Here is a 57,671-nt window from a genome sequence, read left to right as displayed (position 1 = left end):
TGCAGACCATTGCCTCCATGGTGGTGCTCAAGAAGTTGGTTAAGGGGGATTATCTGTTCCATGAAGGGGAGATTTCTCATGGCTTCTATATTGTTCAGACCGGGGCGGTCAATGTTCACCGGGTGAACGCAGCCGGGAAGGAGCAAGTGATTCATGTGTTTCGAGCCGGAGAGTCCTTTGCGGAGGCCACCCTTGCTACGGATAAGGGATACCCGGCGGATGCGCGGGCCGTCGAAAACTCCGAAGTTCTGTTGGTTCAGAAGCCTGCCTTCCTTGGGCTGTTGCGTCGGCAACCGGAACTGGCGTTGCGCATGCTGGGGGCGATGAGCGCGCACCTCAGGGTTCTGGTGTCGCAGTTGGAGGATCTGACCTTGAAGGACGTTGAGACCCGGTTGGCAAACTGGTTGCTCAAGCGATGTCCGCGACCCCTCTCAACCCATCCGCTCACCATCGAACTGAAAACCACCAAGCGTGTTCTCGCTGCTGAGTTGGGGACGGTCAGTGAAACCTTTTCTCGAACATTGGCCAAGTTTCGGGATCAGAACCTGATTCAGGTCAAGGGGCGATCCATCACGTTGTTGGATCCAGCCGCTCTTCAAAGCTTGCTGCGCCAGCATTTAGGTGAGCTGGAAGTCCAAACTCACTTGCCAGCCGCCGTCCAAAGGGGATAATCGGCACACTTACTACTCATGAACTCATCACTCACACGTCGACATTTTCTCCGTCAAAGCGCGCTTGCCGCGGCCGGGCTCAGTTACGTCAGCCTCGCGGGCGCGGCCTCGGTGCGCCGTCCTTCGCCGAATGAACGTTTGAACATCGCGATGATCGGCACCGCGAATCAGGCGGGGTGGAATCTGAATCAGATCGCCAAAGAGAACATCGTCGCGCTGGTGGATGTGGATGACAAGTTGCTCGCGGCCGCCTCCCAGAAATTTCCCAGCGCGAAGACGTTCACCGATTTCCGCCGGGCGTTGGATCTCAAGGAAGTGGACGCCGTGCTGGTGGCCACACCTGACCACACCCACGCGGTGGCGACGGCGATGACGATTCGCAGCGGACGCCATGTCTATTGCGAGAAGCCGCTGACTCGCACGATCTCCGAGTGTCGCGCGGTGCGCGACCTGGCCCGTCGTCAGGGTGTGGTAACCCAGATGGGGACCCAGATTCACGCCGGATCCAACTACCGTCGGGTGGTGGAACTCGTGCAGAGCGGTGCGATCGGGGCCGTTCGGGAGGTTCATGTGTGGGTGGGGGGAGGATTCGGAAATAAGGAACGTCCGAAGGTCAACCCGCCGGTGCCGGCGCATATTCACTATGAGGAGTGGCTGGGGCCGGTCGCCTATCGGCCGCCTTACAATCCGGAGTATATCCCGTTCCATTGGCGTCACTGGTGGTCGTTTGGAGGTGGCACGCTGGCGGATTTGGGCTGCCACCACATTGATTTGGCGCACTGGTCGTTGGAGTTGCGTACGCCCGAAACCGTTGAGGTGATCGACGGGCCGAAGCCGCATCCGGAGAGCGCCCCGCATTATCTCATCGTTCGGTATCAGTATCCCGCCCGTGGCACCCAGCCTCCGGTAACGCTCACCTGGTATCACGGCGACAAGCGTCCCCCGCAGTTTGCGGAAGGCAAGCTGCCCAAGTGGGGCAATGGCTGCCTGTTTGTAGGCGAGAATGGGCGCATGTTGTTGGCGGATTATGACAAGAACCTCCTGCTGCCACAGGCTGATTTTAAGGATTTCCAACGTCCGCAACCGTCGATTCCGAATTCGGTGGGACACCATCAGGAGTGGATCAACGCGTGCAAGAACGGCGGCACTACCACTTGTAGTTTCGACTACAGCGGGGCGTTGACCGAAGCGGTGCTGCTGGGAAATGTTGCGTTCCGAACGGGCAAGAAGCTGGTATGGGATTCCAAACGGCTGAAGGCGAAGGGATGTCCCGAGGCGGAGGAGTTCATCCAACACCAGTATAGGAAAGGCTGGAAACTCTAAAGTGGAGCGACGTTGCCAACCCATCAGCTGGGGCGGGAGTCTGAGCCCGTTGCTCATTCTCCTGCTGTGCGGCTACTGTTCGATGGGCTTGCAGGGCCGGACCGTCTTGGAGTCGTTCGAGACCGATCCGATAACCCGGGGGTGGGTTCGAGTGGGCGATCTCAGTCTTTTCGAATGGGAGTCTGAGACTGGATCGCTGCTCGCAACGTGGGACTCATCGCGGTCCAACAGTTACTTTGCCCTGCCACTGGGCGGGACTTTGACGCGGCAGGACGATTTTCGCGTCAGCCTGGATTTGACGCCCTTAAGCATCGTGGCGGGGAGTGATCCCGAGATGCCAGGGCCTTTTGAGATGGCGTTCGGTTTTTTGAACCTGGCCGAAGCTTCTTCGGAAGGCTTTATTCGCGGGAATGGGACGGATTCACCCAATCTCGTGGAGTGGGATTATTTTCCCGACACCGGCTTCGGGGCTACTATTGCTTCGGCCTTGGTGGCTACCAATGGCCACTTCGAGTCGGCCTTTACGATCGATCTCGAATTGCAACCCCAAGCGCTCTACCGCATCGATCTGATCTACACGGCGGCCTTGCAGTCGGTGCGGATCCTGATGACGCGCGATGGGGTTTCGGTTGGGCCGATTAAGGAGTTGCTGATGAGCCCTCAGTTTGGAGATTTTCGTGTCGACGCCTTTGCGTTGAGCAGCTACAGCGGGGTTGGACAGGACCCCAACTACCCGGGATCCATTTATGCGCAGGCGCGCGTGGACAACATCGTCATCGAGCTCCCCGATCCGTTTCTGTTTGCTATCCAGGGCGAGGTGAAAGATGGACTTTGGACGGTCAGCTTTCCAGGTCGCGCGCACTGGGCCTTTCAGCTGGAGCGCAGCGCTGATTTAATCCGGTGGCAACCGATCGGCTCGCTGGTGGATGGTAGCGATGAACTTCAAAGCCTGTCCGACCCTCGCCCTGATGCCGTCGGCGGATTCTATCGCGTGCTCGGGGTCCCTCTCCCGGCCTCAGTTTCTCCACCTTGAGGCATCAACCCCAGTTCTGCAGCTCATCCTGAGATTTGATGAACGTGGTAGCCGCCTCGGTGCGGGTATGGACGCCGAGTTTACTGAAAATGCGGTCCAGGTAGTTTCGGACCGTTTTAGGCGAAAGCCCGAGCGCGGCGGCCGCCTCTTTGTCCGTTTTGCCTCGCGCTACTTCAGCTAGCAGACGGCGCTCCTGAGCTGACAATTGATCGAGAGCAGAACCCCGACCATCCCTAGCTTTCGCATCTCTTTCTGCGAGTCTGCGCGTCACCTCCGGATCAAACACTGCCTCTCCCCGGTGTGCCTCCTGGATGGCGCTCACCAGCCGCTTAGAGTCGTTTTCTTTGAGTAAATACCCATCGGCTCCCGCTTCGAGGGCGGAGAGGATGAGATGCTCATTGAGGTAGGAGGTCAGCATGATCACGCGGGTGGTGGGAGAGACCGTCTTGATCTGTCGACACAGCGTGGTGCCGCTGTCCTTGCCCAGCCGAATATCCAGCAGGACCACATCGGGCCGGCATTGCGCGATCGCTGCGATCGCGTCGCTCGCCGTCCCAGCTTCCCCAATAATGCGGATGTCAGCCGAGAGTTCCTCTACGGTGTGGAGGCCCGTTCGAAGGAGCGGGTGATCGTCTACCACGAAAACGCGGATGAACGGCGATCTAGTCATGAGGTCGTGTCTGCGGCTGAATGGCATTGGCAGTGTTGATTAACCGGCTTGGGTAGGAAGAAGCGGCAGAGTCACGGCGATGCGCGTTCCTTGGCCGAGTTGAGAGGTGATCACCAGGGTGCCGTGCATTTCGAGAACCCGTTTGCGCATCGTGCGCAATCCGATGCCGACTGTTTGGAAGTCCTCCGGGTTGAACCCAACCCCGTCGTCCTCGATCCACAGCTGGATGGCCTGCGGGGTCCCATCCAAGCGAACCTGGATGTTCTCGGCTTGGGAATGGCGTAGCGCGTTGGCCAGGGCGGTTCGGCAGATTTGCGTGAGCGTCACTGCCTGTGCGGTAGTGACCCGCTTCGAAATCTCTGATCGGCTGTTAAAACTCAGGGTGGCGCCGGTGGTTGGTTTAAGCCACTGAACCATAGAGCTGAGGACGTGGTCGACTTGCAGCGGCGCGGCGGGAGACTCGGCTGGTGCGGGCTCGTGGATAAAGCGTCGAAGATCAGCGATGACCTCATCCAATCGCTCCCGAGTCGCGGCGAGGGTTGTTGCGGCCGGAGGCATCGTGGTGCCGACGTCTTCGGCAGTGCGACTCAATCCCAGCTGGATGGCGTAGAGGGACTGTATCGCGCCATCGTGCAGGTCGTGCCCTAGCCGCTCTCGATCCCTTTCCACCGCGGCGATGGTGTCGCGCGCCTCAGTGATTTCCTGCGTCATGCGCTGTTGGCGAAGGTTGCCACGGATCGACAAGCCGATCAGTGCCGAGGTGATGAAGCTAATGCTACATCCTGCCAGCAAAGCCATGGCAGCCAGGCTTCGGGGGGATTCCGCCTCGAACAGCGGGGTGCTCGCCGTTTCCAGACACCATCGACGCGTATACCACGGGATGACCTTAAGTTGTCGGTGCCGGGGATTGTGCGGAGGATTTGAGGCGGGGTTCAAAAGACTTTCCGGTTCGGGGGTCTTGCTCGCATAGAGACGGACGTGAATCCGATTCGAAACGCTGTGTAGATTGTAAGACTTATCGATCATCCGATCAGTGGAGATAAAAACCGCCAGCAAGCCGGTGGCCGCCGATCTGTACAGACTCCTGGTTCGGTTCAGTTCGGCGGCTGGGTCGGTGTACCTCAACCGGCTCGGTCGAGCGAGGTCTTGATGAGATTTATAAGTCGGTATGACAAACCAGAAGCCGTTTTCGAAAGTTCCATTGGTGCGAGCCAGCTGAACCGGTTTCGAACTGACCCACCCCGCGGGCTGGCCGAGAGCAGACTCTAGGGAAGGGTGCCAGTTTGTGGTGTATGCCATGTCGGTACCCAGTGGGACTTTTACGACTCCGGCTCGAGTGTACTGGAATTCCACTGGCAACGCTAGTTTTCGATTCGGACGCCGTTCTGGATCGAATTCGTAGGCACCCTTTTTCAACGTCCGTGCACGCTCGGCATGCGTCTTAAAGTTCGCCGGCTTGATCCTGGGGCAAAACACGGCTTGCAGAATCGAGGGCAGGTTGTAGTTAAAGTCGGTGATCCTATCGCTGCGAAACGACCAGACTTCCAGGGGAAGCTCCTCGAAGAGCGCGCAATGGTCGGCCAATCGAGCAAGCCGTTCCTCATAGCGTTCCATGGTGGTCTCCAGGAGCTGCAGCGTGACATGGGATTCCAGTTTGAATCTCTCCTCGTCCAGTTTCTCTGCCTTCTGCCGTAGCTGCCATGCTAAGAGCGTGGAAACCACCAAACCTCCCAAGAGAACAAGGGCTGCCTTGGCATAAAGGCGCAGCGAGTTGGTTATTCGGGAGCCCATGACGCGAGATCTATGCCCCATTCTCGCGAGAGCGTCGATCGCAAATGCTTAGGGGTATATGCCTCTATTGTTCAGCGAGTATGATCCTGATATCAACTCATGGTGTCGGTGAGGCAGATTCGTGAATTTATCTCAGACTAAGTCTGCTCTGACCACGTTCCGTCGCGCCGTGCCAGATTGCATTCGGGAGCGTGGCGGACAATGAGGTTTCAGGATTTCGGTATGCAGGATTCGTCTGTCGTCGACTCCTCATGCCGGTTGGTGGGGTGGAGACTTTGCAGCCGCGTGGGAACACGGGCACGGCTGGTTGATAGTATGGTGTGGCGTCTTGTCATGAAGTGTAAATTCAAACCAGGAAGCTGGGCTCATGCGCGCGTGCGAGGAACTGGCTTCTTCCTCAATCCGCCTGGCCGCGCGAGTTTCATCTGTGGTCAAGATGCTGCATCCCTCCTGCGGATCCCGGTTTGGTTCTGCTTCACATGGCTATGCCTAGGGCAGCTTGGCTTACATTCCGCCGTTCCCGACAAGAGCGGAGTTAAGCCCAATGTCATCTCACTCCCCAGCGGTGCTGGGTCGATCGAAGGCTTGGGTGAGTCCTTTGAACCGCAGCTCAACACTGGCAGTGCGACGTATGGGGTGAGTATTGCTCTTCCGCCCGGGCGTGCTGGGCTGCAGCCCTCCATCCGTTTAAACTACGATTCCAATGCGGGCAATGGGTTGGCCGGCTTGGGATGGGGACTCGAGTTTGGTTGCATCAAGCGGCAGACGGACAAAGGTTTTCCCGACTACTCCGACGCGGACACGTTCCTATATCAGGGAGAAGAATTGGTTCCGTTGAACAATGCCGGAAGGGACTGGCGCTGCGAGAACGAGAGAGGCTTTCAGAGATTCCGGCAGATCGATTCCGATCAGGACGGGAATGCGGATGCCTGGGAAATGACGGAGCGAAATGGCATTCGACATACCTTTGGACGCTATCGCGGCCAGGCGTCGCGCTGGAGCTTGGTTGAAAATCCGGAAAAGGCTGCCTTGTCCGCTTTCGATCGCACTTATTGCTGGATGCTCGATACCACGGCTGATCTGCATGGCAATATGATCGAGTATGAGTATCTCCCCGGCGTGGGTGTGCTGTATCCCTCACGAGTGGTGTACAACCGTTTAACGGAGGTAGGGCATGAAGTCTTGTTTTTCTACGAAGATCGAGTTGATGGTTTTGACGATTACCGTCCGGCGTTTTCCGCTCGACTCGAGAAGCGATTGCGTCGGATAGAGGTGCGTACCCTAGGGCAACTCGTCCGTGCCTATACCTTTGCGTATGCGTATGCTGAAGGCGATCTCACCCAGGAGCAGTCTAACGCGCAGGCCGATATGCTGGATCTGGGCGTCAGTCTGTTGAAGCGCGTGACTCAGTTGGACCGGTCAGGAGGTGACTCCAACATGCTGCCACCGCTGCTGTTTTCGTATTCGGGACTGAGTCTGCAGCAGGCCGACCAACGATCGCTGGTGTCGGTGCCTCAGCTGGATCTCGCGGACCCGCGTGGCAGTGTGCAGCTGGCGGACCTTAACGGGGATGGGTTGCCGGATCTCTTCGCCACCCTGCAAACGGGTGCGGGGGTATCGCAATCTGTCGCGCTGAATCTTGGTGAGATGCAAGCGGCGGCCGGGCCGCAACTGCAGTTCGCTCCAGCCCGACAAGTGCTCGGGATCTCACCGGTCGACCTGGCGCAGCCGGAATCCGTAGTCCATGATCCCAAAGGAAAGGGGTTGGTGGATCTTTCTAACCTAGTGCCGGACGGTGCCAACAAACGGCTGGAGACCTTCTTGAATCGAGCTCACCTCGATGGAGTGGATCCGGAGCGGCTGGGCTTCAGTCTGCAGGAGTTAGATTCTACTCCATTCATCGCACCGCCGTCGTACGTCAATTTTAGCGAGGCACGAACTCGGCAGATGGACGCCAACTTCGACAAACGTGGAGACTTCGTGAACCTCGAGCCTGGCTTGGGCGGTATGAGGGTGAACACATTCTATCGCTCTCGAACGGGTGCCTGGCTCGAGGGGCTGTCTACGCTGCCGCCTTCTTATCCTTTGGCCAATACCTTTGATGGGCCGGACGGCAAACCTAATCCCTGTGTTCAGTTGGTTGACATGAACGGAGATCGGCTTCTCGATCTAGTGTGCCTGGCACCCGAGCAGGACGGGGGTAGCGTGAGGATTCGAGTGAGTTACTGGCCGCTCTGCGGATTGGGGCGGTACGCCGATGAGCGATCGATGGCACCGGCTTTAGGTGACAGCTTTCTTGTTCCCAGTGCTGACCTGCGCGATGTTCTTATCGAAGACTTTACCGGGGACGGGCTTGCGGACGTGCTGATACTGGATGGCAGCGGCGCTCAGACCCTACTTCAGCTCCGCGTGAACATCGCCGGACAACAATGGTCGCCCATCTACGAGAGGGCGGGGCTTCCGCCTTATCAACCCAGGGATGTTGATGGGCCGACGGTGCTCCGGACGGCTGATCTCAATGGAAACGGATCCGTCGACCTGCTGTTCGTCAATCCCGGCGCGCCCAACTGGTATTACTTGGACCTCCTTCCGGAAGGGAAGCCCAGCCTCCTGAGGGGGATCGACAACTCCCTGGGGAAGCGGACGACGATCGTTTATGGCTCAGCGGCAGAAGACGCTTTACGCGCTCGTGTCTCTGGACACCCTTGGAGAACAGTGGCGCCGATCGCCCTCCAGGTGGTTCGTCAAATCCGAGTACAATGCGGCCAGGACTTGAATGGGGACGGAGGCGAAGACACCGCTGTGGCAGAGTTCAGCTACCGAGATCCTTACTACGACGGTTACGAGCGTGAGTTCCGGGGATTTTCCTTCGCCCAGCGGGTCGACTATGGGGATGACTTTCTTTTTGAACCAGCCACCGGACTGATGCAGGTCAGCGAGGGATGGAATCGAGGCAAGACTCCGACGGGGCAGGTGAGCGGGCCCTCGCTCGTGACGCGATTTCGATTTCACACGGGAGCGGCTGATCAACGAGACAATGATGACTATGGCGACGAGGTTCCCATCGCGACCTTCACCGACGAGTTCACTGAGGTGGGGGGGCGCGAAGAGGAGGCGCTCAAAGGGATACTGCTGGTCGAGGAGAAGGTGGATCCGGTGGTGTTGCACGGGGGGCCCGACGGAGGATTCGATGCTGGCGGGGAGGCTGCCGTGGTGGCGAGCGATACGGCAGCTCAACGGCAGTTGACTCCTTCTCGGTATGTCTACACCCGCTCCATTTCTGATTGGGTGATACGCCGATTGTATCGTCCAGAGGAGCCCTTGTCCTACTTCGCGGATCAAAACGGGGATGGCCTGCTGGAGGACTATCGCGTCCAACCGGCAACAGCGCGGCCTGCCGGACGATTTGCGGCCGAGGGAATATCGACGATGCCGCAGAACGGAAGGAGCGTCTCATTTGCATACGCGCGGGACCAGTGGGTGGAACGGTATGAAGCCAACGGGCTGCTGTCAGTCGATTTCGGATATCCCGTCCGCGCCGCTCGCATCACGCGAAGGACTTTCGACTATGACAATTACGGAAACGAGCGTCTGATCAAGGATTGGGGACGCCTCGATGAGGAGGTGGATGATGAGCGGGTGACCACGACGACTTATGCGCTGGGTGGAAACGCCCTGACGTTGTGGGTGATCGATCGTCCGGACGCAGTGGAGGTCACGGATGAGGCCGGCGTGTTTGTGAGTCGCCAAATTCACTATTACGATGGCGACCCTGCGGTGGGGTTGCGGGGAATCATCCAGTCCCGAGCGCTGCCGCATCGAACGGTGCAATTCACGACCACTCAGGATTCGATTCAGGCCACGCGCGCACGTTTTGACGCCTGGGGAAACATTGTCGAGTCGTTGGATCCCAACGGCAATGTGCGTCGGGTGGAGTGGGATGCGGTGATGAAGACGTATCCCGTTCGCGAGGAGATTGTGGTGGATCCGGCTCGTCCTCCGCTGGTGGCCAGCGTCACCTACGATCTTGGTTTTGGAGTGGTCACGCTGGCGACCAATTTCAACGGGCACCTGACCCGGTATCATTACGACAGCTTTGGGCGGTTGGTGAAGATTGTGCAGCCGGGGGATACCGATGCCCTGCCGACTTCGGCTTTCGAATATCAACCCGCCGATCCGGTGCGGGGCCGGGCGTATGAGTATGACGCCGTCGGCAACCTCTCGCTGCGTTTGGTACCGCTTGGCTCGATGAGCCGCGTGACGACGCGGCAACGGGAGCGGTCTGGGGAAGTGGGGGAGTTTGTCACCGCCCGGTTCTCCGATGGATGTGGTAAAAAGCTGGCGAGCATCGAGGAGTCGGAGACGGAGGGGCGCTGGATTGTCAAGGAAGCGAGCAGTTACAATCTGCGCTTTGGGGTCAAGGGGCTTTGGCAACCGTTTGAGATCGGGAGTCCCGAGGTTCCGCAATTCACTCAGATCTGGCCATCCGGTCGGCCGCCTCTATCGGATTCGCATCAGCCGGAGATCTTGGCATCGGAGATCCGGAGTGATCCGCTCGGCCGGGAGATCCAGACCGTGCTGGTTCCCGAATCGTGGGGCGGTCCGCGGATGTTTTCGTTGACCCAGCATCTACCGTTCGAGACCTGGTTGTTCGACTCGGAAGATACGCGGATCGGCTCCGTCCATCAGGGCACGCCTTATGCGCAACACCGGGACGGGTTAGGTCGGCTGACTGGCGTCGACGAGCAGGTCCGGTTGACGGATTTGGGTGATCCCGGAACCCTGACCAGCTGGAGGACGCGCTATGACCACGATCTCAACGATCAACTGACCCGTATTGAGGACAGCCAAGGCAACGTCAAGACCATGCAGTATGATGGGTTGAAGCGGTTGATCACTCTCAACGATCCCGATCGTGGTGTGATGTCATTCCGCTACGACGACGCCTCCAATTTGAAGGAGTCGGCCGATGCCAAAGGTCAGATCATCCGGTATACCTATGACGGAGCCAATCGGATTCGCACGGAGGATTATCAGGACGGCAATCCGCGCGGGGTTGATGTGGAGTATATCTATGACGACGTGGTACCCAATCTGGATCTGGGGGATGGCACCCGAGGCCAGGCGGAAAACCCGAAAGGGCAGCTGGCCTCAGTCAAGGATCTATCCGGCGAGACGCATTTTTCCTACGACGCCCGGGGCCGGATGGTCTGGGAGGTGAAGCGGATTCCGGACCTGGTGACCGGAGGGTTGTTCAGCTATCGGACCCACTTCGCTTTTGACAGTATGGATCGGCTGCAGCGCCTGACGTATCCCGACGGAGATGAGATCCAGCACGGCTACAATCCACGCAGTCAGCTCACTCGCGTGCATGCAGCGTTGCTCGGGGATGTGGTGCGCTCCATTCGCTATCGTCCTTCGGGACAGCTGGACGCCGTCATCTATGGAAATCAGGCGCAGACTCACTATGCCTATGATCCTCGGTTGCGCCTCACACGGCTGCAGACGACCAACGCGCAGGGCGCGGCACTGATCGATCTGGAGTATCAGTTTGATGGAGTCTCCAACATCGAGCAGATTGCTGATCGGCGTTCCCTGCAGAACCAGGCGCAAGCCGTGCAGCGGTTCAACACTCAGATCTTCGGCTATGACAATCTCTATCGGCTGACCTCCGCTCGATATCCGGGGTTGACCAGCGGTGCCTCAACCAATCAAGCCGTGTATCGCTACGACCGGATTGGGAACATGGTGTCGCAGACTAGCACCATCCTGGACGTCAGCGACGGACGGCCTTTGGTGGACCTGGGGCGGATGGAATCGGGTGGATCAGCAGGACGGTTCCATCGCCTTGGACGCAAGGCCGACGATCCGCCGGGACCGCATGCGCTCACATTGATTGAGAGCTTGCGTCCCGGAATTGCTCCGCGGGCTTTCCGCTACGATGCCAACGGGAACGTGGTCGAAATGGAGGGGTTAACCAATCGCTGGGATTTTAAAGATCGGCTGATTGAAGTGCGGAGCGCCACCCTGCGAGCGGTGTACACCTACGATTACACGGATCGCCGGATCTCCAAGACGGTGTATCCGAGTGACCCGGCGGGAGTGGTGACTTCGGTGGCCTATGTGAACCGCTATTTTGAGGTTCGGGAAGGGGAATCCCTCGTTAAGTACGTTTGGCAGGGGGACACTCGCGTAGCGCGGGTGACGGCTCAGTTCTCGGGGCAGCAGCGCATTCAACGGGTGCGTCTTACGCCGGGATGGAATCATGTTTTTTTGACGGTGGGCGGTCAGTTCCCCCAGTTGTCGCGAGAACAGAATGCGGATGTGGGGGGGTCGGGCTACGGATCTCAGGTGGTGGGTGACACCGGTTGGGTGGAGATCAAACCGACGACCACGGTTCCCGCTGGAGTCACCGCCTGGATTTATGCGCGCCAGGAAACAGTGGTGCTGCTTCGGGGAGCTTCTGCTATGCTCGATCTGGCTCCGCTGACAGGAGGGAGCCAGTTCCTGGGGAATCCCCTCAACGAGCCGATTCGCCTGAGCGCTGATTCGCAGCCTGGATTGTGGATCGCGAGGTATGAGCCGGGGCATCAACGATGGCGGCATCGGTTTGGGAATCTGGAGTTGCAGGCGCTGGTTGGAAAGTCGGATCCGGAGGTGATCTTGCCCGGTCAGGCTTTCTGGACCCGGGGAGGATCCGGCCGCTTGCTCGCGAGCGACACAGCGGCACTCCAGGTGCGCTACTACCATCAGGACCATCTGGGTAGCTCCGCAGTGATCTCGGATGCTGACGGACAACTCGTCAGTGAGACTTCCTACTATGCGTTCGGTCTGCCGCGCCATGAGTTTAACCCGCGGTCGCTGAAGGATCCTTATCAGTTCACTCAGAAGGAGAGGGATGAGGAGAGTGGGCTGAACTACTTTGAAACCCGCTACCTCAGCGGGGCCGTTGGCAGGTTTTGTCGCGTCGACGTGATTGCGTTTTCGAATCCCGGTCAACGTTTGATGGTGCCGGATCGCCTCAACCCTTATGCCTACTGCGGGAATAACCCACTGATGTTCTGCGACCCGTCGGGAATGAATGAAGCGAAAGCCCCACAGCAGAGAGAGTCCACGCCACCGGTTTCGGACCAGGGATTCGCAGGTTCTGGGACTGTTTCACTTACCTTGCAATGCGGCTATCCCTCGCTCGCTGAGACTCACGCCACGGTGAGTCATAGTTACAGCTCTTTGGACGGACATGAAACCTGCGCCAACGTAGGGGCTTCGGCGCTTGGTGGTAAGTTCAATAAGGAATTTCTTAAAGCCTGTTACAACGAAACCAAAGCAGAAGGGGCTGTCGACCTCCTAAACAGTAGCTTCACTTCACCCAAGGCAGGAAAAGCTGCAGGAGCAGGCGATTTCAAGGTTTCCGGGGATGGAACTACCACAGCTACCGGGAACCTCTCCTACGGCAAGGATTTCAAACTTTTGAACGTTGGTAAATTCCGAGTTCGCGCGGGAGGCGACATCAACTGCCAAATAAAATCGGTAATTGGCCAGTCTACTGAGGTTTCCTGCGTTGGTAGAGTCTCAGGAGTTGCCAAAGCCACCTTCCCAATCGGACCTCCATTGGGAGTCTGTCGCATCATCTTGCAAGGACAGGGTGAGCTTTTGTTTAAAGTCAAAACAACCCTTTCCCAGCCCCCTCCTCCTTCACCTGTGCACTAGTGACGACATGCTTACCTTTTCGACATTCAGTGGCTTTGAACGCTCCATGTTATGATCAATGAGACCCAAACACTTCGGGCGACTTCCCTGGTTATTTTCGTGCTCAGCTGGCTCTCTGCTGTGACGGCAGTATCCCAACCCGCCCCCCCCGGCGTCCCCGAACCCGGTCTGGTGATCTGGGGCACGGTGGTGAATGTTCAAAATCCATCGCAGGGGCTTGCCATTACCAGTGCGAGTTGGTCGGTGTCGGACGGCACGCGTACGGCTGTGTTCGATACTGCTTCACGGCCGGCAGTACGGATCGTGAACCAAGGTGGGCAGTCGTTCTATGTGCTCGAAGTGCCGTTCGACACGCGTACGATCGGACCAGTGAGCCTCAGTGATCCGGCGTCGACAGGCGGGCCCAGTTCGTTCGAGCTGAAGTCAGGCAATCCTCCGGTTTATTCACTGACCCCTACGATCAACGGCGTTTTAGCGAGCGTCCGTGCCGTCGATGGTCTCAACACCACCGGCAACGCGGTGCCTATCTCGGGATTCAACGCCGGCGTGCGCGGCCGGGTGATTCGGGTGGATCTGTCGATCCTTCCCCCAGCCGATCCTTACGATGCTTGGGCAGCTGGTTTCTTTGGCAGCCTCAATGATCCTCGGGCGGGCAAGGGCCTCGATCCAGACGGTGACGGTTTTAACAATGAATCGGAATATCTCGCTGGCACCGATCCCAAGGACAAAGACTCGGTGCTAAAGATCCTCACCATCTCACCGGTAGCCGGACAGTTGCAGGTGAATGTTCAGTGGCAGAGCGCTACGGGTAAGAAATACAAGCTGGAGGGAGCCACTCAGGCCGAAGGGCCGTTTAGGGAGGTGGGCGCGGTGGTCCCCGGCACCGGAGGGACTGCGCAAGCGAATGTAGCCCGTGATGCTGCGGAACCGGGCCGATTCTATCGCGTCCGCCTGGTTCCATGAGCTTGTCCCCGGCACCGTAACCCGATTTTTCCATGTCAACCTGCATCCTCCATCGTTGGGTCTCCCGTCCGGTCCGTCTGGGCCTCGCGCTGAGTGCCCTGGCTGTCGCGATCGATAGCGCCCAAGCGGAAACCCAGACTTTCAGCATCGCGTCGCAGTGGAACCTGATCACGTTTCAGGTCACGCCGACCGATCCCTCGCCCGAGGCGGTGTTCGGCACATTGGCTGGATTTCAGGCAGCCTGGACCTACGATGCAGCGTCCGGGTTGTGGCTGCGCTATATCAAGCCCGCTGGCACCACGGCCCAACAGGCCAACGATAGCACCGCCAATACCCTGGTCGCCCTGCCGCCCATCGAACCTGGGCGCGCCTACTGGGTCTTCGCCAATCAGAGTGTTCCCGCGTGGCGGGTCAATGGAACCTTGCCGCAGGGACCGGTGTTTCCATCGCTTAACTTCCAGCCTGGGTGGAACCTCTTCGGCGTGCCACTCGGGAGCACGGGCGTCAGCAATGCCGAGCCGGTGAGTCTGCTCGCTGTGCTGACCGCCGCGGGACTGGATTACGACGCCTTGCTCACCTGGGAAAACCAGAGCTTCCGAAAGATGTTCCGCCCCCAGGGCACTCCCGAACAGCTCAAGACCAATGTGCTGGCCGGACTGCCGCCCGATCTTCCCTTTCCCAAGTTTGATCTACTCAAGGATGCCGGCCGCGGTTACTGGATCCACGTGACGGATCCTGCGGTCTTGCGTCCCCGGCTGGTCACCACCGTGCGACCGGATATCGACGCCGAGCCCCTGGACAACTTTCCGTCAAAGGAGGATTTGAATGTGTCTGGCCGGGTTCGCCCCGCCTCCATTGACGAGCAGGATACCCTCCGTTTCTTTCCGGGTGAGGATGTTCAAACGGTAGGCATTTCCAATGTGGGGGATGCTCAGGGCGGGGGAGGCGGTATTTTGATCTGGTCAGCGGAGTGGATTCCGACGACGGATCCTGCGACAGCGGAGCCCTGGATCCGATTATTCACTTCTCCCTCCGAGCCTGAGCCGCGCGGGGATCAGGGCCAGTTGTTGGACTCGCACACGTTGGTGCGTGGGGTGACCACTCTGGAAAATGACACCGTTTATCTGCGGTTGGATCGCCGTAACCTCGGGCGAGGGGTTCACCGTGGTCGATTGGTGTTAAGGACCAGCGTTGGGGATCGAGAGTATCAGGTGGTGGCCGAGGTTCCCGGGTTGGAGGGTGACTTCAAGGGGTATGCCGTCATCGACACCGTCAGCGGCAAGCGCAACAAGGTTCCCGATGTCGATCTGCTGGTTAGCTTTTACGAAGACAACAAGGTGGAAGGGTTACTCCGGGGAGTGATCGACAGTTCGGTGGCCCTGCTGTGGCCGGTCGATGTGCCTTTGATAGGATATCGGGTAGCAAATGCAGGCAACCGCTTTGTGCTCAGCGGCAGCTATGTGCTGCCGCCGGGGGATCAGAACGGAGAGCCGTATGACGCTTTCAGCGAAGTCGACTCGGCCGCCGGAGTGGACATTGATTGGAACAACAACGGTCGTCTGGATGTGGTCAACCCGTTTCCGTTTCCCATCCAGCGCTCCGTCACCTTCGAGGGATCCCTCGTGAAGGGGAATCCAACGGATGGCTATGTGCTCGAGGGCCGCTACTCGGAAATCATCCACGGCATGTCGAAAGAACCGCTGGTGTTGCTCGGCAACTTTCATTTGGAGCGTCAGTCCGCCCGACCCTTCACGGCCCGTCGATCAGTGGCCTCCGACACCGGCGTCGAGCCGGTGGTTTCCAAGAGGAGCAGCGCCGCCTTGGCGGTGCCTGCGGGAGCCACCCGCATCTCGAATCTGCGATTCGACACGGATCTCGAACTGCAGAATCTGCTCGTTACCCTGCAATTTTCGGCGCCCCTGCCGCATGCCTCGCTGCGCCTGGTTTTGCGTTCGCCGGCCAATCCGACGGCCCGTGAGTTGGTGCTGTATGATGAATCGCTGTCCGCGACGGGGATCAACCCGAAACTGCTCGAGGCGGTCACCTTCCCGCTGGATCGTCCTACCACCGGCGATTTGTTGACATTCGTCAAGTCGGTGGGCAGCACACGCACCGACGGGCCGAATGGCAAGTTTTGGGAGTTGGCCCTCAGCAACCGCGGAAACCAGACTGTTACCCTTCAGAGCTGGACCCTGCGGTTGGAGGGACAGCCGGTGGCTGACGTCTATGGCGTGGTGCGGAATGGGGAAGTTCCAGTGTCAGGTGCAACGGTGGCTTTGAATGGGCTGCCGTTCAGCGCCTATTCTTCACCGTCTGGAGCCGACGGTGCCTTCAAAATTGCGCGGCTTCCCTTGCTTCCCTTGAACTTCACGGCCTATCGGCCGGGGTTCATCGCTTCGGATCCTTCGCAGCCGGGGCTGTCCATCGATTACACTCGGCCGTTCTTTGTGCAGCCGGGCCTGGCCTTCACTGCCCGGGAGCAGCGTTTGTTGGCGCGATTTAATCCCTTGGCTGGAGCCCCGGCCGCACCGGCAGGCGTGGCGGGCTTCCCGGCAGGCACGACCACGGTGCCGTTCGAACTGCAGTTGCGTCCGGATGCGACCGCTCCGCCCTCCATGGCGGCGGGCCCTTCTCAGGCGACCGCGGGATCGACGGTGGACTTCTTTGGCCTCAACTTGACGGGAGAAGCGCGCTGGGAGTTTGGCGATGGCAGCGGCGCGACGGGAGCTTCCGCATCGCATGTCTACCCCAAACCGGGTGCCTATCTGGCTCGTCTCTTTTCGCCTCCTGATGCTCCATCCCCGCTCGATCAGCGGTGGATCGTGGCATTGCCCAGTCCCGGGAATGCCCCTGCGAAACCTTCGGACCTCGGTGGAGCGAGCTCCGGATTGCCTGCTCAGACTGCGGCGTCGGGTTATTCCGCCTATGTGTTTCAATCCTTCGCTTCTTGGGCGGGCGTGATACCGGCCAGCAAGGTGGGCCTCGATCCGATCACGGGAGCGGATCGGTATGTGAGCGATTTGGCACCACAGAGCAGTTTCGTGGTTGGAGAAACGAACGAGTTCGGGGCCGCTTACGTCTCAGCGATGCCGCTGCAACATGCCTACGCTGCTTCGATGGACATCGATCTGGCGCCGCAGGTCGGCCCGGCCAACACCACGGGGCTGTTCGCTTCGGATGGATTTGTGCCGTTGGCCTCGCCGGGGTTTCCTGGCTCGGTGAATCGCAACGAACAGGGGTTCAAAGATGAGGACTTCAACTACAATCACCTGGCCTCCCTCTGGAGCAATACCCGGACCGTTGACGGCTCGCCCGAGTATCTTCAGGACTCAGAGAATGGGCTAATTGTCTGGGGAAACAGTGCGGTGGCTCCGAATCTGAACTACTCCACTCAGCTGTACCAGGCCCGCGACGGCGTGGACTTCACTTTTGCCCGGGACGATGATTCGTATCATCCGCACACAGGGGTGACCCTGCTCGGGGATCTTGCCAAGAACAACGAGGTCACGCACTACCGCATCGCCTGCTCACTCGGTGCGCTGTTCGTGCCGGCCACGGTTACTGCCTCCTCGGTGAAAGTGGCCAAGGCGCGTCGCAGTCAACCTGACAATCCCTTTGATGCGCCTCTGCTGAGTTCCCCTTCTGCGGATACAGGCAACCTTTACTTCCAACTCCGATTGGGCGTGCTGACTTCGGAATAAGGACTTCCTATGAAACCTGTTTGTGTGATGAGAACACTCCGAATCCTCCGTCAGAGCCTGGTATCTCGGCCTCTGGTTGCTGGGGCTTGCGTGGCGGGTTGGACGGTTTTAGGCCTCCAGGCTGACGAGCTGGACACCGCCTTTAGCCGGTTGGTGGAGGGGCGGTCGTACCTGAATGGATTCCCGGAGTCCAAGACCCGTAAAGTGCTGGTGGAGGACTTCTTGGGTTTGAACGGGCGTACCTCCAACCGGCCCAGTCTAGCCGAGACCGTGGAGCTGGCGCTCTCCATCCGTCGTGCGGAGCCTACTGAACCCAGTAGCTTCGTGAGCGGCCAGGCCCCGCGTTCCATCCAGGCCAAGGTGATTGCCTGGGAGGCGTTGGAAAGCTTGGCGACGGGGTATTTATACGCTGGCAATAAAGATCTTCTCGACGGGGTGCGGGTGTCATACCCGGGGAGCAGTTCTGCGAACGACAGTCGTCTGATGCCTAAGGAGGAAGCGACTGTGTTTCCTGGAACCTCTCAAAAACAGCTGACCTATGCTCGCCTCTATTTCCAGCAGGCGATTAAGGATGTGCTGAGTTATGTCGCGGAGGATACCACCGGAGCCTTGCGGGCGGGCAGCTCTCTGTATCCGACCGTCCCCCATTATGTGACGTTCGATGAGGAAAAGGAGGATGGCATTCTGGACCACGATCGGTTTGATGATCCCAACTTCGGAGGGCCAGCGGTGCAGGATCGGGAAGCCAGTCAATCGGTGGCCTATTTGTATGGCAGCTCGCTCGAACGATATGGTCTGGCCACGGTGGGCTATGCCGATCAACTCTGGCGCAGCGCCTATGCGGGTCCGGGTGCTGGAGCTAAGCGTACGGAGGTCGAAAAGAACGCCATGTTGAATCGGGCGGCCGAACTTTTGAGGAATGATGTGCACGCTCAGTTCCTGGCCACTTTGCCACTGGCGGCCCGGCTCAGCGATGGGACCGATGGCACCGTCAACGAATTTCAGCAGGCGAAGATCGACCAAGCCCGCGTGAGTGTGACGGATGCGGTCCGCTTGCGGGATCAGATCCTCGCGGGAGAGAAGCCGACACAAACCGCGTTGGTCAGTGCGTGGGATCCCACTAGCATTCAGATGCAGATTGGCCTCTGTCGGGATGCCTATGAAGCTGCCCGGTTGAAGTGGGGTGGGGACGCTCAGGTGCCGGCAGATGGATCCGTGGCCTACGAACTGGCGCGCACTGAGCAGGCCCAGACCCTCAATGGGGAACGTGACATATCGCTACGGAACTCCTTGGAGACCCAGCTCCTCGAGATCACCGGTGAAGATCCCGACAATTACGGTAACCTCCGGAGTGATGCCGCCCGGGAGGCGTACGTTCAGGCGGTGAAGATGAAATTCGATCGCCTGGTGGACGAACGGAATCCGAATGGGGATGGGCTGCGGGACGGGAGCTTGATGTCCATTCAAGCTCTGCGCCTGATCCAAGCAATTCGTGAGATCGAGGCTAAGAAGGGGCACGTTCGTTCGTTTGTGGAGAGAATCAACATCGAGCGAAAGAAGAGCCTGAATGAGAACCTAACCATCACAGCCAACGCCTTGGTAATCTCGGTCATGGATGCGGTGATTGCCACCGCTGATTCAGTGGAGGGTTGGACCACCACCTGTGCCTGCGGCATGGCATCTGGTGTCAGCCAGACGCTGAAAACCAATCTCGGGAAGCTACTTTCGACTAGAGACATAGCGATTAGGACACTGCGACTCGCCAGCGAGAGAGTCGCGATCAACGAAATCCAGAGTGCAGCGGTCATTAAGAACCTGATCATCGATCAACGGAACGCTGCTGATCAAATCCCCTCCATTTTCGTACAATCCTCAATCGCCAGCGCCGAGCTTCTGCAGTTGTTCAGCCGAGCCAACCGTCTCGTTCAAGACCACGCCTTCTATCAGGATGTAACCGACCGCCTCTGGTACCGGGATCCTTCCCTGGCCTTTAAACTAGAGAAGGCCGAAGAGGAATATCGTGATCTTCTCCAAGAGTATAGGATCGAGCTCTATAAGCTGGCGAGGATGCTCGAGGCTGCCTGGACCGAGCGGTTCCTTAATCCGATCAAGCAAGCCAATGGGAGCACGATCGTTCCGCTGAACAACGGCTCCTTCGATGGCTTCACGGAGGCCGAGAGCGTGTTCAGCATTCCCAACCACACACAGGGCCTGGCCTTCTTCAATGCTCTCAAGGCCTGGGACACCAAGTTGCGGGAGCCGGAATTTCGCGGCGCACCAAGTGCGGTTCTGTGGGACGCAAACTCGTTTGCCGGGCAACCTTTGAGCCTGCGCCGGGATCTCTTCAAGCTCATCGATTACCGCTACGACCTTGCTGGGAACTACTATGTTCAGGACAGCGCACTGGAGCGGCAGAGCATTCAGCAGTTTCGCGCGATTTTACTCGATCTGGCGAATCGCGACGCCGCGAACGCCAGCGGTTTCACCCGATTGCGCATTGATTTCCCGCTCACTTACAATCAGGCCCGGGTTATCCTGGGGCAATCCGCGCCCGTCCCGATTGTGGCTCAGAACCGGCCCGGTGGTGGATTCGATCAGTTCTGGAATCATCGGATCAAAAAAATTGGGGTGAAGATCGTTGGTAAGAACGTGTTTGCCGCCGGCAGCACCGTTCCTATCTCCGTTGAACTCTTTGGTAACGTGGATCGGATCGGATTCTTTCCGGACAGCGTGTTTACGTTTACCCGCTCTCTCTCCACCTTTCAGATCCCCTTGTATCAGCGGGATCCGGACAAACGTTTAGTCGGTGAGCCGTTCTTCGGTACGGGCATCGGCATCCCGGCCGCCATCAGCTCGACACAGGTACCCATGAACGAGGTCGGCGGGTGGCCACTCTTCTGCGACAACTTTGTGCTGCGTATCGGCAGTCAGGGGACGTTGCGCATCGAGAATATCGAGGACATCGAGCTGTACCTTCAGATGGAGGTTGGGTCACCGCCGGCTGTCGCTTGGGGCAATTGATCGGCGATCTGTCCTATCGCTTTCGAATCTGTGTTTAGAACAAATCAAATGGTTAAGCCTATGAAATTAAGCCTGCTTGCTGTTTTCCTTCTGGTGTCGTCGCCTGGTCTGCTTTGGTCGGATCAGTCCGGCCGACTGCTGCCATTCCAAGGCCGCCTCACGGGTGCTTCGGGTGAGGGTGGGGTCGATGGGGTCCGGACCGTCCAATTTAAGATGTATGATGCTCCCGTTGGCGGGCGCTCGGTCTGGAACGGGGAGGTGCAGCGACTTACCGTGAATCAAGGCTTGATCAGCACCGTCCTTGGGTCCAAGGCGAGTCTCGAAGGGGTTGATTTCGGTGCGCCGGTTTATCTCGAAATGACCTTGGATGCCAATGGGGACGATCAGATCAGCCTGGCCGATCCCCCGCTGCTCCCTCGTCAGACTATTTCTCCTTCCGTTTTTGCTGTCGAGGCCGCCAACGCTCGGAAGCTTGCTGGATTTGACTGGAAGGACGTCTTTGCTCAAGGCAGTGACCATCCGCCGACGGCGTTGATCGCCGGTAATCGACTCGTCCCGGCCAGCATCAAGGCTGAACAGATCGCCCCTCAGAGCATTACCGCTGCTTTGATCTCCCCGGCGACCATTACCGGTTCCTTGCTGGCGGAGGGTACCTTGAATGGGCTGAATCTAGCGGCTGGAAGCATCGATATCTCTCGTCTGGCTCAAGCCATTGCGGAGGCTCTCGTTCCACCTGGCACCATCACCGCCTTCGGGGGAACCAATGTGCCCGCTGGCTGGCTTCTCTGTGATGGATCGGCCCTGGATGCGCAACATCCTAAATTCTCCAATCTTTTCCTCTCGATTGGCCAAGCCTGGGGGAATGGCTCCTCCTCTCCGGTTGGAGCACTCTATGTCGCTCTTCCAGCCGGTGACAACCAGACCGATTTTAACCTGCCGGACCTACGTGGGCGTTTCCTTCGGGGAGTGAGTGGAGCAACCACTCGGGACCCTGATCGTGAAGCGCGGACCGTGGATCAACCTGGTGGAAACACCGGGAACAACGTGGGATCTGCTCAAGTAGACGGGTTGGCTAGCCATACGCACACTTACAACGACTTCCGGCCACATGCAACGGAAGGAACAGAGGTTGACGCATACTTGAGCGGATCTAATGATGTACTTTTTCGTCTGGATTCTACGAGAACCACTCGAGCTACCGGAGGAAACGAGACGAGGCCGAAGAATTCGTATGTCCATTATCTCATCAAGTATTGAAGAGGAAAACTCAGCCCGTGTTGGCCACAATGGGTCGGCCCATAGCCTCTAAGTCAACCCAGGTTCGAGAGGTGCGGTGAGGCGTGACGCGGGCTTGAATAACTGGTGGCATCGCTGCGCGATCCTCCGTACTTCTAAGGTTTTCCGGGGGTGCCAGCAACCCCGGCTCATTTCTGTGAACCCTGCGGGTTCGGGCCATCTAAGACCACGCTGAGGAACTACCGGAACGCCCAGCTGGTTTGGTCCACCTTTTTGGGTGACCTTTGCCGAGCGTCCGTTACGCTGGATCCGTGCGAATTTTGGCATTGGATCATGGGACGAAACGTATCGGCGTGGCGATCAGCGATGAACTGAAGATGATCGCTCAGCCGATCGAGTTCATTCCAGCAGAACCGATCGACGGCGTCTGGCTTCGCCTTCAGGCCTTGCTCCAAGAAAAGGAGGTGGAACTGATCATCATTGGCATGCCGCGCAACATGGACGGCACCTACGGGCCGGCGGCCGAGAAGGTGCGTGAGTTTATCGCCGCCCTGCGAGAGAAGATCCCAACCCCGGTCCGAACCTGGGATGAGCGGCTGACTTCGGCACAGGCGAACCGGGTCATGATTGATGCCAACGTCCGACGCGACAAGCGCAAGGAGAAAGTGGATGCGATGGCGGCAGCGGTCTTGTTGCAGAGCTTCCTCGATGTGCAGAGCTGATGAGCGAGGAATTGATCAAGCTGCGGTTGACCATCGCCTACGACGGTACGGACTACGCCGGCTGGCAACTCCAGACCTCGGGCACCGGGGTGCAGGAGCTGATCGAGCGCGCTTGGTCCGAGATGATTCCGGGACAGCATCGACTCCATAGTTCCAGTCGGACCGACGCCGGCGTGCACGCGGAGGGGATGGTCGCTCATATCGAGTTTCCCAAGGAGCGGTTTCGTCTCTCCATGCGCAATGTGGTGCTGGGGCTCAACGCGAAACTCCCTCCCGATATTCGAATCGTGGCAGCAGCCCGGGCACCGAAGCATTTCCATGCTCGGTTTGATGCCTCGGGAAAGCAGTATCGGTATCGGGTGTGGAATCACTGCGCGATGAATCCGCTGCTGCGCCGCTACGCGTGGCAGGTTCCGCGGCCATTGGCTTTGCCGACGATGCGCGAAGCCGCTGGCAAATTGGTGGGCACTCACGATTTTCGATCCTTCGCGGCGACCCATTCCTACGAGATCCCCGACACGGTTCGCACGCTGCGTCGGGTGGAGATTCGCCGCAGCGGTTCACTGCTGACGTTTGTGATCGAGGGGGATGGGTTCCTCTACAAGATGTGCCGCGGGATCGTGGGGACTTTGGTGCAGGTGGGGTTGGGACGGTTTAGTCCCCTACAGATGGCCGAGATGCTCGCGGCGAAGGACCGTCGCATGGCCGGCATGTCCGCCCCGGCGTGCGGACTGGTGCTCCAGAAAGTGTTTTACGGTCGTAAGCCGGCTCGAGCCAGCCGCTCCCGTGAGGTTGAACCAACATCGATGCACCCCGAGGAGGCTGACGAATGAACATTGTTTTAGTGGAACCAGAGATTCCGCCCAACACGGGAAACATCGCGCGCCTCTGCGCTGCGACGCGCTCGACCCTTCATCTCATCGAACCCCTGGGGTTCCAGTTGGACGACAAGCAACTCAAGCGTGCCGGGATGGATTATTGGAAGCAGGTGAAGTGGAAGTGCTGGCCCAACTGGGTTGCGTTCAGGGTGTCGTTGCCGGCTGACGCCAGACTCTGGTTCGTGGAGTCGGGAGGGCCTCGGCATTACGGAGAGGTGCGGTACGGTCCGGATGATTATCTGGTATTTGGGCGTGAGACCGCTGGGTTACCCCGGATGATGCTGGATGAGAATGTGGCCCAATGGGTGCGCATCCCGATGATCAATCCCGAGTCGCGCTCCTTGAATCTCTCCAACTGTGTGGCGATTGTGCTTTACGAGGCCTTGAGGCAACAGGGTTTTCCAACTGTGACGAGGGGTGGCTGAGCCATCCAAAAGCCAGGGAATCAAGTGATATCCCCGGGGGGCACCCTGCGGAACGATTTACTAAGTCCGACGACCTTCCTATGAACTTTAAAGTGGTTTCGTTGATTTTCAACAGGTTGGGCCCGTCAGGAAGGAACACGCCCCTCTCCATGAACTCGCTCCTCTCCGCGCTCTCCGCGCCTCCGCGAGAAAAGATCCCTCCCTGACTCCGAAGGACTGCCGGAATCTCTCGCGGAGGTGCGGAGAGCGCGGAGCGGGGGAGCAACTGGTGAACCACGGATTGCGCGGATGACACGGATCCGCGAAGACGTGGAAGGAAGACCCTCACCCGTGCTCAAGGACATCACAAACCCTTCTTAATCCGTGCCATCCGCGTGGTTAATTCATTCCCGGGTTTAGGTTTATAGGTTGAATTGTACGTTTGCCATTCGCCGGGACACTCCGGTAATGTTTCGGCCGGTCGGGCGGTTGGCGCAGCGGTAGCGCAGCAGCTTTACACGCTGTGGGTCGGGGGTTCGAATCCCTCACCGCCCACCATTTCATTTCTTTTCCTGCTGCCTCCAGACCACTCCCACATGACCACGTTCGCGCGGTCGCCTATTTTGGGCGTTGGGCTGAGGAAATTGGTTTGTGATGCAGGTGTTGGTGCACCGCAGCGATGAACCCCTTGAACAGCGGATGCGGGCGGTTGGGCTTGCTCTGGAATTCGGGATGGAACTGGCTGGCGACGTAGAAGGGGTGATCCTTGATTTCGATCACTTCGACCAGCTTTCCATCAGGCGACGTCCCGCTGAAGACGAATCCCGCTTTCTCGAACTGTTCGCGGTAGAGGTTATTGAATTCGTAGCGATGGCGGTGGCGTTCGTGGATGAGGAAAGCGCCGTAGAGATGGGCCGCCTTGCTGCCAACGGCCAACTGGCAGGGCTGTGAGCCCAGTCTCATGGTGCCGCCCTTGCGATCGACGCCCTTTTGTTCATCCAGGAGAGCGATGACGGGATGCGGACTGTTGACATCGAACTCGGTGGAGTGAGCACCTGCGAGGTGGAGCACATTGCGGGCGAATTCGATGGTGGCGATCTGCATGCCGAGGCAGAGCCCCAGGAAGGGCAACTTGTGCTCGCGAGCGTAGCGGGCCGCGATGACCTTGCCCTCGATTCCCCGTTCGCCGAACCCGCCTGGGATAAGAATGCCGCCCAGTCCCCCGAGAATGCGGTCGGGTCCTTCCTTTTCGATCTGCTCGGATTCGATCTTCTCGATCTCGATACCGCAGTCGTTGGCCACGCCGCCGTGGATGATGGCCTCGTAGACGGATTTGTAGGCGTCGTTCAGGTCGATGTATTTACCGACCACGCCGATGCGGACCCGATGGGCGGGGGCGATGAGTTTTCGAATGATATCTTGCCAATGCGACATGTTGGCCGGGGGCACATCCAGGTGAAGGAGTTTGCAGACCAGGTCATCCAAGCGCTCGCGCTGGAGCATCAGCGGCACCTCATAGATCGAATGGTCTACATCTTTTTCTTCGATCACCCCTTCATACGGCACATTGCAGAACAGGGAGATCTTCTGTCGCAGTTCCTTGTTCAGCGGTTGCTCGCACCGGCAGACCAGGATATGGGGGGTGATACCGATTTCGCGGAGTTTCGCCACCGATTGTTGGGTGGGCTTGGTCTTCAACTCGCCCGCGGCTTTGATGAAGGGGACGAAAGTGACATGGAGGAAGAGCACGTTGCCGATGCCGGCTTCCAACGCAAATTCCCGGATCGCTTCGAGGAACGGCAGGCCTTCAATATCTCCCGTCGTTCCGCCGATCTCGGTGATGAGGACGTCGGCTTTGGATTGTTCGGTGATGTCGTGGATGCGCTTTTGAATTTCGTCGGTGACATGGGGGATGACCTGGACGGTTTTGCCCAAGTAATCTCCGCGACGTTCCTTATCCAGGACGGTTTGATAGACCTGTCCGCTGGTCAGGTTGTTGGTCCGGCTCAGTTTGGTGCTGGTGAAGCGCTCGTAATGTCCCAGATCCAGGTCGGTCTCCGCACCGTCATCGAGAACGTAAACCTCCCCGTGCTGGTACGGGCTCATGGTTCCCGGATCCAGATTGAGATAGGGGTCGAATTTTTGGAGCGCGACCTTGAGACCCCGATTTTCGAGCAGGGTGCCTAAGGCGGCAGCCGTCAATCCCTTGCCTAGCGAACTGACCACACCGCCGGTGACAAAAATGTATTTCATTAGAGTGTTTGCGCTGTCTTATTCCGAACCGTCCGTCCCCGTCTCATCCTCTAGATCCCACCAACCTTAAGGAGCCCTTCCACCCGTCTCACATCTTCCGGAGTATCCACCCCAACGCATTCATAACTGACTTTGGCGACCGCGATGGGGATGTCGTTCTCCAGAGCGCGCAGCTGTTCTAGTTTTTCAGCCTTTTCCAGGTTCGATACCTGGAACTGGACCAGCTTCAACAGAGCGCTGGTGCGATAACCATAGATGCCCAAGTGCTTTAAAAAAACAAACGCCGCCAACTGTTCCTGAGCGGAACCCCCGGCGGCATCTCGCAGATAGGGAATCGTGCGACGTGAAAAATATAGGGCGCGTCCGGTCGCGCTGACAACGACTTTCACTACGTTTGGATTGTCGTATTCCGAAACGTCCTTGATCGGGGTGGCCGCAGTGGACATTTCTGCCGTCGGCAGCAGCCCGGCAACCTCCTCAATGACTGCCGGATCGATGAGTGGTTCATCCCCCTGAATGTTGATAACGGCATCGCAAGGCACTCGGCGGACCACTTCAGCGATACGATCCGTGCCACTGGGGTGGTCGGGGGAGGTCATCTCCACCCGGCAGAAGGGTGCCACCGCCGCACGGATGCGTTCGTCATCGGTGGCGACGATAACCTCTTGCAGCAGGGAAGCTTGCTTACATCGCTCGACCACTCTTTGGATCAGCATTTTGCCGGCGATTTGAACCAGAGGCTTGCCAGGAAAGCGAGTGGATCCGAAGCGGGCGGGGATAACACCAATGATCTTCATTGGTGGGCTGATTTAGCCCCTGCAGGGCTGGACGTCGAGCGTGATTACCAAAAGAAGGGCGGAATCATCCCTTTCGCAGTGTTTTCAGGAGCAGCACGGCTAAGTCCAAGGATTGGGAAATATCCTCTTGAGTCAGGAAGGTGGCTGTAACCAGGTAGCCCGGGTAGGTGAGGATGAACGTCGCCGAATAGCGATATTCCCCGGCTGTGGGCGGTTTATCGACAAATCGGGCATCGGTGAACGTGGCGTAGATCCCGATGCAGTGATCGGAGCGAAAGGATTGGGAGTTCACCTGCTTCTCGACGGCGTTCTTGAGCATCGGTTTGGTGCCGTTGATGAGAATTTTTTCGAGATCATCCACACGATCCAAGACCGTGTTTGGCTTGGTGGGGATGAGGGAGATCATGAGCACGGTGGACTCTTCAGGGTTGACCAGACGCAGAGTCGCAACGGGCATGTCCGCTGTTGTTTGCCGCTGGCTCTTCCATCCTTTGGGATATTCGATGGAAAAGTTCTCCCCTTTGGCGGTCTGGAAAGTCTCCTTGGTGAGATCCGAGGGCGAGAGCGGCCCGGCGAGAAGGAATGGTAGCATCAACAGCGGGAGCAACGAATAACTGAGAAAGAGTTTCCTGCGCATGAATCCTGGCTGGTGCCGCCCATGTGGGATCAGCTTCAGCCAAGAATGTAATCGGCCGCTTGAGAAAGTCCTTCAGCGACGAAAGCGCCGCGGAGTTTCTCCCCGGCAGAGCGCTCCACCTCGCGGCCGTATCCGGTACGAACCAAAATCGACTTGTGCACACCAGCATTCCACCCGCATTCGAGGTCGATGAGCTTATCGCCAATCATAAAGCTGGAGGCGAGATCGACTTGAAACTGGTCGCGGGCATCCAGCAGGAACTGGGGGGAGGGTTTGCGGACTCGGCTGGGCTGGTCGGGGGCCTCGGGAGCGATGTAAAAGTGGGTCAGGGTCACGCCCTCGCGGGAGCAGTCGGCGATCATCCGCTGATGCACCAACTCCACATCCTGCAGGGTGAAGTAGCCCCGTCCGACCCCGGACTGGTTGGTGACAACGATGAGCAGAAACCCCGCCTGTTGAAGTCGTCGGAGCGCGGCGAAGGCCCCCGGGTAGAATTCGACGTCCTCGGGGCGGTGGAGGTAATTCTTTTCCTCGATCAGCGTGCCATCACGATCTAGAAAGACGCCGCGGATCATTTTCGAGGCTCGGCTGCCTCGACGGCGTCGCGAATCAGCTTCCGGAACGCCTCGATCCCTTCATCGAATCCGGCGGAGATGGGCAGGACGGGGGTTTTACGGACTTTGCGTTTGAACTGTTTGAGATTCGCTTCGGAGGCTGGCTCGTCCATCTTGTTGGCGACGACGAAGCGGGGTTTGTTCAGCAGCTCTGGATCGTAGAGTTCCAATTCGATGAGCAGCTTTTTGTAGTCGTCCCAGGGTTCTCGGCCATCGGTGCCGGCCATGTCGATGAGCAGGATGATGACCTTGCAACGTTCGATGTGACGGAGGAAGGCGTGACCCAGGCCGACGTTGTTGTGTGCGCCTTCGATCAACCCGGGCACGTCGCAGACGGTGAGCCGGCGATAATCTCCGGTGTATTCGACGATCCCGATCTGGGGAGTTAGGGTCGTGAAAGGGTAGGGGGCTACCTTCGGGCGGGCGTGTGAAATAGCCGATAGCAGCGTGGATTTACCGGCATTGGGATAGCCCACCAGGCCAACATCAGCCATGATCTGGAGTTCGAGCAGGAACTCGCCTTCGTCACCGGGTTCGCCGGGTTGGGCGAATCGGGGTGCCTGAAGCCGGGAGGTGGCGAAATTTCGATTGCCCAATCCGCCGCGGCCACCTTGGCAGAGCACGAACTGCTGGCCGTGCTCGGTAAGGTCGGCGATTCGTTCGCCCTTACGCTCATCCTGCTTGCTGGCGGGCTTCTCCTCCTCCTCGAGATTCATCTCGTAGGCCATCTCACTGCCACTGCGGCGGAGCACGGGACGCGCGCCGGTAGAAATGGGCAGTCGGGGCGGTGTCTTGGCCTGGGAGGAATCCTCGTCTGCTTCCGCGTCGTCGTCCTCTTCAGCCTCGGTGGAAGAATCCTCGTCATCCACCGTGAGTCCGGGGATCACTTTAGGAGTGAGCCGCCACACGATGGTTCCGCAGGGAACCTTGACGATCAGGTCCTTGCCGGCATGGCCATCCATGCCTTTACCCATCCCGGCCTCGCCGGTTTGAGCGATGAGGCGGGGGATGTAATACTGCTGGATGAGGTTGTTGAGATCGTGATCGGCCTGGAGGATGACATTTCCCCCGCGTCCTCCGTTTCCGCCGCTGGGTCCTCCCTTGGGACGGTAGGCCTCCCGAGTGAACGCGACACAGCCTTTGCCGCCGTGTCCGGCGCGGGCGTAGACCTTGATCTCATCAATAAACATTTGGGGGGAAAACAAAAAAGGCGAGGTTGCTCACCTCGCCGTGTGAAGTGGAAAAAAACGGACTAGTTGGCGGCGGGGGCTGCGACGGGCAAGATATTGACCCGGCGACTACCCTTATCGAACGTGACACGACCTTCGGTGAGCGCGAACAGCGTCCAGTCCCGACCCGTGCCGACGTTGAGGCCGGCGACGAACCGGCTGCCGCGTTGTCGGACGATAATGCTGCCGGCGGTGACTACCTCACCACCGAAACGTTTGACGCCGAGCCGCTTGCTTGTGCTGTCGCGTCCATTACGAACGCTGCCTTGACCTTTCTTATGTGCCATAAAATCAGCTGAAAAGTGTTGCTAAGAAGTTAATCGAGACGAATCGGTATCGATTAAGCTTTGATTTCTTTGATCTGGACGACGGTCAGTTCCTGACGGTGGCCCACCGTACGATGGTAGCCCTTGCGGCGTCTCATCTTGAAGGCGATTTTCTTCTCGCCCCGCACATGAGCAACCACATCAGCCACCACGCGAGCATTGGTCACCGTGGGCGCGCCCACAATCACCTTGCCATCCAAATTCACGAGCAGAACCCGGTCAAACTCCACCGGTTTACCGGCGTCCACGGCCAAGCGTTCGATTTCGAGCTTGTCACCCGCGGCGACCCGGTACTGCTTTCCTCCGGTTTCTAAGACTGCATACATAGTTTTTGCCCCTCAAAAGGGACGCGCAATCTTTCATCTCGGAGGCTTTCTGTCAACGAGTCTCTTTATAAATTTCGCAAACCTTTCCAAATTACCTCTTGCCTGTCTTGGATCCGCTTCTTATATTGCGCGCTCTTTTTCAGTAAAAGACTAAAGATTTTTATGAGACGCCCCCGTGGAAATAAGACGAGAAAAGCCGTAGCAAAACGGTTCAAGATCACCGGCACTGGCAAAGTGATGCGTTCGCGCGCTGGACGCCGGCATCTTCTGGCTCACAAGAGCTCGAAGCGGCGGCGATCCCTTGGCACTGCCAAGCAGGTGGATCCTACTGATACGTATCGCATCACTCAAAACCTGCCGTTCAGTCACTGATCGAGTGCCTGTGGCTGGCTGAGACCTTTAACATCACTGACTTTGTTTCAATTCGACTAACGATTCCGACCTATGCGCGTCACTAACGCTCCCGCTTCACGTCGCCGACGTAAACGCATGCTCACGGCAGCCAAAGGCTTCCGCATGCGCCGCTCAAAACTGTACCGCTACGCTTCGGACGCCATCGACCATGGCCGTCAGTATGCCTATCGCGATCGCAAGACCAAGAAGCGCAATTTCCGCGGATTGTGGCAGGTCCGCATCAACGCCGCGGCTCGTGCTGCCGGCATCACTTACAGCCGTTTCATTGAAGGTTTGAAAGCGGCCAAGGTCGCTTTGGACCGCAAGGTTCTGGCTGAGATCGCCGCCACCGACACCGCGGCGTTTGGTGAGTTGGTCAAGGTTGCTCAAAACGCCTTGGTCACCAAAGCCAAAGCGGCCTAAGGCCCTGGGGTTGGAGCAGCTTCCGAGCTGTGCAGCCTGGGAAATCTTTACTGGCGGGCGACTTCGCTAAATGAGGTCGCCCGCTTTTTTTGTCCCGCCGAGGCGGGCTGTGCCTTCGTGAGCATCCGGACCTAGTCTTGACTCGACGCTACTTTTCCAAACACTTACCGCTGCCAATTATGTCGTTGATCGCTGATATCGAACCGCTGAAAGCCGCGGGCTTGGCGGAACTCCAAGCTGCGGGTGACCTGGCCGCCTTGGAACAGTCCCGAATCCAGTACTTGGGCGCGAATGGACGCTTCACCGCCTTGATGAAGCAGTTGGGTTCTTTGCCGAAGGAAGAGCGTCCCGCGGCGGGAAAATTGATCAACCAGGCCAAAGTCGAGCTGGAATCCGCTCTGGAGAGTCGCCGATCGGAGCTGGAGTTGAAGGCTGCGCTGCCGTCGGAGCCGACCGATTTTACCCTCCCGGGCCGCCGTCGTTCACTCGGTCGCTTGCACCCCCTGACTCAAGTGACGGAGGACATCGTCCGAAGTTTTCGCAAGCTGGGCTTTGCGGTGGCCGATGGTCCGGAGGTGGAGGATGAGTATCACTGTTTCGATGCGCTGAACACGCCCGCGGATCATCCGGCGCGCGACTTGCAAGACACCTTCTATCTGAACACGCCAGCGCGCCCCCTGCTGCGCACCCATACGTCTTCCGTTCAGATTCGGGTGATGGAAAAGCAAAAGCCACCGATCCGCGTCATTGTGCCGGGGCGTGTCTACCGACGTGACAATGCGGATGCCACCCACAACCCGACATTCCACCAAATCGAGGGGCTCTACGTGGATCAGGGGGTTACGGTGGGGGATTTGAAAGGCACCGTGGAATTTGTTTTTCGCGAGTTGTTGGGCAGCGATGTGAAACTTCGCTTCCGTCCTCACTACTTCTCCTACACCGAGCCCAGCTATGAAATCGATTTCACCAACGCCTTGGTGAAGAAGTTGGGCAAGGACTGGATGGAAATCGCGGGTTGCGGCATGGTCCATCCTCAAGTTTTCGAGAACGTGGGCTACGATCCGGAGCAGTGGTCGGGGTGGGCCTTTGGCTTTGGCATCGAGCGGTTGGCGATGCTCCGTTACGGGGTGAACGACATCCGCCTGTTCTACGAGAACGACGCGCGTTTTCTGGGGCAGTTCTAGCAGCCTGTCGGACTTGTCTCCACCGGACGTGAGTCCGGCTTTCACCTCATTTGTGCTGAGGAATGACGCAGGAAACACCGCGACAGGCTGCTAGATATTTTTCCTGCGGAAAAAAGAGTCGGTTTTGAAGAGTGAGATCGGGTTTCCTCACCCCGACTCCGAGTCGGGGTGATTGCTAGCAGGCCGGCATCCAAAAAACCCAGAGCTCGCACAGTAGCCCGGGCGGGGACCCTGCAGAACGATATTCTAAGCCCGACGGCCTGCTAGGCTTGCAGCCCCGGCAGGCTTACTGGATCACCGACGCGGATTCGTTTCCCCATTTGCCCCGATGCGATCTGTGTGTTGAGGGCAAACCGGTAGAAATGGTCGAATCGGCTCCCTTCTGCCCACGAGGGAAGCGTCTCTTTCCGACGTTGTGTAAATTGCTTTTGAAACCCCGGCAGCGCGAGTCCGCTGACGGTATCCCGAGCAGGGACGGCGCAGCGTTGACAGGGGTTTACCCCGAGCAATTTCAGCTTTCCCACGTGGAAGGGCACCAGACTGCCCTGTTTGGTAGCTAACCGATCTTCCCAGAACACGGGCGCTTCACTGATTTCGAGATTCGTACGAAACCGGCGTCGTATTTCATCGATGCCCAGACCAAACCAACTTCCCACCTCTGCCATGCTGGCTTCGCCCACCACGGTTGGTCCATTGGCCTCGAGATCATCCGGAAAGCCCTGTTCGGTGTCCCGAATGAAGCGCACGGGCTGGCCCAGCGCACGATCGAACCAAGCTTGGATTGGCTCTGGAGTTGTGAGAGCGAAACGTTCCGGGGGGGTGTCGAGGGTGGAAAGACATACCGTCGCGCATTGCGGGTCGAATGACGCACGGATTCGGTGGAGGTTTTCGTTGCGTTTGGCGTTGATGAAGTTGCCGTCGGCATCCACCAGGGCCCATTCGCGATCATGGCGAAGGCTCCCGAGGGCCGTCACCTCGGCTTCAGGCACTTCCAGACCGTCGAGCGATTTGATCGGATAGAGCAGGATGCGACTCAGCTTCACGAGGTTGAGTGTCCCTAGAAGCGGGTCGAGAGGCAAGGCGGGAACCCCCCCCACCTCCTGTCTTGTCAGTTGGGATCGGAAGGTAGATGCTGGGTCTGCGGGATAGGACTGACTGATGAAGATATCCGATGACAAGTCATCCGAGCTCCCTCAACCACGGTGCTTGGTTGAGGGTGTGGTGCAGATTTTGGCCGTAGAGCCTCGTATTGAGGCGGTTACCGTTCGGCCTGCGGATCATTCTGTGTCGATTGCCACGTTGGGACAGCGCGAAGATCCCGCTTTGAACGAGCGTGTCAAAGGCTTGGTGGATCGCCTGCAGCTGAGTGAGGAAGGTCAAAACTGTGGGCTTCTGACGGGCAAGGGGGATTGTTCGAAGTGCGAGCGGCCTCCGCATGCGGGTATCTTTTCGCAGATCCAAGTCACTCAAAACCCCCAGGCCACCACTTTGGCTCGAGTGAGTTGTCCGACTGCCCCGCGGTTCTGGCATTGGAAATCCCTCCCCCTTCCCAAACTCGTTCCGCGCGAGCTTGAGATTCACGACGATGATGAGCATTTGGATGAATGGAAGGGACAACTGGTGGCAGCCAGTTTGGCGGGCATCTTCACGGTGGGGGCGATTTTCGGACCCGCGCCTTGGGCTCCGTGGCTGTTCGTAGGCGCCTACTTGGCTGGCTCGTGGTTTACGGTGGTTGAGGTTTGGGAGCTGCTCCAGCAACGACGACTCGATGTTCACTTCTTGATGCTCGCGGTGGCGGCTGGCAGCGCTGCGATTGGAGAGTGGAAGGAAGGCGCGATCCTGCTGTTCCTCTTCTCGATGGCCGGTGCTTTGGAGCATTATGCGATGGGGCGCACCCAGCGTGAAATCAAGGCGCTGCACCGGGGGGCGCCTCAGGTCGCGACATTGCTGGACGAACGTGGTCAGGAACGGGAAGTGCCGGTCGACCGGCTGGTGGTAGGCCAGAAGTTGCTCTTGAAGCCCGGAGCACTGTTTCCGGTGGATGCGGAGGTCACCAAGGGCGCTACCGCTGCCGATGAATCCAATCTCACCGGAGAATCCGCCCCGGTGGAAAAGCAGGTGGGCGATACCGTGCTGGCTGGCACGATGAATCTGTGGGGAGCGGTGGAAGCGACCGTCTTGCGGCCGGCTGCTCAGAGCGCTCTCGAGAAGATCATCCGGCTGATCCGAGAAGCCCAGCATCAGAAGGCGCCCTCGCAGCGATTCACGGATCGATTTGGGACCGGCTACACTTATGCGGTCCTCGGGCTCTCCTTCGCGGTGTTTCTCGTTTGGTGGCTGGTGCTGAAGACTCCGGCTTTCGTTTCGACGGAAGCGGTCAAGAGCGCCTTCTATCGCGCCATGACGCTGCTGGTGGTGGCGTCTCCTTGTGCGCTGGTTCTTTCGATCCCCTCGGCGATTTTGGCGGCGATCGCGTCGGCCGCCCGGCGTGGCGTGCTGTTCCGCGGCGGAGTGGCGGTGGAGAAGCTGGCTGAGGTTCAGCGAGTGGCTCTGGACAAAACGGGAACGTTGACCACCGGCGAGCTGCAGGTGGAGACGGTGGAGAGCTATCCGCCCGGCCGGGAGGCGGAGGTCTTGCGCTGGGCGGTTTCTTTGGAGCGGTTGTCGACGCATCCACTGGCGCGTGCGATCACTCGGCATGGCAAGAAGCAGGGCATCGTTCCGTATGAGTTGGAACATTTCCAATCCGTGACCGGAATGGGGCTGCAGGCCGACTATCAGGGGAAGCAGGTGAGGCTGGGGCGTCGCAGTTGGTTGGAGTCCACCCTGGGAAAAGCTGGTGCGCAGGGGGACGCGAAAGTGGCGGCTGAGCCCGGGCTCTCGGAGGTTTGGCTGGTGACCGACGATCTTAAGGGGCGGGTGGTGATGCTCGACCAACTGCGGGAAGAGTCCCGCCGGGTCATTGAAGCGCTCAACGAAGCGGGGTTGACTCCCGTGGTTTTGACCGGTGATCGCGAGTCAGCGGCGCAAGTCTTGCGCGATCGGCTGGGGATCCGCGATGTTCGAGCTCATCTGAGTCCGGAAGATAAAGTAGCAGCGATTCGAGAGTTCACCGCCCGGGGCGAAAAGGTGGCGATGGTGGGGGATGGGGTGAACGATGCCCCGAGCCTGGCGGCGGCTCACGTTGGAGTGGCGATGGGAGCGCGAGGATCGGATGCCGCGCTCGAGCAGGCCGATGTGGTCTTGATGCACGATCGGCTCGAGAATTTTCTATTCGCTTACCGCATCAGCCAGCGGGCCAGGAAAGTGATTCGTCAGAACCTGGTGATCTCGCTTGGCACCGTCGTGGTGCTGGCGACTGGAGCTTTGTTCGGGCTGATCCCCTTGACCGTGGGAGTGATCGGCCACGAAGGCAGCACGCTGGTGGTCGTGTTTAACAGCCTGCGTCTGCTTATTTCCCCTCCGGAGCACCCGCTGGAGAAGCTGAAGTCGGGGGCGTCGTAGGCGGCTTCGGATTCGGAGTCGGAGGCTTGGCGGTGTTGAGCGGCGAGTTGGTCCTGGTGGATTCTCGGGCGAAGACGGGGTTGGCTCCTTGTCCGAGCTTCAGCCAGCCAGCCGGGCTTTCCGAGATGCGGGGGGAGGTCCTTGCGATCGTTGGCAAGGGGGCTGCGCCACTGACTCGGCCGCTATAGACCGCTCGCACAAAGCCGGCTTCACCCGGCTTTTGCAGATCGACCTGGCAGATGAATTGGTCGCCGGAGATGGATTGCAGTCCGCTCCGAACCCCGACGATCACGCCACCATCGAGCGGGTCACCCCGTCGCACGAGTCGCCTGACCGCCCCCTTTTCCCACAAGAACAAGTTGAACTCGGTTCCCTCCATGGCGCCCTCGAACAACACGCGTTCTCCTTCCACTGAGGCATAGTTGATCGCTCCCAGCGCACGTCCTTGTTCATCCGAAAAACTGGCCTCGTTGACCAGCGTTTCCACGCTGGACCCGTCGAGGCGGACGCGTCCGATCGATAGCGTAGTGCCGAAGCTGGTGAAGTAGACCCAGGGATCTTCGACGGCGGCCAACAGTGCACCGGCGTAAGGTTGGGAGCTTTTTGGCTCGCGGAGAGTGCGGTCGATCAGCGGTTTGATCTCGTTGTCGACGGAGCGGTAGATCCCGGATCCGGACTGGGAGTAGCCTGTGAACACCACGCTGCCATCTTGGGCGACGCAGGCGTAGCTAAAGTCGTGGAAAGGGACGCTGGTTCCAGGCATGGCAGTGGCGCGGTCGGCCACGCGCTGGATGACATTCTTATCAGCTCGGTAGACCCCCTTTTGGTTGTCACTTCCGTAGCCAATGAAGACCACGACATCGCCGCGAGAAACGGGGTATTGCAGGCGGTCGAAGTTTCCGATCCCGTGGGGGATCGCCTGACCCGCCTTTACCCAGGCTTTGGAAAGTCTGCCCAAGGAGGTTCGGTAGAGGCTGAACTCCGCTTTGCGGTTCTTGCCGACGAAAACCATGCCGGCATCGTCCGATCGCAGATCGTAGTTAAGCCGGTCGCTATCTCGCTGGAAATAGACGAAGGTTTCATTGGCCTCGGGGATCCAGTCCCCGCTTCGGATGGTAGGCTTCACCTCGTGGGGAGTGCCTTCATAGATGGCTCCATCGGTTGCAAAGCGCGCCACTCCGTTCCGAAGCGAGGGCAGTCCCAAACTGGCTGTGGCGGGGTTGCGCGTGGGGGGCGAGACTCGCGCGAGTGGTACGGTTTTAGAGGTCGGTTCCGTTCCCTCAGCGGAGCGCAGGGTGGGTGCCAGCAGGGGCGACACCAGCGTCAGAGTTAAGGCTGCGGCTGTCAGGCTGTGGCCGGCAATTCGAATCAGAGGCATCTTCATGGTTCCGCGGTGGTTGTTCCGGCGGCTTGCTGGAACTGGGCACCTGGAGGAACTATCGGCCGATGCGGCCGGGCCTTGAGAACCGGGGTTTTAGGAACTGGCGCTGGTGTAGCGCTTGAGAGAGGCACGCCAGACGATTTCCGAGATTACGGCGCAGATGCCGCCGATCCCGAGCAGCCACAGCACCTCCAGGGGGTTGGAGAGCCGGTTGGCGAGAACCTTCACCGGGACGTTGGAGACGAGCGTCATGGGGATGACGAATGTGAAGACCACTTTGAACACGCCCCGGAAGGTCGAGTCGGGGTAGCGGGCGATGTTGAACAAGTTGTAGTATCCCCAGACGATGCCCTGGGCTCGCACCGTCCAGAAACTGATGGCGGAGAGCAGAAACATCAGTGAGTAGTGGATGAGAATTCCAGCAACGCACAGAATCAAGAACCCGGCCACCTGGCTCACGGAGGGGATGCGATTGAGTTCGCGCAGCGCGTAGATCATGACGCCTACGGCGCTCGCTGCATTGACGAAGCCCCCCAAGTCGACCTTTCGCAGCGACACGATGAACCGCGTGTTCACCGGAAGGAGAACCATAAAATCGAGTTTTCCAGTTCGGATCAGCTCTGACAGTTCGGAGCAATTCGTGAAGAAGAATGCTTGAAAGAGTTGCTGGATGAAGTGGCTGGCTCCGATTAGCAGCACCGCCTCCCACTTGCTCCAATCGCCGATGCGGTCGGTGTGCTGGTAGATGACGGTGAAAAAGCCGATCTGGAGGGCGAACCAGAGCAGTTCGACCACGATCCAGAGGATGAAATTGGCTTTGAATCCCATCTCCCGGATGACGGAGTTCTGCCACATGGCCCAGTAGATCCGAGCGTAGCGTCGAACCAAGCCCTGGGTCTCTGGAACCGGCGATGTGGGTTGGGACGGCATGGTGTGGGACAGCAGGTGAGGAGTGTCAACCTCCGACGGCCTCGTAGTGGCGGATCCCCCGGCTCCATACGAAGCGGGATAGCAGGTAAGCAGCCGCGACCCAGGCAGCTTGGATCATCAGGCCGGCGACGAGTTCGGTTCCCGTGGTGCGCTCGAGATACACGTTGACTGGAAAATAGAGCTGATAGGGGAAAGGGGTGCACATCAGCAGCTGATGCAGCCAGGGCGGCAGAATATCCAAGGGAAAGAGATGCCCGCCGGCAATGTACTCAAACGCGAAGGCGATGAAGATGAGGGTGCTGACCTCTTGCAGCCAAAAGGCCAGCAACGCCATGGAGTACGAAATCAGGAACTGCAGCGCAGCGGTCATGGTGACGGACAGGCCAAATGCCAGCCAGGTGATCGGATCGGCGGGGAGATAAAAATACTCCCGCTGGAACAAGATGAAGGCGAGGACCGGGAGGAGCGCCATGGAGGTGTAGATCAAGCGTCCGGCGATGAACAACGCGAATCGATACGCCTGATAGTTGATGGGCTTCAGCAGGAACTGGCTAATTCCGCCGTCTTTGATATCGGCGGCGATCTGCCAGTCGTCCTCTGCGACGGCGGTGAGCATATCCACCAGGGTGATGACCAGGTAGTAGCTGATCATCTGGCCGAGAGTATACCCATTGATGTTGGCTCCCTTGTCCTCGTAGATCGTGCGCCACAGAGAGATGGTGGCGATCAGGGGTATGAGACCGAAAAGACTTCGGAATAGAAAATTCACCCGATAGACCAGGGTGTTCTGAATTCCGACATTGAGAATGTGCCAGTATTTTGCCATCGGCCGCGAGTCACCGCTCGTTGCGGAGGAATTATGATCGCCAATGTTCGGAGAACTCCAGCGTGAATACGTCGAGGGACACTCTATGCTGAGAGGCCCTCACCGGGGTTAATCCTCCGTGTGCAGCGGAGCCTCGCGCCGAGGTGGGCGCCACGGAGTTTCGCCACCCCATATCGCAGTGTGCTCCGCGCTCTACCTTCCCAGCCTCGCGCCTAACTCCGCCAGGTCCGCGGACATCTGAGCCGCGGTCGTGTAACGATCCTGAGGATTCGGCTCACAGGCGCGGATGATGATGCGATTCAGTTCCATGCGCGCGGTGATATCCTCCGATTCATAGAGGGCGGTGGGAAGCTCCGGGAAGCGGCGGCGATCCAATCCCATGCATGCCTCATAGAGCACCTTCCCCAGGCTGTACACATCGGAAGCGGGCGTGCCGGGACCTTCCGGCGCCATGAACCCATCGGTGCCTAAGCGGGAGACATCCTGTGCGGTGGATTGGATCTCCGTTACCAGACCAATGTCAGCCAACTTGGGCTGACCTTTAACATAAATGATATTGGCGGGTTTGATGTCCCGGTGGATGAGTTGCTGCTGGTGGAGGCAGTGGAGCGCATCGGCCAGCGCCCGGCCTAGGCCTACGCACTCTTTCGCTGGCAAGGCGCCGCGTTGGCGGATGACCGTGCCCAGGTTCTTGGGTGTGTAGGTGTCCGGTTGGATTTGCTGCTCTGTCTTTTCGTCGTCCCCCGGTTCCATGATGTAGTAGAAGAACCCTCGTTCGTCATTTCTCCCCACGTGGAGGATGTGGACGAAGCCGGGGTGAGATCGGGAGATGGGCATGAATTTCTGGATGCCGCGAAACTCGCGCTCGTAGGGCCCGTCGTCGTTAAAGTCGCGTCGATGGACCATCTTGACCACATGGTGCAGTCCGATGGCATTGCGCGCCAGCCAGACCTCGCCGTAACCGCCTTTGCCCACTTGTCGCACGAGAGTGTGGTCGGCGACGGTTGGGCCCGGCTCGTGATTGCCCTTATCGGGCTGCGCCACCTCCTTCGCGGCCACCTTCTCCTTCTCCTTTCGGGTCTCCTCAACCTGCTGGAGGGTTTGGGTGAGTGTTTGCTCCAGGTGTTCCTTCTCTTGGCGCAGGGCGCGGGTGTGACTGAGCAGGGACCAGGCGAGGGAGAAGGGGATCTGCATTCCCGAGATGAGCATCCAATTCACCCAGACGTGACTTTTCCAGACCCAGATGCAGCTGAATAGAGCGACTGCGAGGGCGCCGGCAATGCTGAATCCGACCGCCCAACCCGGTCGCAGCCAGACGAGCCCGCAGCCGAACAGTGCCGCCGTGGTGAGGACCAGGGCCAGATGCATCGGTTGATTTTGGTATCCCCAATAGCGAAGCGAATCTCCGCGCACCAGGTTGGCGAAGGCGGTTGCTGCGATCTCCACCCCCGAGATACGATCCGTGGTCCATCTCGAGTAGGGAAACCGATAATGGTCGGTGATCTCCTGGGCGTCCTTCGCCCCGGGCAAGCTTCCGACAAATACGTTAGCGCCCTTGAAGTATCCCTTCGGTTGGGAGTCTTTGCCGATCACCTCGCGAAAGGTGAATGATTTTAGCGAGCCTGACTTCCCGTAATAGTTCAACCAAAGCTCATTGTCAGGAGGGCTTCCCGGCTTGGCCAGGTATTGGGATCCTGCCAGCTGTGCGGCGACCCAGGCGAAGCCTGGCTCCTGCTCGTCCCCATGATGGAAGGATCTGACCATGTTGTCCCCGTCGCTCCTCACCTTCGAGAGGCCGAGATGCGCTTTGGCTTCCTTGAGCGCGGGGAATGGGGGGAGAACTGTGCTGATGTTTAGTTCGGCGTGGGCTCGATCCTCGGTGACGGTGGCCAGAACCACCATCCGATTTCTTTCGATGGCCCGGGCGAGTTTGCGGTCTCCGGCTTCGGTGAGGTTGGTCTGAACCTTGATCGAACGGGGAAGCTGGAACCAGATGTCGAGAACGACCAGGTTCGCGCCGTCGTCGGTCATTCGGTCCACAAAATCAGCGAGCAGGCCTCGGTCGAAGTCGGCGGCTCGCTGCCCGAGAGCCTCGTAGCTTTTGTTGTCGAGGAAGACCACGACAACCTCGGGGGGAGGAGCGGTGGCCGGGCGCAGGAGGTAGCCGAAGTCATAGCTCCATCTCAGCCACGGATCGCCCAGCACCGAATACCAGAGCAGCAGGGTAAGCGCGAGGCACATCAACCCTCCGGCGAGCGAGTTTCGGCGCAGCGTCTTGACGATGGTGCTGGGCCGGTTCATTGCAGATTCCGGCCCCGCCTGGGAAGTTGTAGCTTCGCGGGATCAGGAAGAGCACGGGCAGGCTGACGGAGTGGGCACATGGCTAAGGCTGCCCGGATCGGGGGGCGGGCTTCGCGCCGAACGGTTTCAGCAACTCGTCGAGGCGATAATGGGTATAGCGGCTGTGGCTGGCTACGTTCTGGGAGTCGGCGTTGGCGACCCAGAACTCGAGGGTCTCAGGCGCGAACAGCACGGAGTGAATATTGGAGCCCATGCACACCGGCTTGGTCATCAGGTCGCGGGCTCCCGAGGCGTCAATTTTTCCATAGCCTTCCTTCACTCGCTTGGCGAGTGCCTCGTAACGGTCTCCGGCGGACATGAGCACCGCGTCCTTGAAGGCGTGAGGCAGCTTGGGATGACTCTCTCCAGCCCAGATGGTCTCGAACGTGGTTGGGGTGGCGGCGATGCCCACGGCTCTTTTGGTTTTCCCATCGGAGATCACGTAGTAGTATTCACAGGTCCGAGGGCTGCCCTTCATGATCGCCAAGGCTTCCTCGATGGTGCCCGCTTTCTCCATCACCTCTCGCACCAGTTGCGCCATCGGCTTTCCGTCCCAGTTTCCTTCGCCACGCCCGCCCATCTCCCCGATGGCCACCTTTTTCTCGTTCATGGCAGTCACCGAGCCGACAAAACCGGCGTAGCCGACATTGATCCACGCATGGCCTTGATCTGGCTTGAACACCATCACGACCGCATTTTGTTCCAGGCCGATGCCGCGGAGGTAGTCCAGGATTCGGCCATGATACATCGTTCCGCCGACGGTGGAATCTCCGTAGACGGCAAACCCGCTGCAGTGAAAAAGTTCGGGGAAAAAGTTGGCCAGTCGAATCTCCTCACGATCCAGTTTGGTGGCCATGGCGAGCGAGTCCATTTCGCGCAGATAACGCGGGTCGATAAAGGGATTGAGCCGGCGCTGTGCCTCCTCGATTTCACCAAAGAACCAACGTCCTTTCTCGAAGGAGCTTCCGACCCCCACTCCATAAAGCACTCGTTCGACCAGATCCTGCACGGATTTCCTCATGAGAACCCCCTGCTGGTGTCCCATTTCTTCTGGACTGCCTTCCAAATGCAGCACCCGCGTGCCATCGATGGATTCCAGCCTTCCCTTGCCCTCGATCGCCAGCAGCCTCCGTTCCCCGGTGGCTGGTCCCAGTGTAGGGATGTGTTGGTTGAGGCTCGAGAGCATCACCGGCAACGCACGGGTCAGGTGAGAGAGGGCCGTGGTCTCGATGCGATCGCCTTCGCGGGCAGCAAGGGACCAGTCTTTGTCGTCGATCCCCGGCTGGAACTGCGGGTTGGACAGCCGGAGAGCAACATCGACACCGGCCTTATCGGTCCAGCGTAACCCTAGCGGCATGGAGTCGGCGACCCGGAGGGTGAAGGTGAGGGTCCCGGAAGGAAGTTTGAGGGCTTGGATGGCCTCGGGCTTGGGTGTGGCAGAGATCACCCGACAGCTCGTCCCGTCGAGTTGGGTGTCTTCCAGGGTTTTGACCTCGCAGAGAAAAGGGAGTAGAGCGAGTTGCTCGCGCGACACGGGCAGTTTCATCGGCCCCAGTTGGGTTCTATCGATCTTCTCGGGCGCGGTTTGAAACCGTGGAACTCCCGATTTCCCGATCACCCCAAATTTCTTTAAAGGAGCGTATATCCAAAGCTCATTGCGGTCGCGAGTGATGGTCAGTTCGGTTTGGTCGATCTTGAACGAGGCGCGGATCCGATTGCTGCTGGCGATTGCAAGATCCCCGTGGGCTTGAGCGGCTTGCTTAGGAAGCCCCTTGGCCTCGACGAGTTTCCATCCAGCCGAGAAGGTTCGAGGTGAACCATCGGAACCCGCATCAAACACCGAGCTGACGTGTTGCAGCGCGGCATTGAAGAGTTCGATGCCCGTGGGGGCAGGTGGCGGGGTGGTCTGGGTCCGTCCGATGGTAAGAAGTCCGGACAGCAGGATAGTCGTAGCCAGGAACCGGGTTTTCATGCGTAGCTTCTGTGAGGGAGTGTAAGCGGGTTAGCCGTGGGAGGGAAGCGGGGAATGGAGTGCTGTAGGCCTCTACAGCTTTTCGGTGCCCCCGGAGGGGAGCCCAGCTCCGCTGGAGAGACCAAAGCGGCAGAGGGCTGCCGCACTCCATACGTCTTTCCTCCTCGCGAAGCGTTTGGAGTGCTGTAGGCCTCTACAGCTTTTCGGTGCCCCCGGAGGGGAGCCCAGCTCCGCTGGAGAGACCAAAGCGGCAGAGGGCTGCCGCACTCCATAGAGTGGATCCAGCCTCACCGGATTTTACATCGCTTCTCGGTATCGCCACAGGCAACCTCAACTCAGTTAAAGTTCTCAGGCTTATGTCGCTCTACAAACGCATTGGTGGTCATGAAGGCATCGCTCGATTGCTGCGTCCTTTTTACGCGGATGTTCGCCAGCATCAGATCCTGGGCCCGATCTTCAACTCGCGGATTTCCGACTGGCCTGCGCACCTGGAGAAGATCGGAGAGTTTTGGGCCCGACAAACGGGAGGTCCATCCCGCTACGGGGGCGGCTTCGGGGGTGCACATATCTCCTTGGGTATCGGGGCTCCGCACTTGGAGCAGTGGCTAGAACTCTGGGACTTTAACTGTCGACGTCAGCTGCCGGCGCCGGAAGCGGCGGAAATGAGTGAGCTCGCTCATCGAATTGGTGCCCAGCTGCTGCGCATCCTCGGAGGACGTTCCGGCTTGAACATCGGATCCGAGCCTGGCCTCCCCCCTCAACCATCGCCGCGAGGATGAAACTTGCGGTGCACATCCCGCAAACGAGCCGGTGCGACGTGGGTGTAGATCTCGGTGGTGCTGATGCTGGCATGACCGAGTAAATCCTGGATCACTCGCAGGTCGGCGCCATGTTCCAGTAGATGGGTGGCAAAGCTATGCCGCAGCATGTGGGGCGTGATGTTGCGTGTGATGCCGGCGTAGAGCGCACGCTTTTTGACGCGCAGCCACATCGTGTAGTGGCCGAAGCTTCGGCCGCGCTGATTCAGAAAGACATTGGCGGGCGAATGAGGTTTCACCAGGTGGGGTCGGCCTCCGACCAGGTATCTTCGGATCGCATCGATGGCCGGGGCTCCCATGGGCACCACCCGCTCCTTGTTTCCTTTGCCGAGCACTTGGACAAATGCGGCGTCGAGCTGCAGCTGTTCGAGGCGTAGGTTGCGCAGTTCGGCCAGGCGCAGGCCGGAGGAGTAGGCGAGTTCCAGGATGGCCTGATCGCAGAGGCTGCCTGGGGTCTCCGGAGTCACCGGCTTGAGCAGGCGATCGATGTCCTCGGCAGAAAGTGACTTGGGCAGGCGCTTCCAGCGTCGTGGCAGCGAAAGGTTTTCGGCCCAGTTGACTGGCAGATGTCCTTCCTGCTCGGCGAAGCGATAAAACGCGCGCAGGGCGGCAATGGAAAGATACACGCTCTCGTTGCTCAGGCGTTTGTCCTTGGGGGCGCCTGCTTTTTCCCAAGGGCGTCCGCGCTCCTGCTCCACAAAACGGAGGAGATGGGGAAGTTCGACCTGCTTCCATTCACTTAGGCCTTGGGCGACCGCCCAGGTTGCGAAATGATTCAGCAGCGTTTGATACGTCCGTTGAGTGAGAATCGATTGGCCCCGCTCGTGGCGCAGATACTGAAGGAAATCTTCGATGAGCGTTTCCATGCCGGGTTGTTAAACCGTCGCTGGAACTCGGAGGGTTCGCTCCAGGAGATCGGCGAGGCTCTCCGCCGCGCTAGCCGTCGTCTTGCCGAGTCGCAGGAGGGCAGGGATGCGACCTGGGCGTCGCAGCAGCGCTCCGGCTAGCTTGAGTCCACTCAGCCGGTAATCTGGCGTCATGAGTTGGTTGAAATCGAGGGCGAGGTCTTCGTTTGCTGCATCCGAGACCACTCTCACCGTTGCGCAGGGGAGTCCGCGGGCTTGGCAGACCGATTGAATGACACCGGATTCCATTTCCACGAGATCCTCACCGCCGCGGGCCCGCAGCGCACGCTTTTCATCCGCCGTGGCGGCAACTCGACTCGTGCAGAGAAACCGAGCTGCCTTGGCGCCGGCTTGTTCAAGCAAGCGGCTGAGCTCGGGTGAGGACGTCTCGAAGAACACTTGGCTGCCTTGGCAGTCCGGGTTGAGGCCGCCGGCGAAGCCACAGGTGAACACGCGATCGGGCTTACAGGTCGTGAGTTGACGCTCGAACGACTTCCTCGCGTTGTGCGGTCCCATGCCCGTGACGAGAACCTCGAGTTCAGGTCCCGGGGACAGCCGGCGGAGAAATGGTTTGGACTCCTGGACGACCGCGAAGCAGACCAAGGTTTTAGGAATGCGGATCATTTCACTCCCGCCAACCGCTCCTTCCAGATCCGATACAGCTCGACCGTCGCTCGGACGTCGCGTAGGCAGTACTCGGCAATCTCGCGGTGCCGGCCTTCGTTCATGAGCTTTCCAACATCCATCCCGCTGATTCCGTGACTCTTAGGGGATTCGATCCCGAAGGTCTTGCAATAAAAATCGAGGTTAAACTTCCGTGCCGCGCCATCTCTCCCGCTGACTCCATAAAACGTCAACTGCTCAGCGAGGTCGCAATGGGGCTCTACGGCGTAGCGGTAGCCCAGCCAATCCTTGCGGCTGATGGGCACGTTGAGAACGGCGGAACGGAGGTAGAGAAACGGAACATCGAAGCCGCGGCCGTTGAAGGTGACCACGGAATCGTAGCGCTTGGCCACCTCCCAGAATCCTTCAAGCAACTCGGTCTCATCGCAGCACGGTTTGAATTCCACTCCTGCGGTCGGTGCCTCCTCTGGATCGAAATCATCCGCCAGGAAGAGGACCTGTCCGCGCTGGGAGTCGGCATTCAGCATGGCGAGGCAGACCACCCGAGCGGTGAGAGGCCAGAGGCCAAACAGGTTTTGGATCTCCGCACGCTTCGCGTCGCGTTCCGCTTCGCTGGGAAGTTTGCCGGCGTCGCGAAAGAGATATTCCTGTTGAGTTTCGTCGAAGGCTTCGGCGGGGAGCCCGACGGTTTCTATGTCGAATACCAAAGTTGCCATGGGAAAAAAAACAGGATGGGGAAACCCGTTGGCACAAACCAAGTCTCGCCATCCTGGAATCGGTTATTGCTAACCTTTACTTCTTCTTCTTCTTCGCTGCTGGTTTCTTAACTGCTTTCTTTGCTGCTTTCTTTTTTGCTGCCACTCGTAATCACCCCCGATCCATTTTGTGGTTTAGGTGATTGGACTTGTAGCTGAAACTTTTCTTAGAGCGAGACTTTTTTTTATTGAACGAAGATTTATGAATAAGAATTACGCTCCGAATTTGTCGAACATCTTCGCGTTCGCTTGCATTAATCGCATCAGATATTTCGCTTCGAACACTCCGAGTGATCCCATGTTTGCGCCGGTCTCGGTGAAGCGTTCCAGCTTGTCAGAGCCGGATGAAGATGAGGTGAGGAGCACGGGCTGCGGGTGCCAAGAATGGCCGTGCAACGCACAGGGAGTGGAGTGATCGCCAGTGATGGCGAGCACGTCCGGACGCTTCTGCAAAAGGATGGGAAGGGCCGCATCAAAATCTTCGATCGCTTTGCGCTTCGCCTCGAAGTTGCCGTCCTCGCCGTGCTTGTCGGTGTACTTGTAATGGATGAAAAAGAAATCGTAGTTGTCGTATTCGGCGAGGTAGCGCTCGAACTGCTGAGCGATGGTTTCAGGCCCTTCGATCTTCTTCATCCCGACGAGTTGGGAGAGTCCTTTGTACATCGGATAAACGGCCAGTGCGGCGGCCCGCATGCCGTAGCGCTCTTGGAACGTGGGGATGGCAGGCTGGTGGGCGATGCCGCGAAGCAGAAAGCCGTTGGCCGGTTGACGGCCCTTGAGAACGGGGAGGGCTGCCTTGTAGAAGTCGGCGATGAGCTTGGCGGTCTTCTTCTGTTTGGCGGATTTGGCGTTGGTCGGCTTCACTGCGGGAATGGCGAGGCCTTCGCGATTCGGGTCGGCATCGGTCAACGGCCCTTCGAGTCCCTTGCCGCGGAAGATCACCACGAAGCGGTGCTCCTTGCCGGGACGAATGATCACCTCGGTGTCGCCGATGCGTTTGACTTTCTTGCTCAGGAGTTCGCACAGCTCGACGCACACCTCGGTCTTAATGCGCCCGGCCCGGCGGTCGGTCACGATGCCCTTCTCGTTGAGAGTGCAAAAATTTGCTCGAGCCGCCACATCTCCCGCCTTGAGGTCGATTCCGAGTCCCAGGGCTTCGATGACCCCGCGTCCCACCTGATATTCCAACGGGTCGTAGCCGAACAGCGCGAGATGGCCAGGTCCACTGCCGGGAGTGATGCCTGGGGCGACCGGGATCATGCGTCCTTGAGCGGCATCCTGGGTGAGTAGGTCGAGGTTCGGGGTGGCGGCGGCCTCCAGCGGGGTGAGGTAGTTTTGCTCCTTCGTCGCGATGTCGCCTAAGCCATCGAGCACGACCAGCACCAGCTTGGCGGGAGTTTTAACCAGAAGTTGGGAATAGAGGGCGTCGAGGTTCATGGATGTGTTGAGTAACAGTTTGAGTTCAGTATCTACGGTGTGCTCTACCCGGAATGGAACCGGCAAAAGCGGCGGCAATCATGCGGCTGTTTGGACAGGAGCGTCAACGGTTGAAACGCTGATCTCGAGGCTTGTGTCAGGATCATCCTATAGGGTATTCCACCGGAGTCATGACTACGTTATCTGGCATTCGGGCGATCCTGCTCCTGATCGGGGGATTGGCGGCCGCGTTTCCGGGCTACATGGCCGTTGCCGAGGAGACCGTGCATTCGGTGTTGGTGCCGGTGTCGTCCACCACTCTTTCCGGATACGTTGACACCTCTACTCCTTGGAATGTCGGCCCCACCTCGACGCAGATTCCGGAGCCCGGTTCTGCTGCGTTGTTCGCCCTGGCAGGCGTGGCCCTTTATGCTGGGGCTCGGGCTTTCCGTAAACCTCGGTGAGCGATGTCCGGTGGGCATCGCCGCATACCATTGTAGATTTTTCCATGTCCACCCCACTGCTGAAGCTGGTTGCGGTGCATCGGTCGTTCGCCTCCGGAGTTGGAGGTCCTTCCCTTTCCATCCTGCGCGGCGTGGAGGTCACGATTGAGCGCGGCGAGAGTGTGGCGATCGTGGGTCCCTCGGGCTCCGGCAAGAGCACGGTGCTCAATCTGTTGGGAACCCTGGATCGACCGGATCAAGGGCAGGTGTTGTTCGAGGGCCAGGACCTGACGACTCTCGATGAGCGGGCTCTGGCGGTGTTTCGCAATCGGAGCATCGGGTTTGTTTTTCAATCTCATCATCTTCTGCCGCATTGCACGGTTTGGGAGAATGTACTGATTCCGACGCTGGCGGAGCATCGCTCCGCCCCGCCCGCGGCCATGGAGCGGGCTCGACACTTGCTGAAGCGGGTCGGGTTGGCGGATCGGCTGTCGCATCGGCCGGGTCAGCTCTCGGGCGGTGAACGCCAGCGGGCGGCGGTGGTGCGCGCGCTGGTGAACGAGCCCAGCGTCCTGCTGGCCGACGAACCCACGGGAGCCTTGGATCGCGTTGCCGCCGCCGAGTTGGGAAAACTTTTGGTCGAGCTGAACTTGGAGGAGAAGATCACTTTGGTGGTCGTCACTCATGCGCTTGACTTGGCCCGCTCCATGGGGCGCGTGCTGGAACTTCGCGATGGCCGCTTGCAGAGCCTGGCGAATGCGAATGCATGACATGAGCTGGTTTCGACTGATTCTGCGCAGCTTGGCCCATCATTGGCGCGCCCATGTGGGAGTGTTTTTGGGGGCGACCCTGGGCAGCGCGATTTTGATTGGAGCTTTGGTGGTGGGCGATTCGGTTCGGGGGAGTCTGCGTGATTTGGGGATGGAGAGGCTGCTGGGGCATCATTTTGCAGTGAGCTCCGGCGACCGGTTCTATCGTTCCATTCTCTTCAGCTCGTTTGAGCCGCAGCACACTTTGGCGGGGCATCTGGCGACGCGTCCGGATCTCGATCCGAGTCGTTACGAACTCACCGCCGCGCCGGCGACGCTGCTGCATCTTCCGGGCACCGCGGCTCGCCAAGACCAGTCTCAGCGGGCCAATCGAGTAAACGTCTACGGCGTGCCCACCGGCTCTTTGTTTCGTTTTCCGGGAAGCGCTAGCGCTGGGGGGGGGCGGGAAGCTGAGTTGGATCCCGCGGCGGAGATGGCGTGGCAGATGCGAGTTGATCCTCCGCCCGGGACAGTGATCTTGAACGAGGCACTGGCTGCTCAGTTGCAGGCCAAGCCCGGGGATGAACTGGTTTTCCGCCTGCACAAGCCCAGCGCGTTGTCGCGCGATGCAGTGATCACTCCCCGAGAGGATCAGAGCATCGCGCTCCGGGTTCGAGTGCACTCCGTGTTGACGGGGACGGAGGGGGGGAATCTGTCATTGCGGTCCAGCCAGACTCCCCCGTTGAACGCATTTTTTCGCCTGGAGGAATTGGATGAATTGGCGGGGGTGGCAGGTTTGGCCAACCTCACCTTGATGCCGCCCTTCGTGACCCGGACTGAGGCATCCTTCTGGCAGCGGGTGCGGCTGTGGGTCTCGGCCCTCTTCGCACGGGGAGCCGGCACCGGACCGGAGGGCAATCGGACCTTGGCTCCGGCGACGATTCAGGGAGCCTTGCTGGCGGGCGCTTTGTCGAACCTGTGGACGCTGGCCGATGCGGAGCTCACGTTGCGCGATGTGCCGGGCGATCCGAGCAGCCGCGAGCTGATCAGCCGTCGGATCTTTCTCTCTGACTCCCTCGCGCGCGCCGCGCTGGAGGGCGGTGGGCAGGGGGTTCTCACGTACTTGGTGAACGAACTTCGACATGGAGACTTGGCCGCTCCTTATTCCATGGTGGCGGCGGTCGAGGCGCCGTGGGTGCCGGAGAACCTGGCCGACGACGAGGTGGTGGTGAATCAGTGGCTGGCGGAAGATCTCCAGCTGAAGCCGGGTGATGCCCTGGACCTTTCCTATTATCTTTTGGATACCGGCACCGCCTTGGTGGAGAGGACCAATCGTTTCCGGGTGCGCTCGATCGTTTCGATGCAGGGGCGCTATGCGGATCGCAGTTTGATGCCGGAGTTTCCCGGGCTTTCGAAGGCCGAGAGCACGCGCGACTGGGATGCGGGGTTTAAGCTGGTGCACCCGATTCGTGACAAGGATGAGGAGTACTGGAAGCAGCACCGAGGCACCCCGAAGGCGTTCATTCGACTGAGCGCAGGGCAGAAACTGTGGGCCAACCGGTTCGGATCTTTGACGGCCATACGCTATTCGGTGTCGAGTGGCTCAGCGCCCTTGGCGGCTGCGCAGGAGGCTCTGGAAGCCTCCTTGCGCGCTCGCATCTCACCGGAAACGATCGGGCTTCGGTTTGAGCCCGTGCGTGAGCAGGCGCTTCAGGCGGCGGCGGACTCGCAAGATTTTGGCGGGCTGTTCATTGGGTTCAGTTTCTTCCTGATCGTTGCCGCCCTGATTTTAATGGCGCTGCTGTTTCAGTTCGGAGTCGAGCAGCGCCAGCAGGAGATCGGCACCTATCTCGCGCTGGGATTTGCACCCAACCAAGTTCGCCGGATTTACTTGGCGGAGGGTTTGGCGTTGTCGGGGTTGGCCGGGCTGGCGGGCGCGTGGGGTGGGAAGGTTTATGCGGAGGCTTTGCTGTGGGCGTTGGGCAGTCTCTGGCAAGGGGCGGTGGGCACCTCGCATCTGAAGCTGCACCTGACGCCTCAGACTCTGTGCATGGGTTTGGTGGCGTCCTTGCTGGTCAGCGGGCTCACTCTGTTCTGGATGCTCCGGAAGCTGGGTAGGAGGCCCGCCCGCGAGCTGCTCTCGGCTGGGGTATGGCTGGAGGAGGCGCCGGGGACGGTGGGATCTGGACGCGGATGGTCGCCGTGGGTGATGGCGTTCGGATTGATCGGCGCCGTGGGGATGGTTGGGTGGGCGCTTTCACGTCGTGAGGCGGCTAATGCCCCGCTGTTTTTTGGGGCGTCGGCGCTGGCGCTGGTTGCCGGCCTGGGTGCGGTGTCATGGTGTCTGCGACGGTGGAGCGAAACGCCCGCGCTGGCCGAGGGGTTGAGCATTCGGTCTCTCCTGGTTCGGGGCGTCGGCAGGCGACGTTCACGCAGCCTGGCGACCTGTGCCTTGCTCGCCTGCGGCAGCTTTTTGGTGGTCTCGATCGGAGCTCACCGGCTGGATGCCCACTTTGATGCAGGCCGCCGATCCTCCGGGACGGGGGGCTTTGCTCTGATTGCTGAGAGCACGCTGCCGGTCGTTCAAGATTTAAATACTTCGGCCGGCCGTGAAGCTTTGAACTTGGACGAGCGGACCCTGAGCACTGTGGCGGCGGTTCCGTTTCGGCTGCGTGCGGGTGATGACGCCAGCTGTTTGAATCTCAACCGGGCCCAGAATCCCCGGATACTCGGCGTCACGCCAGCCGGATTGGCTGATCGCAGCGCCTTTTCCTTCGCGGGCGCTGCCTCGGGGCTGCGAACGGAGGATGGGTGGAAGCTGCTGGAAAGCCCGCCTGTTCCTTATGCTGATGGGGACGGGGAAGGCGAGGTGATCCCCGCGATCGGGGATGCGGCTTCGATTCAGTGGGCGCTGGGCAAGAAGTTGGGCGACACCTTGACGCTGGCCGACGAGGCGGGGCGGCCTTTCAAGATTCGCTTGGTCGCGGGCTTGGCCAACTCGATTCTGCAAGGGAATCTGGTGATCCACGAACGCGAGTTTATCCGCCGTTTTCCGAGCGTGGGAGGTTACCAATATTTTCTGATCGATGCGCCGACCAACCAGATTTCCTCCGTGGCAGGGGAGCTGTCCCGTGGGCTGAAGGATGCGGGGCTGGAGGCGACCCCGACGGTCGTTCGGCTGGCCCAGTTCAACGGGGTGCAGAACACGTATCTAAACACCTTTCAGATGTTGGGTGGTTTGGGCCTGTTGCTCGGAAGCGTTGGTCTGGGGGTGGTGTTGTTGCGTAACGCCCTTGAACGCCGGGCCGAGCTGGGGCTCTTTCGCGCGCTCGGATTTCGCCGGGGCATGATCTATGGGCTTTTGTTTTGGGAGCACTTGGGATTGTTGACCGCCGGGCTGGGCGTCGGCGTGGGCGCGGCCTTGCTCGCCGTGGTGCCGGTCGCTCTCTCGCCGACCAACGATCTGCCGGTGCCGCTGCTGCTGGCACTGCTGTCCGGCGTGTTCGTGGTAGGCCTGATCTCGACACTTCTCTCCTCGGTGGTGGCGCTTCGGGGCAGGCTCCTGGACAACCTGCGTGCCGAGTAGGAGAACCTGACCGGTCAAGTCGTGAGGATCTGCGCGGCAGCCACGACGCGAATCACCGCCTCAAAGGGGGTGTCGCCGAGGAGCACCCGCTGATTCCCTTTTGCGGGCTTTCCAAATCATCAAGACCTGATAGATTCCCTCTCCCTCCCGGACGCTGACGTAGGTTTCTGTGGAGGTAAGACCAATTTGAAAGCATTAGTAGCGAATGGAAATCGACGCTCGGAACGGGTGTTCCTGGTCGGGGTGGAGTGGAAATCGAAGTCTCTCTGGGAGACACAGGATTCCCTTGCTGAGCTAGAGGAATTGGTGTCGACGGCAGGCGGGGAGGTGGTGGGCACTGGCACCCAGAAGATGGAGACGCCGGTGGCTGCTACCTATATTGGCAGTGGGAAGGCGGCGGAGTTTGCCGGAAATTGTCAGGGAGATCAGGTGGACACGGTGATCTTCGATGACGAGCTTTCGCCCGCGCAAAACAGGAACCTGGAACGAATCTTCGAGTGCAAGGTGCTGGATCGGACCTCCCTGATCTTGGACATCTTCGCGCAGCGCGCGCGCACGCGTGAGGGCAAGCTGCAGATCGAGCTGGCGCAGCTCGAGCATTTGCTTCCCCGTTTGACCCGCTTCTGGGGGCATTTGTCCCGGCAGAAAGGCGGCATCGGCATGCGGGGTGACGGCGAAACCCAGCTGGAGACGGATCGACGTCGGGTGCAGGACCGGATTGCTCGGATCAACCGGGAACTTGACGAGGTCAAGCTGCATCGGTCGACCCAGCGTGAGGGTCGACAGCGGAGGTTGTGGCCGTTGGCTTCGATAGTGGGCTATACGAATGCCGGTAAGTCGACCTTGCTGAACCAGCTTACCGGAGCCAGCACCTTGGCCGAGGACAAGCTGTTTGCCACCCTGGATCCGACCACTCGAAGGCTTCGGCTTCCGACCAACCAGAACGTGTTGCTCACCGACACGGTGGGATTTATTCGCAAGCTTCCTCACGGCTTGGTGGAAGCGTTCAAGGCCACGTTGGAGGAGGTCGTGGTGGCTGATCTGCTGTTGCATGTCGTGGATGTCAGCCATCCGAACGCGGAGGAGCAAATTCTGGCGGTGAACCAGGTGCTAGCCGAGATTGGCGCGGCGGAGCAACCGACCTTGATGGTTTTTAACAAGGTAGACCGTCTGGAGCGGCCTGATCGGGTTCAGAGCTTCGTGGATCGCTTTCCGAAGTCGGTGGCGGTGTCGGCTCGCACGGGAGAAGGGGTGTCGCAGCTACTGGCCGAGTTGGGGACAGCGCTGAAGCCCATTCGGCAGTTCGTGCAGCTGCAGGTACCGCCGGAGAACTCCGCGGTGATTGCCCGTTTGCATGCCGTGGGGGAGGTGGTGGAGTGCGACTATACGGGTCCTGAAGTGCTGCTCAAGGTGCGCATCCAACCCCACCATCGGTCGGAGTTTCAGCCCTTCGTCACCGCTGAGCTTTAGCCGCACGTGGCGGCGGCGGGGATATGTTCCAAGCTGGGGACGGCCCAGGTGGCACCGTGCCGTTCGAGTTCGGCCACGGAGGAAGTGCCGGTGGCCACCGCCAAGCACCGCGCCGAGATCGCTTTCGCGCAGCGGATGTCCATGGGGGTATCCCCGATCACCAGTACCTGCTCCCCTTCCAATGGCAACCCCAGAAGGTCGCTTCCGCGAGTGCGGGCGATCGCTGCGATTCGGTTTCGATCCTCATGATCATCGCCGAATCCCCCGGTGGAGAACTCCTGCCAGAGTTGGAAGTGACGTAGTTTGATCTCGGCACCCAACCGCACATTGCCGGTGAGGAGGCCGATGGCGGGCGGTTGAGGAAGCGCTCGCAAGTCGCGAAGGAACTCCCAGACGAAGGGGCAGGCCTTTCCGGGATTCTGGGTCAGGATGTGATCGAGCCAGAAGTAGTAGACATCAAAGAAGTAGTGGACGTTCTCGGGGGTATGCTCGACCTGGTGTCGTTGGAAGAGTTCTCGCACGAGCGAGGTGTCGGTCCGACCGGCGAATTCCATCCCTTCGGTGGCATCGAGCACCCCAAAGGCGGTGGCGAAGGCTTGGCGGAAGGCCTTGCGTCCGGCGCCTCCGGTGTGGAGCAGAGTGCCGTCGATATCAAACAGAACCAGGTGTACCATGGGTGGTTAAGTGGGGGCTAAGGGGGCGCCTAGTCCTTTTTGCCTTTTCCGTATTCCTCGATTTCAGCCATGAGGAAGTGCACCAAGTGCTTGAGCCGATCCTCCAGAGGCAGGGTGGAAAGGATGGTTTGGCGGGCCATGGGGCTGGTGAGCACGGCGCAGGACACCAAATCCGCGACGTGATCGGGTCCCGGGAGGGCCTCGAGGTAGTGTACGACCTCCTCGATTGTTTCGCCGTTGGCTTTGCCTTTGGACTTTTTGGAGCCCTTCTTGGTCTTTTCAATAGCGGGGAAGGGGAAGGGGGCAGGTCCGACCTCCATTCGACGGCGCACCAATTCCAGAACTTTTTCTTTAAGGGCATCGATGACCAGATTGTCGGCTGGGGGGGTGGGAAGGGGCTTTATGGATTCAATTCTGTAAGGCTTAGTCTGCACAGTCTCAACGAGTTGCACTCGTGTTAAGCCTTGAAGTATGAGATGGGAAGTGCCATCTGCGTGGTCGACCGACACTCGAATCAAGCCAAGGCCAGCAATGGTGCAGGGGCGTTCCCGGCTGCGGGAGGGGTCCTGCATAGCGACTGAGAACATGCGGTGAGACTGCAGGGAGTCAGCCAGCATCTTGCGGTAGCGGGGCTCAAAGATGTAGAGCGGCAGCAGTGCCTGAGGGAACAGGGTGGCGCTGGGCAAGGTCATTACCGGCACTTGGTCGGGTAGTTCCATGAATCAAATCTAAGCTTCTGCGTCAGTAATTCAAGCGGTGGTCGTTACACTTGCCAAAAATCCAAGCCACCGACAGACTGAACACCTTATGAGGGCAGCATTAACGGTATTGACGATTATCTGTTTAGCGCTCGGAGGCGCACTCTATGTACGGAACAAACGTGCATTGGAGGCACAACAGAAGGACCAAGAACGGATCCTTGCGTTGTCCAACGACCTGGTGAAAGCCAGCGTGCAACGGGATGAGCTGCACAAGATCTCGCTGCTTCTGGAGACGAATCTCACCGTGACGTCGTTGGAACTCTCCGGGCTGTCCAATCATCTGGTGAAAACCTCGGCGGACCTCGAGAAGGCCAAGAGCGAGGCCAAGGCTGCGGCGGAGGCTTTTCAAGCGGAGATGAAAAAGCGCGATTCCAAGATTGCCGAGTTGGAGCACGAGAATACCACCTTGGAGAAACAATCCGATGATCTGCGTGGTGCCATTGGCGGCTTGGAGAAGGCGATTTCAGACACGGAGAAGAAACTGGCGGCCTCAGAAGGTGACCGTGAGTTTTTGTTGAAAGAACTGAAGCGGCTGCAGGCGGAGAAGGCGGAGTTGGAGCGGCAGTTCAACGATATCGTCGAGCTGCGCAAACAACTCTCTCGACTCAAGGAAGAGTTATCTATTGCCCGTCGAATTGAGTGGATCAAGAAAGGTATCTTTGGTTTCTCCGAAGCGAAAGGCGGCCAGATGCTGTTGCAGCAGACTCCAAAGCCGGCGAAACCGACCGCGACGGCCACGAACTTTGGGCTGCAGGCGGAGCTTCGAACCGACGGTTCGGCCACCATTACGACCCCTGGTGCCTTGCGTCCGAATGCGGCCCCGGCTCTGCCGCCACCCGCAGGAGGCACGCCAAGCCCAGCCCCTGCTCCCAAGCCCGCCACTCCCAAGCCGTGATGCCCGTGTAGTGCCTGAGGACCAGCTCATTGACTCCCATGGACGGGTGCTGCGCGACCTGCGGGTTAGCGTAACGGATCGCTGTAATTTCCGTTGTTTGTACTGCCTCCCAGAAACCGAAGCGGCTCAGAATTTTTACCGGGGCCGATGGGCCAACCTCCCCAACTCGACCCCCATCCAGCATTCCTGGGCTCCTCGATCCCACCTCCTTACCTTTGAGGAAATCGTTCGTTTTGTGCGACTGGCTGTGGGGCGGGGCATCCGCAAGATCCGCCTGACCGGCGGAGAGCCGCTGTTGCGTCGTGAGTTGGAAAAGTTGGTCGGTTTGCTGGCCGAGATCCCGGGCATCGAAGACCTGGCCATGACGACGAATGGGTCGGGCTTTCGCTCTCGCGGAGCCGCGTTGCGTCAGGCTGGACTCCGGCGAATCACCTTCAGCTTGGACTCCCTGGATCCCGCCATCTTTCGGAAAATGACCGGACGGGATGAATTGGATGAGGTGCTGGCTGGAATTCGGCTTGCCCGGGAGCTGGGGCTCTCGCCGGTGAAGGTCAACGCGGTGATCATTCGCGACCTGAACGATGGGGAGCTCGAGCGTCTGGCGGAGTTTAGTCGCGCGGAGGATCTTTCCTTTCGTTTCATTGAGTTCATGCCTTTGGACTCGGCGCGCGCCTGGCAGAAGGATCTGGTGGTGAGCGGCCAGGAGATCCTGCGTCGTCTTCAGGCGCGATTTCAACTGGAGCCGGTGGACTCGGAGAATCGTTCGGAGACTTCTAAACGATGGCGGTTTTCCGATGGACGTGGAGAGATTGGCATCATCGCCCCGGTGAGTGAACCGTTTTGCGGCCACTGCAATCGGCTACGGTTGACGGCCGATGGCAAGATCCGAACCTGTCTTTTCAGCGTTCAGGAACACGATATCCGCGATCGGATGCGATCCGGAGCAACGGATGCGCAGCTTTCCGACTATCTGACTCAGGTCGTTTGGCAGAAGGAAGCCCGACACCATATTGGGGAGCCGGAGTTCATCTCGCCTCCCCGTTCGATGAGCTGCATCGGCGGCTAGCAGCGAACACCGTCTGCACCAGGGCCTCGGCTGGGGTGAGGTTCGGAAACAGGAACGGCCCTGCTGCAGGCGGTGTTCGCTGCTAGAAGGCACTGCGTGCGGGGCAGCTCTATGGACCGCGGTGGCACGACCTAAGCATTACCCACAAGTTCTTCGACCAAATGTTAGAATCCCAAAGGGATTCCGGCTCAAAGCCCAGGGTTGGCGCGACGCAGGAGCGCCTACCCTGGGTTAGTCGTGGTTTTCTCACA

At 59.2% G+C, this 57,671-nt stretch carries 43 protein-coding genes and 1 tRNA gene (1 of these 44 running past the window's edge); 23 read left to right on the top strand and 21 right to left on the bottom strand.

Translation table 11 applies throughout. The features are described from left to right. The 3 genes in view from JNN07_10785 to JNN07_10775 are tightly spaced (at most 18 nt apart) and all read left to right on the top strand, a layout consistent with a single transcriptional unit that may run on beyond the window. Window positions 1-671: the 3' portion of a Crp/Fnr family transcriptional regulator gene (locus JNN07_10785; protein ID MBL9168216.1), read on the top strand. The gene continues 91 nt to the left of window position 1, outside the view; 671 of the gene's 762 nt are visible here — the last part of the coding sequence; the start codon falls outside the window, past its left edge; its stop codon occupies window positions 669-671. Window positions 672-689: 18 nt separating this feature from the next. Then, on the top strand, window positions 690-1,994 hold the full coding sequence (locus JNN07_10780; GenBank protein MBL9168215.1) for a Gfo/Idh/MocA family oxidoreductase: 1,305 nt from the start codon (window positions 690-692) through the stop codon (window positions 1,992-1,994). Between the two features lies 1 nt (window position 1,995). Then, entirely contained in the window at window positions 1,996-3,027 is a 1,032-nt protein-coding gene (locus JNN07_10775; protein ID MBL9168214.1) for a hypothetical protein, read from the top strand. A 4-nt stretch (window positions 3,028-3,031) separates the two neighbouring features. On the opposite strand, the gene JNN07_10770 is transcribed toward JNN07_10775, so the two are convergent. After that, the gene (locus JNN07_10770; GenBank protein MBL9168213.1) at window positions 3,032-3,697 is read right to left on the bottom strand and encodes a response regulator transcription factor; all 666 of its coding nucleotides are present in this window, start codon (window positions 3,695-3,697) and stop codon (window positions 3,032-3,034) included. A 39-nt stretch (window positions 3,698-3,736) separates the two neighbouring features. Further along, complete coding sequence (locus JNN07_10765; GenBank protein MBL9168212.1) at window positions 3,737-5,488, bottom strand: CHASE domain-containing protein; 1,752 nt, start codon at window positions 5,486-5,488, stop codon at window positions 3,737-3,739. Window positions 5,489-5,821: 333 nt separating this feature from the next. Here JNN07_10765 and JNN07_10760 point away from each other — a divergent pair, with 333 nt between their 5' ends. From JNN07_10760 to JNN07_10720, 9 genes are all read left to right on the top strand, one after another. Continuing rightward, window positions 5,822-13,198, top strand: coding sequence for a hypothetical protein (locus JNN07_10760; GenBank protein ID MBL9168211.1), 7,377 nt, complete (start codon window positions 5,822-5,824; stop codon window positions 13,196-13,198). Window positions 13,199-13,249: 51 nt separating this feature from the next. Further along, window positions 13,250-14,161, top strand: a complete 912-nt coding sequence (locus JNN07_10755) for a hypothetical protein (GenBank protein ID MBL9168210.1) — start codon at window positions 13,250-13,252, stop codon at window positions 14,159-14,161. A gap of 32 nt (window positions 14,162-14,193) precedes the next feature. Further along, window positions 14,194-17,862 (top strand): PKD domain-containing protein, encoded by a 3,669-nt coding sequence (locus JNN07_10750; GenBank protein MBL9168209.1) that lies wholly within the window; start codon window positions 14,194-14,196, stop codon window positions 17,860-17,862. A gap of 27 nt (window positions 17,863-17,889) precedes the next feature. Further along, window positions 17,890-20,883 (top strand): hypothetical protein, encoded by a 2,994-nt coding sequence (locus JNN07_10745; GenBank protein ID MBL9168208.1) that lies wholly within the window; start codon window positions 17,890-17,892, stop codon window positions 20,881-20,883. 60 nt (window positions 20,884-20,943) lie between these two features. Then, window positions 20,944-22,140 carry a tail fiber protein gene (locus JNN07_10740; GenBank protein MBL9168207.1) on the top strand — a complete coding sequence of 399 codons (1,197 nt, stop codon included), beginning with the start codon at window positions 20,944-20,946 and terminating at the stop codon, window positions 22,138-22,140. Window positions 22,141-22,430: 290 nt separating this feature from the next. Next, window positions 22,431-22,841 (top strand): Holliday junction resolvase RuvX, encoded by a 411-nt coding sequence (gene ruvX / locus JNN07_10735; GenBank protein MBL9168206.1) that lies wholly within the window; start codon window positions 22,431-22,433, stop codon window positions 22,839-22,841. Next, a complete protein-coding gene (gene truA, locus JNN07_10730; protein MBL9168205.1) occupies window positions 22,841-23,674 on the top strand; it encodes a tRNA pseudouridine(38-40) synthase TruA in 834 nt (277 codons plus the stop codon). Before ruvX ends, truA begins: the two co-directional genes overlap by 1 nt. Beyond that, window positions 23,671-24,144, top strand: a complete 474-nt coding sequence (locus JNN07_10725) for a tRNA (cytidine(34)-2'-O)-methyltransferase (protein MBL9168204.1) — start codon at window positions 23,671-23,673, stop codon at window positions 24,142-24,144. Before truA ends, JNN07_10725 begins: the two co-directional genes overlap by 4 nt. A gap of 462 nt (window positions 24,145-24,606) precedes the next feature. Beyond that, window positions 24,607-24,681, top strand: a tRNA-Val gene (locus JNN07_10720). A gap of 60 nt (window positions 24,682-24,741) precedes the next feature. Here JNN07_10720 and JNN07_10715 read toward each other — a convergent pair. From JNN07_10715 to rplU, 7 genes are all read right to left on the bottom strand, one after another. Next, window positions 24,742-26,376, bottom strand: coding sequence for a CTP synthase (locus tag JNN07_10715; protein ID MBL9168203.1), 1,635 nt, complete (start codon window positions 26,374-26,376; stop codon window positions 24,742-24,744). Between the two features lie 50 nt (window positions 26,377-26,426). After that, window positions 26,427-27,173 carry a 3-deoxy-manno-octulosonate cytidylyltransferase gene (gene kdsB, locus JNN07_10710; protein ID MBL9168202.1) on the bottom strand — a complete coding sequence of 249 codons (747 nt, stop codon included), beginning with the start codon at window positions 27,171-27,173 and terminating at the stop codon, window positions 26,427-26,429. Window positions 27,174-27,237: 64 nt separating this feature from the next. Continuing rightward, window positions 27,238-27,810 carry a hypothetical protein gene (locus JNN07_10705; GenBank protein ID MBL9168201.1) on the bottom strand — a complete coding sequence of 191 codons (573 nt, stop codon included), beginning with the start codon at window positions 27,808-27,810 and terminating at the stop codon, window positions 27,238-27,240. Between the two features lie 35 nt (window positions 27,811-27,845). Beyond that, entirely contained in the window at window positions 27,846-28,385 is a 540-nt protein-coding gene (locus JNN07_10700) for an HAD family hydrolase (protein MBL9168200.1), read from the bottom strand. Beyond that, entirely contained in the window at window positions 28,382-29,614 is a 1,233-nt protein-coding gene (gene obgE / locus JNN07_10695) for a GTPase ObgE (protein ID MBL9168199.1), read from the bottom strand. The genes JNN07_10700 and obgE overlap by 4 nt, the downstream gene beginning before the upstream one ends. Before the next feature lie 62 nt (window positions 29,615-29,676). Beyond that, window positions 29,677-29,940 carry a 50S ribosomal protein L27 gene (gene rpmA, locus JNN07_10690; protein ID MBL9168198.1) on the bottom strand — a complete coding sequence of 88 codons (264 nt, stop codon included), beginning with the start codon at window positions 29,938-29,940 and terminating at the stop codon, window positions 29,677-29,679. A 53-nt stretch (window positions 29,941-29,993) separates the two neighbouring features. Further along, window positions 29,994-30,305, bottom strand: coding sequence for a 50S ribosomal protein L21 (rplU, locus tag JNN07_10685; GenBank protein MBL9168197.1), 312 nt, complete (start codon window positions 30,303-30,305; stop codon window positions 29,994-29,996). A 162-nt stretch (window positions 30,306-30,467) separates the two neighbouring features. Between rplU and rpmI the strand changes: the two genes are divergently transcribed. The 3 genes from rpmI to pheS all read left to right on the top strand — a co-directional run bounded on the left by rpmI (window position 30,468) and on the right by pheS (window position 32,305). After that, window positions 30,468-30,677: a 50S ribosomal protein L35 gene (gene rpmI / locus JNN07_10680; protein MBL9168196.1), complete on the top strand. Its 210-nt coding sequence runs from the start codon at window positions 30,468-30,470 to the stop codon at window positions 30,675-30,677. Between the two features lie 72 nt (window positions 30,678-30,749). Next, window positions 30,750-31,121: a 50S ribosomal protein L20 gene (gene rplT, locus JNN07_10675; GenBank protein ID MBL9168195.1), complete on the top strand. Its 372-nt coding sequence runs from the start codon at window positions 30,750-30,752 to the stop codon at window positions 31,119-31,121. A 179-nt stretch (window positions 31,122-31,300) separates the two neighbouring features. Continuing rightward, entirely contained in the window at window positions 31,301-32,305 is a 1,005-nt protein-coding gene (gene pheS, locus JNN07_10670) for a phenylalanine--tRNA ligase subunit alpha (protein ID MBL9168194.1), read from the top strand. Window positions 32,306-32,568: 263 nt separating this feature from the next. Here pheS and JNN07_10665 read toward each other — a convergent pair whose 3' ends face one another. Continuing rightward, on the bottom strand, window positions 32,569-33,348 hold the full coding sequence (locus JNN07_10665; GenBank protein ID MBL9168193.1) for an MOSC N-terminal beta barrel domain-containing protein: 780 nt from the start codon (window positions 33,346-33,348) through the stop codon (window positions 32,569-32,571). Window positions 33,349-33,463: 115 nt separating this feature from the next. Between JNN07_10665 and JNN07_10660 the strand changes: the two genes are divergently transcribed. Further along, complete coding sequence (locus JNN07_10660) at window positions 33,464-35,809, top strand: heavy metal translocating P-type ATPase (protein MBL9168192.1); 2,346 nt, start codon at window positions 33,464-33,466, stop codon at window positions 35,807-35,809. Here the strand turns inward: JNN07_10660 and JNN07_10655 are convergent. From JNN07_10655 to JNN07_10635, 5 genes are all read right to left on the bottom strand, one after another. Next, the gene (locus JNN07_10655) at window positions 35,757-37,193 is read right to left on the bottom strand and encodes a hypothetical protein (protein MBL9168191.1); all 1,437 of its coding nucleotides are present in this window, start codon (window positions 37,191-37,193) and stop codon (window positions 35,757-35,759) included. The genes JNN07_10660 and JNN07_10655 overlap by 53 nt on opposite strands. 90 nt (window positions 37,194-37,283) lie before the next feature. Continuing rightward, window positions 37,284-38,120, bottom strand: a complete 837-nt coding sequence (locus JNN07_10650) for an ABC-2 family transporter protein (GenBank protein ID MBL9168190.1) — start codon at window positions 38,118-38,120, stop codon at window positions 37,284-37,286. A 25-nt stretch (window positions 38,121-38,145) separates the two neighbouring features. Next, complete coding sequence (locus JNN07_10645; GenBank protein MBL9168189.1) at window positions 38,146-38,946, bottom strand: ABC-2 family transporter protein; 801 nt, start codon at window positions 38,944-38,946, stop codon at window positions 38,146-38,148. A gap of 192 nt (window positions 38,947-39,138) precedes the next feature. Then, a complete protein-coding gene (locus JNN07_10640) occupies window positions 39,139-41,247 on the bottom strand; it encodes a CHASE2 domain-containing protein (protein MBL9168188.1) in 2,109 nt (702 codons plus the stop codon). A gap of 82 nt (window positions 41,248-41,329) precedes the next feature. Next, on the bottom strand, window positions 41,330-43,258 hold the full coding sequence (locus JNN07_10635) for a hypothetical protein (protein MBL9168187.1): 1,929 nt from the start codon (window positions 43,256-43,258) through the stop codon (window positions 41,330-41,332). Window positions 43,259-43,614: 356 nt separating this feature from the next. On the opposite strand from JNN07_10635, the gene JNN07_10630 reads away from it, so the two are divergent. Further along, the gene (locus JNN07_10630) at window positions 43,615-44,037 is read left to right on the top strand and encodes a group III truncated hemoglobin (protein ID MBL9168186.1); all 423 of its coding nucleotides are present in this window, start codon (window positions 43,615-43,617) and stop codon (window positions 44,035-44,037) included. Here JNN07_10630 and JNN07_10625 read toward each other — a convergent pair. The 4 genes from JNN07_10625 to JNN07_10610 all read right to left on the bottom strand — a co-directional run bounded on the left by JNN07_10625 (window position 44,016) and on the right by JNN07_10610 (window position 47,797). Next, window positions 44,016-44,942 (bottom strand): tyrosine recombinase, encoded by a 927-nt coding sequence (locus JNN07_10625; GenBank protein MBL9168185.1) that lies wholly within the window; start codon window positions 44,940-44,942, stop codon window positions 44,016-44,018. The genes JNN07_10630 and JNN07_10625 overlap by 22 nt on opposite strands. A 9-nt stretch (window positions 44,943-44,951) precedes the next feature. Continuing rightward, window positions 44,952-45,605, bottom strand: coding sequence for a hypothetical protein (locus tag JNN07_10620; GenBank protein MBL9168184.1), 654 nt, complete (start codon window positions 45,603-45,605; stop codon window positions 44,952-44,954). Beyond that, window positions 45,602-46,321 carry a 3'-5' exonuclease gene (locus JNN07_10615; GenBank protein MBL9168183.1) on the bottom strand — a complete coding sequence of 240 codons (720 nt, stop codon included), beginning with the start codon at window positions 46,319-46,321 and terminating at the stop codon, window positions 45,602-45,604. The genes JNN07_10620 and JNN07_10615 overlap by 4 nt, the downstream gene beginning before the upstream one ends. 252 nt (window positions 46,322-46,573) lie before the next feature. Then, the gene (locus tag JNN07_10610) at window positions 46,574-47,797 is read right to left on the bottom strand and encodes a 2,3-bisphosphoglycerate-independent phosphoglycerate mutase (protein ID MBL9168182.1); all 1,224 of its coding nucleotides are present in this window, start codon (window positions 47,795-47,797) and stop codon (window positions 46,574-46,576) included. Between the two features lie 170 nt (window positions 47,798-47,967). Here JNN07_10610 and JNN07_10605 point away from each other — a divergent pair, with 170 nt between their 5' ends. From JNN07_10605 to hflX, 4 genes are all read left to right on the top strand, one after another. Next, window positions 47,968-48,240: a hypothetical protein gene (locus JNN07_10605; protein ID MBL9168181.1), complete on the top strand. Its 273-nt coding sequence runs from the start codon at window positions 47,968-47,970 to the stop codon at window positions 48,238-48,240. Between the two features lie 44 nt (window positions 48,241-48,284). Next, on the top strand, window positions 48,285-48,989 hold the full coding sequence (locus JNN07_10600) for an ABC transporter ATP-binding protein (GenBank protein MBL9168180.1): 705 nt from the start codon (window positions 48,285-48,287) through the stop codon (window positions 48,987-48,989). 1 nt (window position 48,990) lies between these two features. After that, window positions 48,991-52,554: an ABC transporter permease gene (locus JNN07_10595; protein MBL9168179.1), complete on the top strand. Its 3,564-nt coding sequence runs from the start codon at window positions 48,991-48,993 to the stop codon at window positions 52,552-52,554. Between the two features lie 228 nt (window positions 52,555-52,782). Continuing rightward, complete coding sequence (gene hflX, locus JNN07_10590) at window positions 52,783-54,024, top strand: GTPase HflX (protein MBL9168178.1); 1,242 nt, start codon at window positions 52,783-52,785, stop codon at window positions 54,022-54,024. Here hflX and JNN07_10585 read toward each other — a convergent pair. Next, the gene (locus tag JNN07_10585; GenBank protein ID MBL9168177.1) at window positions 54,021-54,698 is read right to left on the bottom strand and encodes an HAD hydrolase-like protein; all 678 of its coding nucleotides are present in this window, start codon (window positions 54,696-54,698) and stop codon (window positions 54,021-54,023) included. The two genes, hflX and JNN07_10585, sit on opposite strands and share 4 nt — an antisense overlap. Before the next feature lie 29 nt (window positions 54,699-54,727). Continuing rightward, window positions 54,728-55,417: an LON peptidase substrate-binding domain-containing protein gene (locus tag JNN07_10580; protein MBL9168176.1), complete on the bottom strand. Its 690-nt coding sequence runs from the start codon at window positions 55,415-55,417 to the stop codon at window positions 54,728-54,730. Window positions 55,418-55,505: 88 nt separating this feature from the next. Here JNN07_10580 and JNN07_10575 point away from each other — a divergent pair, with 88 nt between their 5' ends. Together JNN07_10575 and moaA are read left to right on the top strand one after the other, a co-directional pair. Beyond that, window positions 55,506-56,354 (top strand): hypothetical protein, encoded by an 849-nt coding sequence (locus JNN07_10575; protein MBL9168175.1) that lies wholly within the window; start codon window positions 55,506-55,508, stop codon window positions 56,352-56,354. Next, on the top strand, window positions 56,272-57,420 hold the full coding sequence (gene moaA / locus JNN07_10570) for a GTP 3',8-cyclase MoaA (GenBank protein ID MBL9168174.1): 1,149 nt from the start codon (window positions 56,272-56,274) through the stop codon (window positions 57,418-57,420). The genes JNN07_10575 and moaA overlap by 83 nt, the downstream gene beginning before the upstream one ends. Window positions 57,421-57,671 lie beyond the last annotated feature (251 nt).

This window comes from Verrucomicrobiales bacterium (assembly GCA_016793885.1).
Taxonomy (GTDB): domain Bacteria; phylum Verrucomicrobiota; class Verrucomicrobiia; order Limisphaerales; family UBA11320; genus UBA11320.
This window is presented reverse-complemented; position numbering and strand designations above follow the sequence as displayed.

Bases quoted from the DNA above. Each gene is read 5' to 3' on its own strand.
- JNN07_10780 (MBL9168215.1), top strand. From the start codon at position 690: ATGAACTCATCACTCACACGTCGACATTTTCTCCGTCAAAGCGCGCTT.
- JNN07_10770 (MBL9168213.1), bottom strand. From the start codon at position 3,697: ATGACTAGATCGCCGTTCATCCGCGTTTTCGTGGTAGACGATCACCCG.
- JNN07_10765 (MBL9168212.1), bottom strand. From the start codon at position 5,488: ATGGGCTCCCGAATAACCAACTCGCTGCGCCTTTATGCCAAGGCAGCC.
- JNN07_10760 (MBL9168211.1), top strand. From the start codon at position 5,822: ATGAAGTGTAAATTCAAACCAGGAAGCTGGGCTCATGCGCGCGTGCGA.
- JNN07_10755 (MBL9168210.1), top strand. From the start codon at position 13,250: ATGATCAATGAGACCCAAACACTTCGGGCGACTTCCCTGGTTATTTTC.
- JNN07_10750 (MBL9168209.1), top strand. From the start codon at position 14,194: ATGTCAACCTGCATCCTCCATCGTTGGGTCTCCCGTCCGGTCCGTCTG.
- JNN07_10745 (MBL9168208.1), top strand. From the start codon at position 17,890: ATGAGAACACTCCGAATCCTCCGTCAGAGCCTGGTATCTCGGCCTCTG.
- JNN07_10740 (MBL9168207.1), top strand. From the start codon at position 20,944: ATGAAATTAAGCCTGCTTGCTGTTTTCCTTCTGGTGTCGTCGCCTGGT.
- truA (MBL9168205.1), top strand. From the start codon at position 22,841: ATGAGCGAGGAATTGATCAAGCTGCGGTTGACCATCGCCTACGACGGT.
- JNN07_10725 (MBL9168204.1), top strand. From the start codon at position 23,671: ATGAACATTGTTTTAGTGGAACCAGAGATTCCGCCCAACACGGGAAAC.
- JNN07_10715 (MBL9168203.1), bottom strand. From the start codon at position 26,376: ATGAAATACATTTTTGTCACCGGCGGTGTGGTCAGTTCGCTAGGCAAG.
- kdsB (MBL9168202.1), bottom strand. From the start codon at position 27,173: ATGAAGATCATTGGTGTTATCCCCGCCCGCTTCGGATCCACTCGCTTT.
- JNN07_10705 (MBL9168201.1), bottom strand. From the start codon at position 27,810: ATGCGCAGGAAACTCTTTCTCAGTTATTCGTTGCTCCCGCTGTTGATG.
- JNN07_10700 (MBL9168200.1), bottom strand. From the start codon at position 28,385: ATGATCCGCGGCGTCTTTCTAGATCGTGATGGCACGCTGATCGAGGAA.
- obgE (MBL9168199.1), bottom strand. From the start codon at position 29,614: ATGTTTATTGATGAGATCAAGGTCTACGCCCGCGCCGGACACGGCGGC.
- rpmA (MBL9168198.1), bottom strand. From the start codon at position 29,940: ATGGCACATAAGAAAGGTCAAGGCAGCGTTCGTAATGGACGCGACAGC.
- rplU (MBL9168197.1), bottom strand. From the start codon at position 30,305: ATGTATGCAGTCTTAGAAACCGGAGGAAAGCAGTACCGGGTCGCCGCG.
- rpmI (MBL9168196.1), top strand. From the start codon at position 30,468: ATGAGACGCCCCCGTGGAAATAAGACGAGAAAAGCCGTAGCAAAACGG.
- rplT (MBL9168195.1), top strand. From the start codon at position 30,750: ATGCGCGTCACTAACGCTCCCGCTTCACGTCGCCGACGTAAACGCATG.
- pheS (MBL9168194.1), top strand. From the start codon at position 31,301: ATGTCGTTGATCGCTGATATCGAACCGCTGAAAGCCGCGGGCTTGGCG.
- JNN07_10660 (MBL9168192.1), top strand. From the start codon at position 33,464: ATGAAGATATCCGATGACAAGTCATCCGAGCTCCCTCAACCACGGTGC.
- JNN07_10655 (MBL9168191.1), bottom strand. From the start codon at position 37,193: ATGAAGATGCCTCTGATTCGAATTGCCGGCCACAGCCTGACAGCCGCA.
- JNN07_10650 (MBL9168190.1), bottom strand. From the start codon at position 38,120: ATGCCGTCCCAACCCACATCGCCGGTTCCAGAGACCCAGGGCTTGGTT.
- JNN07_10645 (MBL9168189.1), bottom strand. From the start codon at position 38,946: ATGGCAAAATACTGGCACATTCTCAATGTCGGAATTCAGAACACCCTG.
- JNN07_10640 (MBL9168188.1), bottom strand. From the start codon at position 41,247: ATGAACCGGCCCAGCACCATCGTCAAGACGCTGCGCCGAAACTCGCTC.
- JNN07_10635 (MBL9168187.1), bottom strand. From the start codon at position 43,258: ATGAAAACCCGGTTCCTGGCTACGACTATCCTGCTGTCCGGACTTCTT.
- JNN07_10630 (MBL9168186.1), top strand. From the start codon at position 43,615: ATGTCGCTCTACAAACGCATTGGTGGTCATGAAGGCATCGCTCGATTG.
- JNN07_10625 (MBL9168185.1), bottom strand. From the start codon at position 44,942: ATGGAAACGCTCATCGAAGATTTCCTTCAGTATCTGCGCCACGAGCGG.
- JNN07_10620 (MBL9168184.1), bottom strand. From the start codon at position 45,605: ATGATCCGCATTCCTAAAACCTTGGTCTGCTTCGCGGTCGTCCAGGAG.
- JNN07_10615 (MBL9168183.1), bottom strand. From the start codon at position 46,321: ATGGCAACTTTGGTATTCGACATAGAAACCGTCGGGCTCCCCGCCGAA.
- JNN07_10610 (MBL9168182.1), bottom strand. From the start codon at position 47,797: ATGAACCTCGACGCCCTCTATTCCCAACTTCTGGTTAAAACTCCCGCC.
- JNN07_10605 (MBL9168181.1), top strand. From the start codon at position 47,968: ATGACTACGTTATCTGGCATTCGGGCGATCCTGCTCCTGATCGGGGGA.
- JNN07_10600 (MBL9168180.1), top strand. From the start codon at position 48,285: ATGTCCACCCCACTGCTGAAGCTGGTTGCGGTGCATCGGTCGTTCGCC.
- JNN07_10595 (MBL9168179.1), top strand. From the start codon at position 48,991: ATGAGCTGGTTTCGACTGATTCTGCGCAGCTTGGCCCATCATTGGCGC.
- JNN07_10585 (MBL9168177.1), bottom strand. From the start codon at position 54,698: ATGGTACACCTGGTTCTGTTTGATATCGACGGCACTCTGCTCCACACC.
- JNN07_10580 (MBL9168176.1), bottom strand. From the start codon at position 55,417: ATGGAACTACCCGACCAAGTGCCGGTAATGACCTTGCCCAGCGCCACC.
- JNN07_10575 (MBL9168175.1), top strand. From the start codon at position 55,506: ATGAGGGCAGCATTAACGGTATTGACGATTATCTGTTTAGCGCTCGGA.
- moaA (MBL9168174.1), top strand. From the start codon at position 56,272: ATGCGGCCCCGGCTCTGCCGCCACCCGCAGGAGGCACGCCAAGCCCAG.